Source organism: Acetobacter malorum, assembly GCF_001580615.1.
Taxonomy (GTDB): domain Bacteria; phylum Pseudomonadota; class Alphaproteobacteria; order Acetobacterales; family Acetobacteraceae; genus Acetobacter; species Acetobacter malorum.
In genome coordinates this window covers 113457-171127 of the sequence record NZ_LHZC01000054.1, presented here as the reverse complement: position 1 = coordinate 171127, position 57671 = coordinate 113457, and the positions used below count along the sequence as shown (strand labels likewise).

The 57671-nt window shown below is 57.1% G+C and carries 51 protein-coding genes and 2 tRNA genes (1 of these 53 only partly in view); 33 read left to right on the top strand and 20 right to left on the bottom strand.

Going from position 1 to position 57671, the window contains the following annotated elements; genetic code table 11:
- A protein-coding gene (locus tag AD930_RS12540) for a YfdX family protein (protein WP_061506497.1) crosses the window boundary here: on the bottom strand, positions 1-55 show its 5' portion. The gene continues 641 nt to the left of window position 1, outside the view; only the first 55 of its 696 coding nucleotides appear in the window; its start codon is at positions 53-55; its stop codon lies off the left edge, out of view.
- Positions 56-302: 247 nt separating this feature from the next.
- Here AD930_RS12540 and AD930_RS12535 point away from each other — a divergent pair, with 247 nt between their 5' ends.
- A complete protein-coding gene (locus AD930_RS12535; RefSeq protein ID WP_061506496.1) occupies positions 303-1442 on the top strand; it encodes a PQQ-dependent sugar dehydrogenase in 1140 nt (379 codons plus the stop codon).
- 14 nt (positions 1443-1456) lie between these two features.
- Here the strand turns inward: AD930_RS12535 and AD930_RS12530 are convergent, their stop codons facing one another.
- The 3 genes from AD930_RS12530 to upp form a co-directional block, all read right to left on the bottom strand.
- Positions 1457-1969 (bottom strand): hypothetical protein, encoded by a 513-nt coding sequence (locus tag AD930_RS12530; protein ID WP_043550527.1) that lies wholly within the window; start codon positions 1967-1969, stop codon positions 1457-1459.
- A 108-nt stretch (positions 1970-2077) separates the two neighbouring features.
- A complete protein-coding gene (locus AD930_RS12525; protein ID WP_061506495.1) occupies positions 2078-2752 on the bottom strand; it encodes a YoaK family protein in 675 nt (224 codons plus the stop codon).
- Between the two features lie 5 nt (positions 2753-2757).
- Positions 2758-3408, bottom strand: a complete 651-nt coding sequence (upp, locus tag AD930_RS12520) for a uracil phosphoribosyltransferase (RefSeq protein WP_061506573.1) — start codon at positions 3406-3408, stop codon at positions 2758-2760.
- A gap of 180 nt (positions 3409-3588) precedes the next feature.
- Here upp and gpt point away from each other — a divergent pair, with 180 nt between their 5' ends.
- The 7 genes from gpt to AD930_RS12485 all read left to right on the top strand — a co-directional run bounded on the left by gpt (position 3589) and on the right by AD930_RS12485 (position 9427).
- Positions 3589-4074, top strand: a complete 486-nt coding sequence (gene gpt / locus AD930_RS12515) for a xanthine phosphoribosyltransferase (RefSeq protein ID WP_043550529.1) — start codon at positions 3589-3591, stop codon at positions 4072-4074.
- A 57-nt stretch (positions 4075-4131) separates the two neighbouring features.
- Positions 4132-4208, top strand: a tRNA-Pro gene (locus tag AD930_RS12510).
- Between the two features lie 21 nt (positions 4209-4229).
- The gene (locus AD930_RS12505) at positions 4230-4535 is read left to right on the top strand and encodes an ETC complex I subunit (RefSeq protein WP_061491365.1); all 306 of its coding nucleotides are present in this window, start codon (positions 4230-4232) and stop codon (positions 4533-4535) included.
- Between the two features lie 39 nt (positions 4536-4574).
- A tRNA-Arg gene (locus AD930_RS12500) sits at positions 4575-4651 on the top strand.
- A gap of 155 nt (positions 4652-4806) precedes the next feature.
- Positions 4807-5961, top strand: coding sequence for a UDP-galactopyranose mutase (glf, locus tag AD930_RS12495; RefSeq protein ID WP_373320470.1), 1155 nt, complete (start codon positions 4807-4809; stop codon positions 5959-5961).
- Positions 5962-6051: 90 nt separating this feature from the next.
- Positions 6052-8151, top strand: a complete 2100-nt coding sequence (locus tag AD930_RS12490; protein ID WP_156477067.1) for a glycosyltransferase — start codon at positions 6052-6054, stop codon at positions 8149-8151.
- A gap of 1 nt (position 8152) precedes the next feature.
- Positions 8153-9427 (top strand): polysaccharide pyruvyl transferase family protein, encoded by a 1275-nt coding sequence (locus tag AD930_RS12485; RefSeq protein ID WP_167375188.1) that lies wholly within the window; start codon positions 8153-8155, stop codon positions 9425-9427.
- A gap of 138 nt (positions 9428-9565) precedes the next feature.
- On the opposite strand, the gene AD930_RS12480 is transcribed toward AD930_RS12485, so the two are convergent.
- The gene (locus AD930_RS12480; RefSeq protein WP_061506491.1) at positions 9566-11812 is read right to left on the bottom strand and encodes a glycosyltransferase; all 2247 of its coding nucleotides are present in this window, start codon (positions 11810-11812) and stop codon (positions 9566-9568) included.
- Between the two features lie 280 nt (positions 11813-12092).
- Between AD930_RS12480 and ispF the strand changes: the two genes are divergently transcribed.
- The 10 genes from ispF (at position 12093) to AD930_RS12430 (ending at position 24880) form a co-directional block, all read left to right on the top strand.
- Positions 12093-13247, top strand: coding sequence for a 2-C-methyl-D-erythritol 2,4-cyclodiphosphate synthase (ispF, locus tag AD930_RS12475; RefSeq protein ID WP_061506490.1), 1155 nt, complete (start codon positions 12093-12095; stop codon positions 13245-13247).
- Positions 13248-13357: 110 nt separating this feature from the next.
- Positions 13358-14722 carry an 8-oxoguanine deaminase gene (locus AD930_RS12470; RefSeq protein ID WP_082781865.1) on the top strand — a complete coding sequence of 455 codons (1365 nt, stop codon included), beginning with the start codon at positions 13358-13360 and terminating at the stop codon, positions 14720-14722.
- Positions 14723-14835: 113 nt separating this feature from the next.
- On the top strand, positions 14836-15894 hold the full coding sequence (gene dusB, locus AD930_RS12465) for a tRNA dihydrouridine synthase DusB (RefSeq protein WP_061506489.1): 1059 nt from the start codon (positions 14836-14838) through the stop codon (positions 15892-15894).
- 10 nt (positions 15895-15904) lie between these two features.
- Positions 15905-17014, top strand: a complete 1110-nt coding sequence (locus AD930_RS12460; RefSeq protein WP_061506488.1) for a two-component system sensor histidine kinase NtrB — start codon at positions 15905-15907, stop codon at positions 17012-17014.
- A 56-nt stretch (positions 17015-17070) separates the two neighbouring features.
- Complete coding sequence (ntrC, locus tag AD930_RS12455; protein WP_043550536.1) at positions 17071-18519, top strand: nitrogen regulation protein NR(I); 1449 nt, start codon at positions 17071-17073, stop codon at positions 18517-18519.
- A 9-nt stretch (positions 18520-18528) separates the two neighbouring features.
- Entirely contained in the window at positions 18529-20790 is a 2262-nt protein-coding gene (locus AD930_RS12450; protein WP_061506487.1) for a sensor histidine kinase NtrY-like, read from the top strand.
- Positions 20780-22171 carry a nitrogen assimilation response regulator NtrX gene (gene ntrX, locus AD930_RS12445; RefSeq protein WP_061491289.1) on the top strand — a complete coding sequence of 464 codons (1392 nt, stop codon included), beginning with the start codon at positions 20780-20782 and terminating at the stop codon, positions 22169-22171. Before AD930_RS12450 ends, ntrX begins: the two co-directional genes overlap by 11 nt.
- Before the next feature lie 67 nt (positions 22172-22238).
- Positions 22239-22523, top strand: a complete 285-nt coding sequence (hfq, locus tag AD930_RS12440) for an RNA chaperone Hfq (protein WP_043550541.1) — start codon at positions 22239-22241, stop codon at positions 22521-22523.
- A complete protein-coding gene (gene hflX / locus AD930_RS12435) occupies positions 22477-23820 on the top strand; it encodes a GTPase HflX (protein ID WP_208598608.1) in 1344 nt (447 codons plus the stop codon). Before hfq ends, hflX begins: the two co-directional genes overlap by 47 nt.
- 127 nt (positions 23821-23947) lie before the next feature.
- Entirely contained in the window at positions 23948-24880 is a 933-nt protein-coding gene (locus tag AD930_RS12430) for an arginase family protein (protein ID WP_061506485.1), read from the top strand.
- A 21-nt stretch (positions 24881-24901) separates the two neighbouring features.
- Here AD930_RS12430 and AD930_RS12425 read toward each other — a convergent pair whose 3' ends face one another.
- The 4 genes from AD930_RS12425 to AD930_RS12410 form a co-directional block, all read right to left on the bottom strand.
- On the bottom strand, positions 24902-25858 hold the full coding sequence (locus AD930_RS12425; RefSeq protein ID WP_061506571.1) for a ribokinase: 957 nt from the start codon (positions 25856-25858) through the stop codon (positions 24902-24904).
- Between the two features lie 113 nt (positions 25859-25971).
- Positions 25972-26604, bottom strand: a complete 633-nt coding sequence (locus AD930_RS12420) for an NUDIX hydrolase (RefSeq protein WP_061506484.1) — start codon at positions 26602-26604, stop codon at positions 25972-25974.
- Between the two features lie 83 nt (positions 26605-26687).
- Entirely contained in the window at positions 26688-29297 is a 2610-nt protein-coding gene (gene clpB, locus AD930_RS12415; protein WP_061506483.1) for an ATP-dependent chaperone ClpB, read from the bottom strand.
- Positions 29298-29513: 216 nt separating this feature from the next.
- Positions 29514-30122, bottom strand: a complete 609-nt coding sequence (locus tag AD930_RS12410; RefSeq protein ID WP_043550728.1) for a superoxide dismutase — start codon at positions 30120-30122, stop codon at positions 29514-29516.
- Positions 30123-30420: 298 nt separating this feature from the next.
- On the opposite strand from AD930_RS12410, the gene AD930_RS12405 reads away from it, so the two are divergent.
- Positions 30421-31227: a squalene/phytoene synthase family protein gene (locus AD930_RS12405; protein WP_061506482.1), complete on the top strand. Its 807-nt coding sequence runs from the start codon at positions 30421-30423 to the stop codon at positions 31225-31227.
- Here the strand turns inward: AD930_RS12405 and AD930_RS12400 are convergent.
- Positions 31200-31526: a helix-hairpin-helix domain-containing protein gene (locus tag AD930_RS12400; RefSeq protein WP_061506481.1), complete on the bottom strand. Its 327-nt coding sequence runs from the start codon at positions 31524-31526 to the stop codon at positions 31200-31202. The genes AD930_RS12405 and AD930_RS12400 overlap by 28 nt on opposite strands.
- Positions 31519-32412: an NAD(P)-dependent oxidoreductase gene (locus AD930_RS12395; protein ID WP_244150579.1), complete on the bottom strand. Its 894-nt coding sequence runs from the start codon at positions 32410-32412 to the stop codon at positions 31519-31521. The genes AD930_RS12400 and AD930_RS12395 overlap by 8 nt, the downstream gene beginning before the upstream one ends.
- Positions 32413-32653: 241 nt before the next feature.
- Here AD930_RS12395 and msrP point away from each other — a divergent pair, with 241 nt between their 5' ends.
- On the top strand, positions 32654-33607 hold the full coding sequence (gene msrP / locus AD930_RS12390) for a protein-methionine-sulfoxide reductase catalytic subunit MsrP (protein WP_061506479.1): 954 nt from the start codon (positions 32654-32656) through the stop codon (positions 33605-33607).
- Between the two features lie 4 nt (positions 33608-33611).
- The gene (locus AD930_RS12385; protein ID WP_061506478.1) at positions 33612-34232 is read left to right on the top strand and encodes a protein-methionine-sulfoxide reductase heme-binding subunit MsrQ; all 621 of its coding nucleotides are present in this window, start codon (positions 33612-33614) and stop codon (positions 34230-34232) included.
- 126 nt (positions 34233-34358) lie between these two features.
- Here AD930_RS12385 and AD930_RS12380 read toward each other — a convergent pair whose 3' ends face one another.
- A complete protein-coding gene (locus AD930_RS12380; protein ID WP_061506570.1) occupies positions 34359-35840 on the bottom strand; it encodes a SulP family inorganic anion transporter in 1482 nt (493 codons plus the stop codon).
- Positions 35841-36074: 234 nt separating this feature from the next.
- On the opposite strand from AD930_RS12380, the gene lpxB reads away from it, so the two are divergent.
- The 5 genes from lpxB to AD930_RS12360 all read left to right on the top strand — a co-directional run bounded on the left by lpxB (position 36075) and on the right by AD930_RS12360 (position 40354).
- Positions 36075-37268: a lipid-A-disaccharide synthase gene (gene lpxB, locus AD930_RS12375; protein ID WP_061506569.1), complete on the top strand. Its 1194-nt coding sequence runs from the start codon at positions 36075-36077 to the stop codon at positions 37266-37268.
- 177 nt (positions 37269-37445) lie between these two features.
- A complete protein-coding gene (locus tag AD930_RS17930) occupies positions 37446-37724 on the top strand; it encodes a type II toxin-antitoxin system HigB family toxin (RefSeq protein WP_208598607.1) in 279 nt (92 codons plus the stop codon).
- Positions 37711-38919: an ImmA/IrrE family metallo-endopeptidase gene (locus tag AD930_RS12370; RefSeq protein WP_208598606.1), complete on the top strand. Its 1209-nt coding sequence runs from the start codon at positions 37711-37713 to the stop codon at positions 38917-38919. The genes AD930_RS17930 and AD930_RS12370 overlap by 14 nt, the downstream gene beginning before the upstream one ends.
- The gene (locus AD930_RS12365) at positions 38919-40079 is read left to right on the top strand and encodes a beta family protein (protein WP_061506477.1); all 1161 of its coding nucleotides are present in this window, start codon (positions 38919-38921) and stop codon (positions 40077-40079) included. The genes AD930_RS12370 and AD930_RS12365 overlap by 1 nt, the downstream gene beginning before the upstream one ends.
- Positions 40080-40114: 35 nt before the next feature.
- A complete protein-coding gene (locus AD930_RS12360) occupies positions 40115-40354 on the top strand; it encodes a hypothetical protein (protein ID WP_061506476.1) in 240 nt (79 codons plus the stop codon).
- Between the two features lie 197 nt (positions 40355-40551).
- Here AD930_RS12360 and hisI read toward each other — a convergent pair whose 3' ends face one another.
- Genes hisI through AD930_RS12335 form a run of 5 tightly spaced genes read right to left on the bottom strand, consistent with a single transcriptional unit; the run spans position 40552 to position 45617 of the window.
- Positions 40552-40971, bottom strand: a complete 420-nt coding sequence (gene hisI, locus AD930_RS12355) for a phosphoribosyl-AMP cyclohydrolase (protein ID WP_061506475.1) — start codon at positions 40969-40971, stop codon at positions 40552-40554.
- A complete protein-coding gene (ygfZ, locus tag AD930_RS12350; RefSeq protein WP_061506474.1) occupies positions 40968-41858 on the bottom strand; it encodes a CAF17-like 4Fe-4S cluster assembly/insertion protein YgfZ in 891 nt (296 codons plus the stop codon). Before ygfZ ends, hisI begins: the two co-directional genes overlap by 4 nt.
- 29 nt (positions 41859-41887) lie before the next feature.
- A complete protein-coding gene (asnB, locus tag AD930_RS12345) occupies positions 41888-43660 on the bottom strand; it encodes an asparagine synthase (glutamine-hydrolyzing) (protein WP_061506473.1) in 1773 nt (590 codons plus the stop codon).
- Complete coding sequence (locus AD930_RS12340; RefSeq protein WP_373320472.1) at positions 43660-44712, bottom strand: glycosyltransferase; 1053 nt, start codon at positions 44710-44712, stop codon at positions 43660-43662. The genes asnB and AD930_RS12340 overlap by 1 nt, the downstream gene beginning before the upstream one ends.
- Positions 44709-45617, bottom strand: a complete 909-nt coding sequence (locus tag AD930_RS12335) for a glycosyltransferase family 9 protein (protein WP_061506472.1) — start codon at positions 45615-45617, stop codon at positions 44709-44711. The genes AD930_RS12340 and AD930_RS12335 overlap by 4 nt, the downstream gene beginning before the upstream one ends.
- Before the next feature lie 202 nt (positions 45618-45819).
- On the opposite strand from AD930_RS12335, the gene AD930_RS12330 reads away from it, so the two are divergent.
- The 4 genes from AD930_RS12330 to der all read left to right on the top strand — a co-directional run bounded on the left by AD930_RS12330 (position 45820) and on the right by der (position 49888).
- The gene (locus AD930_RS12330) at positions 45820-46212 is read left to right on the top strand and encodes a hypothetical protein (RefSeq protein WP_043550557.1); all 393 of its coding nucleotides are present in this window, start codon (positions 45820-45822) and stop codon (positions 46210-46212) included.
- A 123-nt stretch (positions 46213-46335) separates the two neighbouring features.
- Positions 46336-47028 (top strand): tetratricopeptide repeat protein, encoded by a 693-nt coding sequence (locus AD930_RS12325; protein WP_061502951.1) that lies wholly within the window; start codon positions 46336-46338, stop codon positions 47026-47028.
- 6 nt (positions 47029-47034) lie between these two features.
- Positions 47035-48432 carry a PQQ-binding-like beta-propeller repeat protein gene (locus tag AD930_RS12320; RefSeq protein ID WP_061502949.1) on the top strand — a complete coding sequence of 466 codons (1398 nt, stop codon included), beginning with the start codon at positions 47035-47037 and terminating at the stop codon, positions 48430-48432.
- Between the two features lie 13 nt (positions 48433-48445).
- The gene (gene der / locus AD930_RS12315; protein WP_061506566.1) at positions 48446-49888 is read left to right on the top strand and encodes a ribosome biogenesis GTPase Der; all 1443 of its coding nucleotides are present in this window, start codon (positions 48446-48448) and stop codon (positions 49886-49888) included.
- A 53-nt stretch (positions 49889-49941) separates the two neighbouring features.
- Here the strand turns inward: der and AD930_RS12310 are convergent, their stop codons facing one another.
- A complete protein-coding gene (locus tag AD930_RS12310; RefSeq protein WP_061502947.1) occupies positions 49942-51285 on the bottom strand; it encodes a GntT/GntP/DsdX family permease in 1344 nt (447 codons plus the stop codon).
- A gap of 314 nt (positions 51286-51599) precedes the next feature.
- Between AD930_RS12310 and AD930_RS12305 the strand changes: the two genes are divergently transcribed.
- Positions 51600-52997 carry an MFS transporter gene (locus AD930_RS12305; protein WP_061506471.1) on the top strand — a complete coding sequence of 466 codons (1398 nt, stop codon included), beginning with the start codon at positions 51600-51602 and terminating at the stop codon, positions 52995-52997.
- 66 nt (positions 52998-53063) lie between these two features.
- Here the strand turns inward: AD930_RS12305 and AD930_RS12300 are convergent, their stop codons facing one another.
- Both AD930_RS12300 and AD930_RS12295 read right to left on the bottom strand, forming a co-directional pair.
- Positions 53064-54491, bottom strand: a complete 1428-nt coding sequence (locus AD930_RS12300) for a glutamate--cysteine ligase (RefSeq protein WP_061506470.1) — start codon at positions 54489-54491, stop codon at positions 53064-53066.
- A gap of 72 nt (positions 54492-54563) precedes the next feature.
- The gene (locus tag AD930_RS12295) at positions 54564-55322 is read right to left on the bottom strand and encodes a 16S rRNA (uracil(1498)-N(3))-methyltransferase (RefSeq protein ID WP_061506469.1); all 759 of its coding nucleotides are present in this window, start codon (positions 55320-55322) and stop codon (positions 54564-54566) included.
- Between the two features lie 178 nt (positions 55323-55500).
- On the opposite strand from AD930_RS12295, the gene ubiA reads away from it, so the two are divergent.
- Both ubiA and mbfA read left to right on the top strand, forming a co-directional pair.
- On the top strand, positions 55501-56418 hold the full coding sequence (ubiA, locus tag AD930_RS12290; protein ID WP_061506468.1) for a 4-hydroxybenzoate octaprenyltransferase: 918 nt from the start codon (positions 55501-55503) through the stop codon (positions 56416-56418).
- A 174-nt stretch (positions 56419-56592) separates the two neighbouring features.
- Positions 56593-57549, top strand: a complete 957-nt coding sequence (gene mbfA / locus AD930_RS12285; protein ID WP_061502938.1) for an iron exporter MbfA — start codon at positions 56593-56595, stop codon at positions 57547-57549.
- Positions 57550-57671 lie beyond the last annotated feature (122 nt).

Sequence of the window (57671 nt, the reverse complement as noted above, 5' to 3'; positions counted from 1 at the left end):
GAGTAGCTGTCAGAACAGCCAGTGCGGCCAGAGACGCTTTAGCATTAAGACGCATTGTTACGATCCGTTTCTTCAATATCGAAGGGCTATAATGAGGAAGACCCTTTTCCGCCTCCTATATTGGGCGGGCGGTTGCGTCATACAACTCTCAGATGCGGGACGCAGATCAGCGGGTTATGGCGCTTTGAGTGCGTCTTCATAAATGCGTCAGCAGGGCCTGGCGGGGCGTATTTGTTTTGGAACATGCTGGATGCGACGTTTACAGCAGAGAAAGGGACGATTTTCGCTACCGGGGGAAAGCTATGCAGAGACCTTTCAGAAACAGACTTGCCCGCGCACTGTTCGCGTGTGCGGTGAGTGGCGTCGCATCCGTGGTGATCGCCGGGCACAGTCTGGCCGCAGCAAAGGTTGACGAACTGCGTGTGCCGACTGGCTTTCATATCGGGATTTTCTCGGCTCAGGTGCCCGGAGCGCGGGAAATAGCTCTTGGGGCGCAGGGCACGGTGTTTGTCGGCACAATGGGCCCGGGCGTGGTCTATGCCATTTCAACCGATCAGGCTGGCCATGCCACCAAAGTCCGCACAATTGCCCATGGGCTGAACCAGCCTGTTGGTGTGGCGTTTTACCGGGGTGACCTCTACATCTCTGATACCCAGCGCATTGTTGCCCTGCGGGATATTGAGCACCATCTGGATGCACCACCTGCGCCGGAGGTGGTGGCGGATGCGCTGCCCTATGAGGATGGTGATCATTTCTGGAAGTTTATCGCCTTCGGGCCAGATGGCAGGCTGTATGTGCCCATCGGGTCGCCCTGTAATATTTGCGATGTCGGGCATAAATTTGGGCGTCTGCTCAGCATGAAGCCTGATGGGACTGACCGGCAGGACGTGGCCTTTGGCATCCGCAATACGGTTGGTTTCACATGGCAGCCGGGGACGGGCGCATTATGGTTTACCGATAATGGACGGGATAATCTGGGGGATGATGTTCCCTCGGACGAACTGAACCGGGTGAGCCGTTCCGGAGACTCGTTTGGGTATCCGTATTGCCATCAGGGCAATCTGCCTGATCCGCAATTTGGAAAGCAGCACGCCTGCAGTGAGTTCACGCCGCCTGCCGTAATTTTGGGGGCGCATGTCGCGGCTCTGGGGCTGCGCTTTTATGAAGGAACGGAGTTTCCTGCATCGTATCGAGGTGCGCTGATTATCGCCGAACACGGCTCATGGAATCGCAGCACGCTTGCCGGGTATCAGGTTGTCACGGTGCATTTTGGGCCGGATGGAAAACCGCAGGCGCCGGAAGTGCTGGTGAGCGGGTTTAGGCATGGTCAGACCGCGTGGGGGCGTCCGGTTGATGTGCAGCCTCTGGCTGACGGAAGCGTGCTGATTAGTGATGATCTGTCTGGCACGATCTACAAACTGACTTATGGTGGCAGCCCGTAAGGATGCGGGGAGGCTTAGAGCTTGACGCGCATATGGTCGCGCAGGGCGTTGCACCGTTTGGTATATTGCGACGCCTTGGAAGCCGTGACGAAATTGATGAGAAACGCGGCCAGCAATGAGAAAAAAGACAAAACAGTCAGCAATTCGCCGGTGAAAGAGATGTCCTCATTATAGTGCAGGGCGGAATACCAGAGCAGGCCGATGCTCAGCACCGCGCCAAAAAATCCAAAAACGCCAGTGGATTTTATCAGGGAGTCCTCAATGCTTTCAAAGGCGGATGTTTCCCGCCAGAGGTCAAAAAGCCTGCGATCCACATCGTCTATGGCGTTCGCGTGGCTTTCCTTTTGGGCGTCCGTGCGCATGTGGGGGTTTTTGCGGTGGATATCCAGTTCCTGCCGGGCTTTGACAAAAACCCGACGCCGTTCCTTGATGGCGGGCAGGCTAATATCGACAAAACTGAGAATGGCGACGTTAAGACCCGCAGAGAGCTGCACGACAGCCTGAAAATCACCCCACGATATGCTCATACTTGGCCGCCTTGCTTCTCAGTCTTTGTCACCTGAGTGTCCTACTGAGAACGGCGTTTGGCACCAAGAGCCCGCGGGCATGTCAGCTATTCGGGAAAGCGAGGCGCATCAGTCAAGACAATTAGCGTGCTCTGTCCGGCTGATGTCCCAGCAAAGCAGGGCGACCAGCGGCAGTGGCCACAGGAAGGGCAGGCTGGTTTTCAGGCTCAGGGCCATGGAGGCTGTTGCGGCGCCCAACAGAAAGGCCACCCATGACAGGCCGGGTAGAAAAATGGCACTGCGACGGGGGCGAGGAACAGTGCTACCCGGCAGGCAAGACATAAACCATGCAGCAAGGGCCGCAGCGCATTTCAGCAGATTGCTGGTGATGACAACAGTCTGAATGGCATTGCCGGAAAAGCGTGCCAGCGTCTGCCCCTGAACGGCCATGAGGGCAGGCAGGACAAGGCATTCATAACGCAGCTGATGGGGCGCGCCATGAACACTCTGCGCGATCATCAGCAGGACAGCCATTATCACAAACCCATAGACTGGCTGAGCAATGAGCCTAAGGCAGGCCGCAAGAATGGCAGTCAGGAAAAAGACCAGAATGAGTTCCGCAACCTGCAGGCCGTGCTGCCAGTTTCCCGCTGCAAAAGTGGCGTCCATATGGATGGTGTTTCCGGTCATGGCACCCGCAAACATCCCGCCCAGATCAATAAAGCTGAGCGCATTGATGTAGCCCGCCAGCAGACCAAGAAGCAGAATGCGGCGCGCGGATGCCAAAACCGGAGCGGACGCCATGCAGATTAACGGGTGCTGAACAGACGGTCGCCAGCGTCCCCAAGGCCGGGGCGGATATAGCCGTGTTCGTCCAGCCCGCGATCAATCGAGCAGGTCAGGATGGGCACATCCGGGTGGGCCTTCTGCAGGCAGGCAATGCCTTCCGGCGTGGAGAGCAGGCAGACAAACAGCAGACGTTTAGCCCCCTTCTCTTTCAGCCGCGTCAGAGCAGCAGCAGCACTGTGGCCGGTGGCCAGCATGGGGTCGACCACAATGCAGCGGCGCGAGGCAATCTGCGTCGGCAGCTTGAGGTAGTATTCCACAGCCTCAAGGCTATCCGGGTCACGATACAGGCCAATGTGCCCAACAGGCGCGAACGGCACGAGGTCCAGCATGCCATCCAGCAGGCCATTGCCGGCGCGCAGAATGGAGATAAAGCAGACATCCGGGCCAGCCAGCTGTTCGCCCTGCATGGTTTCGAGCGGCGTCGTAATTTCGACCGGCTCCAGAGGGAGATTGCGCGTGGCTTCATAGCACATCAGCAGGCTGAGTTCGCGCACCAGACGGCGGAAACCAGCTGTAGAGGTTTCCTTGCGGCGCAGGTGGGTCAGCTTGTGCTGAATGAGCGGGTGATCAAGCACCACAGGAGGGAGAGGGGGAGGGGTTTCTAAAGTCATGGGGGAAGCATAACGATTGAAAGAAAATTCCGCCATATTCCCTGAAGCAGGAAATTTTTCTTAATGGAAATTTGCAGGGCGGCCCGGACTAGTGGCAGAAGGGCGCTGCACGGCCCAAAAGGGGGCCTGTTGGCTGGGTCTGTCTGGCCTGATGTTTGTTTGAAGAGGAAGTAGAGCCAGATGGCCGTAAACTACGCGACTGTCACGTGGGACCAGTTACATAGAGATGCTCGTATTCTGGCAGAGGCTCTTGTGCCCAAAATGCCGTTTAAAGGCGTGGTGGCCGTCACACGCGGCGGGTTGATCCCGGCTGCCATTATTGCACGGGAGCTGAACTGCCGTCTGGTCGAGACCATTTCCGTCGTCACCTATGATGAGGAAGAACGTGGCAAGCCCACCATCATCAAGTCTCCTGACGCTGCAGGCGATGGCGAGGGCTTCCTTGTTATTGATGACCTGGTGGATTCTGGTGTGACGGCCCGCGTTGTGCGTGAGCGGCTGCCCAAGGCCTATTTTGCCTGCCTGTATGCAAAGCCTGCCGGAATGAAGCTGACCAACCATTTTGTTGTTGAAGTGCCGCAGGATACCTGGGTTTTGTTCCCGTGGGATACGGCTCCGCTGTTTGTTCCGCCGCTTGCCAGCAAGACAATGGACAAGGCTGACTGATTTTTTACCGGAATGGGCTTGCCAGCCTGCCGAATGCCGCTTAGGTTCCGCTGCATTCGGGGCGTGGCGCAGCCTGGTAGCGCGCGTGTTTTGGGTACACGAGGCCCCCGGTTCGAGTCCGGGCGCCCCGACCACATATATCTGGAGGCATCACCATGCCGGCACGGATTTATAAGCAGCCTAAAGCGGCGGGGCAGTCAGGACTGGCTGGCACGCGTGAGTGGGTTTTTGAATACGGACAAACAGCTCCAAGACATCAGGACCCACTGATGGGCTGGACCGGGAGTCAGGATACCCAGTCTCAGCTGCGTTTGTATTTTGCCTCCTGTGAGGACGCTGTGGCGTATGCTCAGCGTGAGCAGATAGGCTACGAAGTTGAAGCGCCTGTTCAGCGTATCCGTAAGCCTAAAGTCTATGCGGATAACTTCCGGTTTGACCGGATCCAGAACTGGACCCATTGATTTTCCGGATATTTCCGACTATCGGAGGGTGCAGAGTACGCGCCCTTAGCTCAGTTGGATAGAGCAACAGCCTTCTAAGCTGTGGGTCGCTGGTTCGAATCCAGCAGGGCGCGCCACACTCTTTTTCAAAAAATACTGCCGTTCTTTTTAGCTGCGACTTGCCCAAAGCGGAGGGCAAGGGTAGGCCTGCTAAGAGAAAAAAGGCATTTAGTGTGGCTCGACGATGGTCGCTCTGGCTGAATGCGTGCTTGATTGTGTCGGGAGCCAAATTTTGAAATCATTTTGTGTTGTGGGAGCTGGATTTAGCGGGGCGATCATTGCCCGGCATCTGGCTGAGCGTGGCCATAAGGTAACGGTTGTGGATGAACGCCCCCATCTGGGCGGCAACTGTCACACGGAACGAGACGCAGAAACCGGTGTCATGGTCCATAAATACGGCCCTCACATTTTCCATACAGCAGACAAAAGAGCGTGGGATTACGTCCAGCGCTTTGGGAAATTTCAGCCCTACATCAACCGCGTGAAGGCAATTTCCAAAGATCGTGTCTACACTCTGCCTGTTAACCTCCTGACCATCAATCAGTTCTTTGGCACGACCATGGGGCCGAAGGAAGCACGGGCCTTTATTGAAAATAAAGCCGACCGTTCCATTCAGGCTCCCCGTTCTTTTGAAGAGCAGGCGCTGAGCATGATTGGTCCGGAACTCTATAAGGCCTTTTTCCACGGCTATACGCGGAAACAGTGGGGGCTGGAGCCGACTGAACTCCCGGCATCCATTCTGAAGCGCCTGCCGCTGCGCTTTAACTACGACGATAACTACTTCAATCATCCGTATCAGGGCATGCCGGAAGACGGCTACACGAGCATTGTCCAGAATATTCTGGCTGTGGACGGGATTGATATTCGGCTGGGCTGTTCCTTTGAGAGTCTGGAAGGGAAATACGATCACGTCTTCTACACAGGGCCGATAGATCGCTATTTCCAGTTCCGTCTTGGGCGCCTTGGGTATCGGACGCTTGATTTTGAACGGTTTGTTGATGAAGGGGACCATCAGGGTACCGCCGTTATCAACTATTGCGATGAAAACGTGCCGTTTACCCGGATTTCGGAACACAAGCATTTTGCTCCGTGGGAGCAGGACAAATTCTCTAAGACGGTTTGTTTCCGCGAATATAGTCGTCTGGCGGGTGAGGGGGATGTTCCCTACTATCCCATCCGTCTGGTGAACGAAAAGAAGATGCTGGACAGCTATATTGCGCTGGCCAAATCAGAAAGTGGTGTGTCTTTCATGGGCCGCCTTGGCACCTATCGCTATCTGGATATGGATGTGACTATTACGGAAGCTCTGGCTGCCTGTGACCAGATTGATGCGTTGCTGCAAAATGACGAGAAGTCTTTGCCGTCTTTCTTTGTCGATCCAGCCTGACAGCATGAATACTCTCTTCCTTGCGTGTGAATATTTTTCTTAAGGAAGGCTCTTTTTTAATTTTGCTTTAAGCGTGGCGTGGGAATTTTTATGTCAGGTATAGATGTCTCTCTTGTTTTGAACGTTCATCGTGAACAGGATTTATTATACCCCACGCTTCGCTCTCTTCTTGATACTGTTCTGCATGCGCAATTACACGAGATTAAATCTGAACTGGTGATTGTTACAGATCATGCAGATGAGAGAACGCTGACCCTTTTACAGAATTATGATTATACTGGTTTTGACGCTGTCAGGCTTGAAAAGATCGAGGTGCGTTCGCTGGGGTTGGCACGGAATCATGGTATTGAGGTTGCTGTGGGTGAGTACATCCTCACCGCAGATGCCGATGATTTAGTTTCCAGAAATTTTATCTATGAGCTTTATCAAGTCCATCAGGCTGCCCAAAATAAGAAAATAGTCGTCTTCCCGGAGTATTATCATTCTTTTGGGGACGGCAGTTACGTCTGTAGATTTTATTCTCTCGACCAGGTTGGTCTGTACAGAATGGCGGGCGAACATCCTTATGTTTCCCGTTTTATGGCAAGACGCGCAGACCTTTTAAGCGTGCCCTACAGGGACTGCTCGTCCGGCACTCTTTATGCTTATGAAGATTATGACATTAATTTACGTTTGATTTGCGCAGGCTTTGATCTGCTTGTTGCACCGGACACAATTGTTTTTTATCGGCAGAGAACCGGTAGCATCATGGCGTCTCTTGGCAGAGAGCAAAAGCTTATGGTGTCTAACTCTGCTTTTTTTGAGGGGAGCGAGTTTTTAAAGCTTCTGCAGCATAGAGTGCAGGGAGCAGTACTTCCACAAATCCATATTGATTTTAAAAAATTCTATATGGAATCACTTTATTTGCGAGAGTTGGTTCATCAAGCAAATTTGATTGAGCCGGAAATACACCCTGATAGTCTTCGGGCTGTCCAGTTTTTTACGAATGTTGGAATTTCACAGGGTTTCGGACAGGCTTATGAAAAAGTTTGTAAGGCTATTCAAGAAAAACATTATACAGACGTCTTTTTCCTGCCCTTCCTTTCCAAAGGTGGCGGCGAAAAGTACGTTCTGAATTTTATAGAAACAGCCATTAAAGATGGAAGCAGATCGTGTTTATTGATCCTCGGGCAGCAGCTTTGCCATTCTAAAGAGCGCTATCAGAGTCCTGAAGGGTTGGATGTTCTCGACCTGCATGAAATTCTGGATGAGCATGAGGCTGTCCGGATACCAGAACTGGCAATTCGGGTTATTGAAAATTTTGCAACTGATGCAAGAGTTTTCATGAAACTCTGTCCGTTTTGTGAATCTGTTATGAAAGTCTATGCTGAATTCTTTAAGACCAGGCAGCTGGTTTATTTTTACTTCTGTTCTGCTTATTATATTATGGATGGCGTTATTTACGGAGACGGTGGGGAGTATCGTTTTCTGAGTAACTATAGAAACTATATAGATTATGTTATTTCAGATCACGCTCTTAATCTCAAACAACTGGAATATCGTATCCCGGCATATCAGGGACGTACTGAAGCCCTTTACACCTATAGTCAGCCGGTTTCACACCCTCTTCAGCACAACGACGGCCCGAGGCGCTTAATATGGGCTTCTCGTCTGGATGCACAAAAACGCCCCGATCTGCTCCATAAAATTTCCGTCGCACTGCAGGCAGAAAACATAGCAACAAAGATTTATGTTTATGGGAGCCCTGTTCTGGATCATTTTGAACCTGAATATTTCGATGATTGCCCAAATGTTGTTTATAAAGGCGGTTTTAGTGGCTTAGGGAGTATTCCTTTCACAAATAAGGATGCTTTCTTATATACATCGCTTTTTGATGGTCTGCCTAACGTCCTGCTGGAAGCTGCTCAAATGCAAATTCCAATCATCACAATTGATGTCGGTGGGGTTCCGGAATTGATTCAGGAGAAATCTGGCTTTCTGGTGCACAACTGTGCTGATGACGTGGAACTTGTGGCGCGGTATGTCACTAAAATTAAAGAATTTCTTAATGCGTCTGAGACGGAAATTCAGAAGAAAGTTGACTGTCTGCATCAGCATTTTGAGCAGCAACATGCTCAGTCCATCTATAACGTGAGAGTTGCTGCGGTGTATGCGCGTCTGGAAGAACAGCTTGCAAAAGGGGATGCTTGAAATGGATGAAAATTATAAAAATATCAGGCAAGCTGTTCGTGCAGAAATTCGAGAGAATTCGTCTTTTATTGAATCCTTGAAGCGCTTTGCAGATAACGGGGCAGTTTTCTATCCAGGTTATGGCAACCTTGGCGACGGGCTGATTGCGTTAGGGACGCTTGACCTGTTTGCGGATCTGGGATGGGACCCCAAACGTATTCAGGGCCGGCATAAAGAGGCTTTTTCTGGCTACACCCATATTGTGATGGGCGGGAGCGGCGGCTGGGTTAAGGGGATGTGGGAAACCTACCTTGAGCAGACACTCGCCTTCCTTCAAAATGGTGGGCAGTTACTCATTCTTCCGACAAGTTTTTCAGGCTTGGGGGCTGAATTTGTTCCTTATGCAGATCAGGTAACAATTTTCTGCCGTGAACAGCGGAGTTATGACGAGCTACTTCGTCAAGGGCTGCCAGAAAGCCAGATATTCGTTTGTCCGGATTTGGCGTTTTATACCAAAGAAGAGCATTTCTCTGATCTGGAAATTGAAAGTCATTATCCAGTTCTCAAAATTTTTCGGCTTGATGAAGAGGGTGGACGCAAAACGCCTCCTCGTGATTCTGTCGATTTGCCGCTGTTGTTTAATGACATCCAGTGGTCGACAGTCGAACAGTGCGTGAAACCTCTTCGTGCTGTTGCTGGATTAATGAATCAGTTTGAATGCGTTGAGACTGATCGCCTCCATATGGCTGTTCTGGCTGCGTTAATTGGGCGGAATGTTAAACTTGAGCCTTCAAGTTATTTTAAAATTAAAGCAATTTTTGATTATACTCTGCACCGCTTTCCGACGGTTACGTTTGAAGATCGCACGTCAGATTATACTCTGGCAGAACAGGGTGAACGTGCAGAAGTTCAGTTACTTCGGGAGACGGTTAAAAGAATTAATCTCGATCGGCAGGCCGAGTGGGAGCAACGCACAATTGTTCTTCGTCAGAATGACGCTCTTCTGTCCCGTCTGGAAAAATTGCAGGGACAATTGAATGAGATCTCTGCAGAAAAAGAGACAGAAATAAAAAAGCGGACTGATCTTATAGAGTATATACGTCACCTTGAGCAGGAAATTTCAGATAAGGATCAGGAGATATCCTGTAAAGTTTCTGAATTTGATCAGGTGCGTCAGGAGCTTGAAAAAATTCAATCATCTCGCCTGCATCGTGTGGGGGAGAAATATTACAGCATATTCCGCTTGCCGATGTTTGGGGTTGTGCTGCGGATGGTGCGTAAAGTGATCGTAAAATAGGCCTGTAGACTGAAAACAAGACACCCTAGAAATCAATTTTCATGGACAGAATTTTTCTGCCCATGAAAACGAATGTAGCGATGAAATGAGCATTTCCCGAGGACGCTGCTTAAGGATCGTCCTCGGGCAAGAAAGCGCTTATTTTCGAAAATGAGCAGCCAATTGACCTGCGCCAAGCTTGCGCAGTCCCATCCGAATATTCCGAATGGGTCCGGGCTGGTTCACGCTGTCATAATATTTGTGCACCAGCTGAACCAGCCTGCCTCCCTCGTGCTGAGCGGCCGGAGCTGGAGCAGATGTGTGGTGGGTATTGTTTGCTGATGGGATCGTTGGGTTGTGATACTGCGTATTGGGGCCATTGGCGTTCAGGAATTTGATCATCTCGCCATAGCAGCCTGATAACTGTGTCTGATGTTTATCAATAATATAATTATAGTTGATGTTAAACATCCTGAATTTATCACGGAAAATCGAGTCTTCCCGGATACGGTATTTGAATAGCGGGTGAGGGATCATCACGCCGCGGACGCCGTTAAGGACCATGGAAATGGTTGACTCCCAATCGTCCAGGAACATGCCGAGGTTCGGGTCATGCTGCCCGTGAGCAAGGTAGGCGTCACGCCGCACAACCAGCCCCTGACAGTTGGTGGTGTTCATGATCATCTGGAGCGGGACTTCAGGGTTAAAGGTCGGCCAGAGCCGGAGGCGCCCGTGCTGGTTGAAGTCCTCATTCCACGCACCCACAAAACCGACATTGCTGTAACGGTTCAGGATCTTCAGGGCTGCTTCATAGTAAGGGACGCAGACGAGGTCATCGGCATCCAGAAGAGCGATATAGTCTGTCGTGGCGTTCTGGACGCCGATATTGCGGGTCTCCGCCACGCCGGAGTTCTTTTTGTAGATAACTTTCAGGTTTGTATAACGTGCTTCGAGAGTTTTTAGAATAATGACGGATTCTTTGTCCGTCGAGCCATCATCGACGACAAGGATTTTGATATCCTGCAGGCTGCTGAATTTGATGCTTTCAATGGCTTCAATTAGCAATGCGCCAAGATTGTAGTGCGGGATGACAACCGTCAGTGCTGAGCCATCTTTTGCTTCAGCATGGGTCAACTCTTTCCCGGATGTGAAGGGGAAGGCAGAGCCAGGTGCGTTCTGTTCGGCTGTGGCCAGAACCTGTTCTTTCTGCGTCATGACGGTTGCGTAAGAGCAGGTATCCTTAATGGTCTGAATGGCATTGTCCGTAATGGAGCGGCTTTGCATATCGTCCAGAGCATCAATTGTCAGAATGGCATCCTGAATGGATTTTGGGGAGTGCGGATCAAACAGGAAACCGTTTTCTCCATTCCGGATGAGTTCTGCCTGTCCGCCACTCAGAGAGGCGGCAACAAGGCCACCCTCCGCCATATGTTCGATAACGGAATAAGGATAATTTTCGAACAGGGACGGGTGAAAGAGCGCCTTGAGATGTTTTTTGATGAAGAGAATTTCGGAATGTTCTTTTAAGCCTGCAAATTTGAGCAGTCCTTTTTCAATCCATTTGCTGTATTTGGTGCTGAGCGTTTCTGTCAGGGATTTATTGTTTTTGAAATAATGCGTGTCAGAACCGTAAACGTACAAGGATGACTGGCCACCATTAGCCCAGTACAGGTCAAACCCCGCCAGCGCATGCTCTATGCCTTTCCAGTAGCAAACACGGGAGGCAATGGCGTAATCAGGGATGTCGTAAACCTGAACCTGCGTGTTATCGCTGGTCTCTGTTTTCGGAGCCAGACTGGTAGAGGGGTTTTCGTAAGGGTTGGGCACAACATCAATCGGAACATCTTTTTCCAGAAATTCCGTAAGCAGTTTCTTTTTCAGAAAGGCGCTGGGGGAAATGACTTTGTCTGCAGCCTGAAAGCAGAACTGCTCCATATATTTTGTGAAATATGTTGGCAGTTCATAGATATTTTTCTTGTCCCATTCATCAATCATTGTGACGGGTGTATGGGCGGTCACCAGAACTTTCAGGTCTGTAAACGGTGCTTCAAGGCACAGTTTTCTCTGGAGCGTAAAATAACCCAGACCGAAACCGTCACACACTTCAAGCCAGTCCGGTTTGAAACCATCCGTGATGATTTTTTTGACCTGATTGGAGAATTCGTAGCTCATGGCCGCCCAGTGGCCCATATGTTTAAAGGACTCACCGGTGGACGGGTTGAAGCGGATCACCTTGACGCAGCCAAAATACGTGCAGACTTCATCATGCACGTTGAAATCAGCCGTCAGGATAACGGTCGGTTCTCTCCGTTCTATTTTTGCGTTGATGTATTCCTGAACATACGTGCACAGGCCGCCCCCGGTGACATCAGGAGGGCATTCAAAAGTGAGTAGAAGTGTTTTCATGGTTTCTCTGGTCTGAGCCGCAGAAAAGTGTGGCCTGATAAGGGTATCTGATTGGCCTGAGCTATATCATTATTCTGAGAGCGAGGGATAAATTTTTCTATGCTGATGAATGCTTCATGGGATTTGCATGAATAAAGCCAGGAACATCTTCTTATAAAAAGACCGATGATAGATTTTTAAAAGCAAACAGCTTTTATAAGGCAGGTGCAGCGCAGACTGAGGGCTGTGAGGCGCATTTTGTGCCTTGACGTCTCGGGCTTCCCGCAGCATTGCTCCGACTATGCGAGTAGCTGCCATTCTTCTGGCTGCCGGAACAGGCAGCCGTTACGCCGCGACCAGCGGGTCTGCAACGCCGAAGCAATACGTGATGCTGGCGGGCCAGCCGGTTATCCGCCACGCTGCGGAAGCCCTTTTGCCTCATGTAAGCTGTGTGCAGCCGGTGGGTGACCCCGAAATGCTGGCGCAGGCGCTGGACGGCGTTGCTGTTCTGCCGCCTGTGGCCGGTGGCGCAACCCGTCAGGCCAGTGTGCTGGCCGGGCTGGAAGCGCTGGATGCTCTGCATGAGACCGAGCGCCCCGATCTTGTTCTGGTGCATGATGGCGCGCGTCCTTACGTGACGGCCAAACTGCTGCAGAATGTTGTCTCCGCTCTGGCTGAGCACCCCGGCGCTATCCCTGCCGTGCCGGTTGCCGATACGCTCAAGCGGGAAGACAAGGGTGTGATTGCCGGGACGGTGCCGCGTGATCATCTCTTCCGGGCGCAAACACCGCAGGGGTTCCGCTTTGGGCTGTTTTTAGATCTGCATCGTGGCGCTGCGTCTGCCACGGCAACGGATGACGCGAAGTTGCTGGAAGAGGCAGGCTTTAGCGTGGCGCTGGTGCCCGGTGATGAAGACAACATCAAGCTGACTTATGAGGAGGACCTCGTGCGCCTTGAACGACTGATTGGTCCGACTCTCCTGCCGCGTGTCGGGCTGGGGTATGATGTTCATGCTTTTGAAGAAGGCCGTCCGCTGATCCTCTGCGGGATTACCGTGCCGCACACCAAGGGGCTGGCTGGCCATTCCGACGCCGATGTTGGCATTCATGCGCTGTGTGACGCCATTTATGGCGCGCTGGCGGAAGGCGACATTGGCACCCATTTCCCGCCCAGCAAGAACGAGTGGAAAGATGCGGACAGCGCGCGCTTCCTCGTGCATGCCGGGCAGCGTATTCGGGAACGTGGCGGCATGCTGATTAATGCCGATGTGACGCTCATTTGCGAACGTCCGAAAATTGGCCCGCATGCGCAGGCTATGCGCCAGCGGATGGCGGATCTGCTTGAAGTGGATGTTGGCTGGATTTCGGTTAAAGCGACCACGTCTGAACGTCTGGGCTTTACGGGGCGTGAAGAAGGCATTGCCTGCACGGCGGCCGTGTCTGTTCTGGTGCCCTGATCCGGCAGTGCTCTGAGCGCTTCTGGAATAAGGTTTTTGGTAAAAGGCCGTGCATCAGGCTGATGTGCGGCCTTTTTCATGTTCTGCCTTAGTGATTGGAAAAGAGACCAATGGCGACCATCCTGCTGAAAAATGCCCTCCGTGTTGTGACGATGAATGACCAGCGCGAGGAGCTGGAAGGCGGATGGGTGCTTGTGCGCGGGCGGCAGATTGTGGCTCTTGGTGCAGCCTCAGACCCGTTGCCGCAGGCGGACGTGGTGCAGGATATGACCGGGCATGTTGTGATGCCCGGCATGGTGAACACGCACCACCATATGTATCAGACGCTAACCCGCGTTATCCCTGCCGCGCAGGATAGCTCACTGTTTGGCTGGTTGCAGGCGCTCTATCCAATCTGGGCCGGTCTGACGCCGGAAATGATCCGGGTTTCTACCTGCACGGCTATGACGGAGCTTTTATGGTCCGGTTGCACCACCACCAGTGATCATCTTTATCTGTTTCCCAATGGGAGCCGCTTAGAGGATCAGATTGAGGCCGCCACTGAGATGGGAATGCGGTTTCACGCGGCGCGTGGCTCCATGAGTGTGGGGGAGAGCAAGGGGGGCCTGCCGCCCGATAGCGTGGTGGAGGATGAGGCCGCCATTCTGGCCGATACGCAGCGGGTGATTGAGGCGTTTCATGACCCTGAACCACTGGCCATGCAGCGTGTGGTGGTGGCGCCGTGCTCACCGTTTTCTGTCAGCCCGGATCTGATGCGTGAGGCCGCCGGACTGGCGCGCGCGACCGGCACCATGCTGCATACGCATCTGGCCGAAAATGCCAGTGACATTGCGTATAGCCGTGAGCGCTTCAACATGACGCCAGCGGAATATGCCGAAGATGTTGGCTGGGTTGGCGCGGATGTATGGCACGCGCATTGCGTCAAGCTGGATGAGGCAGGCATCAGCCGTTTTGGCGCAACGCATACCGGAATGGCGCATTGCCCGTGTTCCAATATGCGGCTTGGATCCGGCATCGCGCCAGTGCGGCGCATGGTGGCGTCCGGCATGCGGGTTGGGCTGGGCGTCGATGGCTCGGCGTCCAATGACGGCAGCCACATGCTGCGGGAAGCCCGGCAGGCTATGCTGCTGGGGCGTTTGCTGGAAACAGAAGACGGACGGCCCATGATGCAGGCGCGTGAAGTGCTGGAACTGGCCACGCGTGGCGGTGCGGCGGTGCTGGGGCGTGACGATATTGGCTATCTGGCCCCTGGTATGGCGGCGGATGTTGTGGCGTTTGATCTGCGCGGGATTGACCATGCTGGCGCGCAGTCTGACCCGGTTGCGGCTTTGCTGTTTTGCTCGCCTCAGCGTGTTGCGTATTCCATGGTTAATGGGCGCTGGCTGATCCGTGATGGCCAGTTTGTAAATCATGACCCTGCGCTGCTGGCAGAGAAGCATAATGCTCTGGCGCGTCAGTTGCTGGAAAAGGCCTGAAAATAGGGACGTGCGGGAACTTTAAACGCTAAAAACGTTACGGATATAAAAGATTGATTCCCGAATCGGAAATGCGTATATCTGCCTAAATCATAGGCAAAGTGGAAAAGACTGTGCAAACGCAACCGTTATTGCGGCCGATTGATCTGGGCGGTGTGCGCCTGGAAACGCCCGTTATCCTTGCTCCCATGTCCGGCGTGACAGACCTGCCGTTCCGTCGTCTGGCGCGGAAGCTGGGGGCTGGGCTTGTGGTCTCCGAGATGATCGCGTCCTGGGCCATGGTGCGGGAAAATGACACAACCCTGCGGATGGCCGAAGTGGCGGATGCCGGTGGCCCGAATGCTGTGCAGCTGGCCGGGTGTGACCCGAACGCCATGGCGGAAGCTGCCCGGATTGCCGTGGGCCGTGGCGCGGATCTGATCGACATCAATTTTGGCTGCCCGGTGAAGAAGGTTGCGGTTGGCCAGATGGCCGGTTCTGCTCTGATGCGTGATGAAGTCGGGGCAGCCCGCCTGCTGGATGCCGTGGTGAAAGCGGTTCCTGTGCCGGTGACACTAAAAATGCGGATGGGGTGGGACCATTCTCACCTGAATGCGCCCGTGCTGGCCCGTATTGCGGAAGATGCCGGGATCCGCATGATCACCGTGCACGGTCGGACACGCCAGCAGTTTTATAACGGCACGGCAGACTGGGCCTTTGTGCGGAATGTGAAAGAAGCCGTCGGCCTGCCGGTGATTGTTAACGGCGATATTCTGACGGTGGATGATGCCCGTACAGCGCTGGCGCAGTCCGGCGCGGATGGCGTGATGATCGGGCGCGGGTGTTACGGGCGTCCGTGGTTTCTGGCGCAGGTCGCGCACGCTCTGCGCACAGGCGAAGAAGTGCCGGACCCCACGCTGGAAGCGGAAAAAGCCATTGTGCTGGAGCATTACAAAATGATGCTGGAGCATTTTGGGGAACGCCCCGGCCTGCGTCTGGCCCGCAAGCACGTCTCCTGGTATTCTGCTGGCCTGCCGAATTCCGCCGGGTTCCGGGCTGCTGTGAACCGCGTGGACTGTGCGCCGGATGCCATTGCGATGATCTCCGATTTTTACGATCAGCAGATTGCTGACGAGTCCGTGCGCGAACCTCGTGCCTCCCGCCATGCCGATGCGCAGGCGCACGCGGCATGACACAGGCTGCATGAAGCGCCCAGTATTGCCTCAGGACGGGAGCCCGTCTGCCGGGTTGCTGCTGGACAGTCTGCCGGTGCCGGTGCTGGAGCTTGGCCCTACGAACAGGCTGCGCTTTGCCAATGCAGCGGCGGAAGAGTTCTTTGCGACGTCTCGCCACCAGCTATGCCAGAGTGCGCTGGAAGAACTGGTGCCGGAAGACCATCCGGTCTTTTTGCTTGTGCAGCATGTGCGCAAGGAAGGCGGCACCATTACCGAGCATGAACTGGTGTTCAGCAGCCCGCGCTTTCACCACGAAGGGGTGACAGTGCAGGGGGCGGATGTGCTGGATTATCCCGGCTCCATTTTGCTGACGTTTCATGATTCTTCAGCCGCACGGGCGCTGGACCGCCAGTTGGCCTTCCGCTCTGCAGCACGCAGCGTGTCTGGCATGGCGGAAATGCTGGCGCATGAAGTGCGGAATCCGCTTTCCGGCATTAAAGGTGCCGCGCAGATTCTTGAGCATTCCGTTGGGGAAAGTGACAAGGAACTGGCGACGCTGATCTGCGATGAAGTGGATCGCATTGATGCGCTTGTTGAGCGAATGGGCGTGTTTAATGAGGCCCCGGCGGACTATCGCTCCCTCAATATTCATCGCGTTCTGGAACATGTGCGCCTGCTGGCCAGCAAAGGCTGTGCGGCGGGGCTGCGGATTGTGGAACGGTATGATCCGTCTTTGCCGCATGTCTGGGGGAATCGGGACCAACTGGTGCAGATGTTGCTCAATCTGGTCAAGAACGCGGCTGAGGCAATCCGGGAAACGGAAAAGCCGGGTGAGATTACGCTGAGCACCAGTTACCGCCCCGGAATTCGCCTGGCTGTGCCCGGCACCTCGCAATGGCGGCATCTGCCGCTGGTGGTGACGGTGCGGGATACGGGGCCGGGCATTTCAGAGACCATCCGCCCGCATCTGTTTGAACCCTTCATCAGCACCAAGATGAGCGGGAGCGGACTGGGGCTGGCTCTTGTTGGCAAGATTATGGACGACCACGGCGGCGTGGTTGAAGTGGAAAGCCGCCCCGGACGCACGGAAATCAGCCTGTATCTACCCGTGGTGCCGGACGGCAACGAAAGCATCTGACAGCTTCGTTCTTTTTTTGTAATGATCTTTTCGTATCTGAGTGTAACCTGATCCCTATGACACCTTTGCCGACTATTCTTGTTGCTGATGATGATCGTTCCATTCGTACCGTGCTCGGGCAGGCGCTGGGGCGGGCCGGGTATCAGGTTCAGTCCACCCCTAACGCCGCAACGCTCTGGCAGTGGGTGGAGGAAGGTGAAGGGGATCTGGTCATCACCGATGTGGTGATGCCGGATGGGAGCGGGCTGGATCTGATCCCGCGTATCCGCCAGGCCCGGCCTGATCTGCGCATTATTGTCATGAGTGCGCAGTCCAATCTGGTGACGGCGGTTAAAGCCACGCAGCGTGGTGCGTTTGAATATCTGGCCAAGCCGTTTGACCTGAAGGAACTGCTCAGCGTTGTGGCCCGCGCGCTGGTAGCCCCGGCGCATGAGGCCGATAAGCCTGCGGTGGCCTCGCCTCCGGAAGAACGCCTGCCGCTGATTGGTCAGTCCCCGGTCATGCAGGGGATTTATCGCAGCATCGCCCGCCTGACGACGTCTGACCTGACTGTGATGATTAGCGGTGAGAGCGGGACGGGTAAGGAACTGGTTGCACGTGCACTGCATGAATATGGGCGCAGGCGGGGTGGCCCGTTTGTGGCCGTAAACATGGCCGCCATTCCGCGTGACCAGATTGAGAGTGAACTGTTCGGGCAGGAGCGCGTGCCAGGGGCTGTGACAGGCCGGAGCCCGGGCCGCTTTGAGCAGGCAACGGGCGGCACGCTGTTTCTGGATGAAATTGGTGACATGCCGCCGGAAGCCCAGACGCGGCTGTTGCGCGTGTTGCAGGAAGGCGAATTTACCACCGTGGGTGGCCGCGCACCCATTCGGGCGGATGTGCGGATTATTGCCGCAACGCATCGGGACCTGCGGCAGGCTATCCGGGCAGGGACTTTCCGGGAAGATTTGTATTACCGGCTGAATGTTGTGCCGCTGCGTCTGCCGCCGTTGCGGGAACGGCTTGAGGATATTCCGCTGCTGGCCCGCCATTTTCTGGCGCAGAGCCGGGAGGCTGGGGCTGGGAGCCGGGTACTGGATGACTCCGCCGTGGCGCGTCTGCAATCCTGGCGCTGGCCGGGGAATGTGCGTGAGCTTGAAAACCTCATGCGGCGCATTGTGGCCCTTTATCCGCAGGAAACCATCAGTAGTGATCTGATTGATGCGGAACTGGCCGAACCGCTGGCGCATGAGGTGATTGCGGAAAAAACGGCGGTGGAAGAACCGCTGTCCGATGCTATTTCCCGCCACATCATGCGGTATCTGACCGCAGGGCGGGAAGGGATGCCCTTGCATGATCTGTATGCGCGTGTGATTGCAGAGGTGGAACGACCTCTTATTCAGATGACATTGCAGGAAACGCGTGGAAATCAGATCAAGGCAGCGGCCATGCTGGGGCTGAACCGGAATACGCTGCGCAAAAAAATTCGTGAGCTTGAAATTCCCGTTGTGCGCGGTGTGGTCTAACCTGCCTTTATGCAGCGCTTCCTCTCTTCACTAAGCACTCTTCTGGCCCGTACCCGGTTCCATTGGCTCTTGCGGGCTCTGGAGCGGAAAAGTGTGGCTCTTACGCTGGCCGCTCTGGCGCTGTGCCTCGGCTTTGCAACCTTTGTGGTGCTGTCCGGCGGGATGTCCTTTGGGCATTACGCGGTGATCGAACCGCTGGTGTTGTTGCTGAACAGTCTGGTGCTGGGCCTGCTGCTGCTGGCCGTGGCCATGCGCGTAGGGCCGATGCTGGTGGAGCATCGGAAAGGACTGGCCGGGGCCAGACTCCATGTTCGGCTGGTCACACTGTTCGGGATTGTGGCGGTTGCGCCGACGCTGGTGGTGGGTGTGTTTGCCACCCTGTTTTTCCATTACGGCATTCAGATCTGGTTTTCCGACCGGGTGAATACGGCGCTGAATGAAGCCATGGAGGCCTCCCGCGGATATCTGACGGAACATAACGCCAATATCCGCACCGATGCGTTCTCCATGTCCAACTACATCATGAGCGCACAGAACGAACTGGCGGCCAGCGGCATGAATCTGCTGCAGGATCACGATGCGCTGAGCGAGATGCTGGACAGTCAGGCCACCATGCGCGGGCTGACGGATGCGCTGGTGTATGACCCCATTACCAACAAGATTGTGGCTTCGGGTGGCTTAATGAGCCGCGCCGGAGATCAGGCTCTGCCGCCTCCGGCTGCGACCATGCTGGCACGCTCCAATGATGTGGCCATTCTGGACTCTCCGGACCAACGCACGGTGCGGGCGGTGGTTGAGCTCTCCCAGACCCCCGCGCTGATGCTGGTGATTACCCGTCTGGTGGACCCCACCATTCTGGAACATATGCACCGCACGGAAAAAGTGATTGCGGATTACCGGCGTCTGAACGGGAACCGGGCCAAAATCCAGCTGACGTTTGTGATGATTTTTGCGCTGGTGGCGTTGCTGGTGCTGGCCTCGGCCGCGCTGATTGGTCTGGCGCTGGCCAACCAGATTGCCAAGCCACTGGGGCTGCTCATTCTGGCGGCGCGCCGGATTAGTGAGGGCGATCTGGGCGTGCATGTGCCCGAGGCTAATCGGGATGATGAGGTGACGAGCCTTTCCCGTGCCTTTAACCGCATGACGGAGCAGCTGGCCAGCCAGCGGTCCGAATTGATGGTGGCATATGGGCAGATCAATGAGCGGCGCCGGTTTACGGAAGCCGTCCTGTCCGGTGTTTCCGCCGGGGTGATCGGGCTGGATGTGGAGCAGCGGATTGAACTGCCGAACCGCGCTGCCTGCCTGCTGCTGCAAACAGATCTGATGGATGCAATTGGCGAATCTCTGGCGACCCGCGTGCCGGAATTTGCCGAGCTGCTGGCCGAAGTGCGCTCGGTGCCGGATCAGGTCATTACGCGGGAAGTGCAGACTGGCCCGGAGACCAGCCGGCGCATACTGCTGGTGCGGATTGGCGCAGAGCTGCGGGGGACGGTCACGGAGGGCTACGTGATGACCTTCGATGACATCACGGCCCTGCAGCAAGCCCAGCGGAAAGCCGCATGGGCGGATGTGGCGCGGCGGATTGCGCATGAAATCAAAAACCCGCTGACCCCGATTCAGCTTGCGGCGGAGCGGCTCAAGCGGCGCTTCCTGCGGGAAATTACGTCGGACCCGGAAACATTTGCGCAGTGTGCGGATACCATTGTGCGGCAGGTGGGCGACATTGGGCGCATGGTGGATGAGTTCTCCGCCTTTGCCCGCATGCCGCAGCCGGTCATGACTAATGAGGATCTTTCCCGCATTATCCGGGAAGTTCTGGTGCTCCAGCGTAATGCGCACCCGGAAATTACCTATCACGTCAGCCTGCCGGACAGAGGGCCGGTGGTGCGGTGTGACCGGCGGCTGATCAGCCAGGCGTTGATCAACCTGCTGCAGAATGCAGCGGATGCCATTGCCATGACAGCAAAACAGGGTGATGTTGAGGGAAATGGCTCAAACACAGCCAATGCGGTATGGATTGATTTGAAGGACAGTGAAGGCAACGTCGAAATTTCTGTTGCAGATAATGGCGTTGGCCTGCCTTCGGGCGACCGGCATCGGTTGACCGAGCCATACGTGACGCACAAGGCTAAGGGCACCGGGCTTGGTCTGGCCATTGTTAAAAAGATTATGGAAGACCATGGGGGTGCGGTGCGTCTGCAAGACAGGGCGGAGGAAACAGGAACTGTGGCTATTCTGATTTTGCCGATGAAGGACGACCATGGCTCATGAAATCCTGATTGTTGATGATGAGCCCGATATCCGGATGCTCATTGAGGGCATTCTTGAAGATGAGGGTTACGAAACACGGGTTGCTGCGACATCTGATGCAGCCATAGCCGCATTCCGGGCCCGCAGGCCGTCTCTGGTCATTCTGGATGTCTGGTTGCGGGACTCCCAGCTTGACGGGCTGGGCATTCTGAATGTCCTGCACGCGGAAGAACCGTCTGTGCCGGTCATCATGATTTCCGGGCATGGGACGATTGAAACCGCCGTGGCGGCCCTTCAGCACGGCGCGTATGATTTTATTGAAAAGCCATTTCAGGCAGACCGCCTGCTGGTTGTGGTGCGGCGGGCGCTGGAAGCCTCCCGTCTGGCCAGAGAAAATGAGGAACTGCGCCTGCGTGCCGGGCAGGACACGGAGCTGTTTGGCAATAGCGCCCTGATCACAGCGGTGCGTGGCCAGATTGAGCGTGTGGCTCCCACGGGGTCCCGCGTGCTGATTACGGGTGGCCCCGGTTCCGGCAAGGAAGTGGCGGCCCGCATGATCCATGCGCGCTCCCGCCGGACAGATGGGCCGTTTGTGGCGCTGAACTGCGCCATTCTTGCGCCAAACCGGTTTGAGGAAGAACTGTTCGGGCTGGAAGGCGCGCCTGATGGCACGGGCCGGCGCACCGGTGTGCTGGAGCGCGCGCATGGTGGCACTCTGGTGCTGGATGAAGTGGCCGATATGCCGCTGGAAACGCAGGGCAAGATTGTGCGCGCCCTGCAGGACCAGACGTTTGAACGCCTTGGTGGCTCAACCCGCGTGAAAGTGGATGTCCGCGTTCTGGCCACCACCAACCGGGATTTGCAGGCCGAGATTATGGCCGGGCGGTTCCGGGAAGATCTGTATTACCGGCTTGCGGTTGTCCCGCTCCGTCTGCCCGGCCTGCGGGAACGGCGGGATGATATTCCGGGCCTTGCAGAACTGTTTTTGCGTCGTGCTGCGGAGATGGCTGGTCTGCCCCAGCGGGAACTCTCGGCCGATGCCGTTGCCGCCCTGCAGGCGTATGACTGGCCGGGCAATGCGCGTGAACTGCGTAACCTGATGGAACGCGTGCTGATTATGATGCCGGGCAACAGTGTTGAGCCCATCCGTGCGGAAATGCTGCCGTCCACTCTGGGGGAGGGTGCTCCGGCTTTGCTGAAGTTCGACGCCTCGGCTGATGTCATGAGCCTGCCGCTGCGCGAGGCGCGAGATATGTTCGAAACGCAGTACTTGCAGGCCCAGCTGCTCCGTTTTGGGGGCAATATCAGCCGAACAGCAATATTTGTTGGCATGGAACGCAGTGCCCTGCATCGCAAACTGAAGCAGCTTGGTGTAACGTCCGAGGAACGAGGGGTCGGCTGACGTGTTTGCAGTGTTACTGCAAGCCATCGTCCGGCTGTAACAAAAAATGAGAATAGGGCCTCCCATCGTGGATAAGGACACCGGATACAATGTGCAGGATGCGTTTCTGAGTCAGATTCGCCGTTCGCGCTCATCTGTGACAGTTTTTCTTGTGAATGGCGTAAAATTGCAGGGCAATATTACGTGGTTTGATGATGCCGCCGTTTTGCTGAAACGCGATGAGCATACACAGCTGATTTACAAGCACGCCATCAGCACAGTCATGCCGACTGTGCCTATCAATATCTTTGAAGCGCCAAATTCTGGTGCTCAGACAGACAGAGAGCCCACACTTGGCGACGATTTTATCTGATACAAAACCCGTTGCCACGCGTGGCGCGGTTATTCTCCCCTGGGAAAAGTCTGCCCATGACCAGGATGTAAGGGCTGCGGAGGCCCGGCTGGAAGAGGCTGTTGGTCTGGCAGCCTCCATCGGGCTGGTGATTGTTTTACAGGCGACGTTACTGCTGCGGACCAGACGCTCCGCAACCCTGCTGGGTAAAGGGCAGGTCGATTCGCTCAAAATTGCCGTTCAGGCGGAAAAAATTGATGTGCTGGTGGTGGATGCCCGCCTCAGCCCCGCCCAGCAGCGTAATCTGGAAACCGAGTTTGGCTGTAAGGTGATTGACCGGACCGGCCTGATTCTGGACATCTTCGGCGCACGCGCTGCGACGAAGGAAGGGACCCTTCAGGTCGAGCTGGCACATCTGGAATATCAGCGCTCCCGGCTTGTGCGGTTGTGGACCCATCTGGAACGTCAGCGCGGGGGCTTCGGCTTCCTTGGTGGTCCGGGTGAAACACAGATTGAGGCTGACCGCCGGATGATTGGTGACCGGATTGTCCGCCTCAAGAAAGATCTGGAGCAGGTGCGCCGCACACGTGGGCTGCATCGGCAGGCGCGTAAGCGGGTGCCGTTCCCGGTGGTGGCTCTGGTTGGCTACACCAACGCAGGCAAATCGACCTTGTTTAATGCGCTGACGGGGGCGACGGTTTACGCAAAAGATCAGCTGTTTGCGACGCTGGACCCGACAATGCGGGCAATCACGCTGCCATCTGGCCGCCGGGTTATCCTGTCGGACACGGTGGGGTTCATCAGTGATCTGCCAACGGAACTGATTGCCGCCTTCCGCGCCACGCTGGAAGAAGTAGCGGAAGCCGACATCATTCTGCATGTGCGGGACATTGCGCACCCGGATAGTGCTGCCCAGAAAAAGGATGTGTTCCACGTTCTGGAAGGCATGGCGCGGGATAACATGATTGAGCCGGACTGGTCTGGCCGCATGATTGAAGTGCTGAACAAGGTTGACCTGCTGGGCGGCCCGGAAGAGCTGGCGCAGCTGGGTGATGCTATCGGTATTTCCGCTATAACCGGAGACGGCCTGCCGGAACTGTTAGCGCTGATCGACCAGCAAATGACAGCCACTATGGAAGAGGTGCGCTACCGCGTGCCGCTGTCTGACGGCGCGGCATCTGCATGGCTTTATCAGCACGGGGAAGTGCTGAACCGCATGGATGATGAAAGCGGGGCCAACATTACCGTACGCATCAAAGCAGAAGACCGCGCGCGGTTTGAAATGCTGTTCAAACAGGTTGAACCGCTGCTGGCGTAAAATTTTCAGCAGTATGGACGGTTTGAAAACGGTCAGGGTCTGTATGAGCCTGACCGTTTTTTATCATCTTGTCTGACCATTCTTTTTCCGTAATATTTTCAGGGGTTCATGCGGGAGGCGGCCTAAGATGGATGTTATTCTGGCGCCCACAAATCTTGGCCTGAGCCCGCTTTCTCCGGGCCATGAACCGGGAACGTGGCGTGCGCCGGAGGTGCTGATGGCTGCCGGACTGGCGGAGGCTTTGGGCGCTGAGGCTTCCATCCTGACGCTACCGCGCCCCCAATATTGCCCGGTGCCGCCTGCGGGAACACTTATCCGAAACGGCTACGCGATCCGCGCCTTCAGTCTGACTCTTGCGGAGCGTGTGGCGCAGAGTGTCCGGAACGGGATCTTTGCTCTGGTGCTGGGTGGCGATTGCTCGATTCTTCTCGGGGCGCTTGCGGGTGCGCGGCAAAACGGCCCGCTGTCTCTTATTCATTTTGATGGACATAGCGATTTTCGGCATCCGGGGAATTATGATGCCAGCCGGGTTATGAGCGGGGTTGCCGGAATGGATCTCGCCCTGGCCACAGGGCGCGGTGAACCCTTTCTGACTCAATGGCCTGATATCGAAGGCCCATTGGTGCAGGATGACCATGTTATTCAGATTGGTGAGCGGGAAAGCCATGACGCCGATTTTGCATGGCCGGATATTGCCCGCACCACCATCACACAGATTGATATTTTTGACTTCCAAAAGATCGGCGTAGCGGCGGCCTCCGCAAAAATTCAAGCTCTTCTGAGCTCACACTCAGCGGCTGGGTTCTGGATTCATTTTGATGTCGATGTGCTGGATCAGGTCGTCATGCCCGCCGTTGATTGCCCCGGCTCACCGGGGCTGTCAGTGGCTGATATGGTGTCACTTCTCAATCCACTGGTTTCTGACAGACGCTGTCTGGGAATGACAGTTTCCATTTATGATCCGGAGAAAGACCCGGACGGGCACTGTGCTAAAACGCTTGTCGCTCTGTTGGGGCAGTTAGCCTATCGCGAGCGTGAGACGTTCGGCACAGTTCCCTAAGGAAATAGCAGCTAGCCGGGTTTACGCCGCCGGCTGGGCCGCCATTAACGCGGCGACAGCCTCCCATTCGGGGGCCGCATCAGCCGCGCCATGGCGGGTTGTGGCCAGCGCGCCGCAGGCAGACGCTATACGGACAGCCTCTGGGAAAGGCTTCCTCTGTGCCAGAGCGAAGGCGAGGCCTCCATTAAAGCAGTCTCCAGCCGCCACAGTATCAACAGGCTCGATGCGGAAGGGCGCACTGTGGCCGCTCTGCGTTCCATCATGCCAGAACACACCCCGGCTTCCCATTTTAACCAGAACCGCTTTCACGCCTTTGGCCAAAAGTAAGTCAGCAGCCTTTGCGGCGTCTTCCACAGTGTCTGGCCGAAGACCTGTGAGCTGGAACGTCTCGCTTTCATTGGGCGTAAGAATATCAATTTCCTGCCAGAGCGCATCCAGAAGGCCATTTTCCGGAGCGGGGGCAGGATCAAGCACGACCAGAGCGCCTGCCGCCCTTGCTTTACGAGCAGCAGCCAGAACGGCCTGCTGAGGCACTTCAAGCTGGAATAAAACAACGGCGGCACGTTCCAGCCATTCCGACGCGGCTGTAACGTCGGTCTCATCCACGGCCATGTTTGCGCCACCGACCACTGTGATGCAATTCTCGCCGCTGCCATCAATCCCAATCAGCGCAATGCCCGTTGCCTGTGCGGCATCTTCACGCAATGGAGAAAGATCCACGCCAAAGCGCTCCAGTTCCCGGCGCGCCTGCGTTCCAAAACTGTCCTGACCGATACGCCCGGCCAAAGCCACCTGAACGCCAGATCCCGCAGCCAGTCGCCCTGCCGCGGCAGCCTGATTACTGCCCTTGCCGCCGAGCATGACGGCATAGCTTTCGCCGTGCACCGTCTCGCCGGGGCGGGGCAAGCGGACAGCCCGGGCGGTAACGTCAATATTGATGCTTCCAAAGGACAGGATCAGGGGGTTCGGGTTCGGCATAGGGTGGGTCTCGGTAAAATAGGGAAGCATGGTTTAGCACCTCCGGCACCCAGCCGTCATGAAGGCATTGAGGGGGCGGCGATGCGAGACAGCACGATTACAGAGGAGGCGTGTCAGTCAAACTCGGTGGGCAGAGTAGGGGTCGCGTGGTGCGCGAAGAGGCGTTCGATCTGGCGGGGGAGGACCCGGCCTATTGAAAGATCCGTCGGGATTTCATTATGGGTGAAGAAACGCACTTCACTGGTTTCAATACTGGTGGTGGGGCTGCCGCCTGTCAGTTCTCCCAGAAAAAACAGCTTGGTGACGGTAAAAGCTTCCGGGGGCTGGTGGCCCTGAGTGGTGCGGTCCAGCGCCATGGCGAGTTTGGTAATGCGGACGGTATAGCCGGTTTCTTCCCACACTTCCTTGGCGGCGCAGTCTGCGGCGGTCAGGTTCACATCTGTCCAGCCGCCGGGCACGGTCCATTTGTTCTGGTCCAGCACTTCCCGCACCATCAGGATGCGGCCGTCTTTATCAAACACGCCGACGCGCACTTCCAGTTTTGGTGTCGCGTAGCCAGCCTGTTCCTGAAAAATGGTTTCAATTTTCCCGGCTGGGAGACCGCTGCCTTCCGCCATCATCCGGGCGGCGAGGGTGCGCAGCATTTCATAGCGTTCTTTATCAAAAGGGTCTTTGGCGTAGGTCAGGCCGGTCTGAGAAATGCCCTGAATTTCGCGGGCCCAGATCAGCCAGTTGGGTTCTGCCATAAGGAAACTCCCTTTGTGATGCGCGCAATAAAAAACGGGAAGGCCTGAGCCTTCCCGTTCCGTTGTGCCTGTTTGCAGGGCGATCAGGCAAGAGCCGCGGCGGCTTCCTGACCGTTGATGAGCAGGCCATCTCCATTGGCGGAAACTTTGACATTCTCGCCATCGTGAATGGTCCCCTGCAGCAGCAGTTCCGCCAGCGGGTTCTGCAGGCTGCGCTGGATAACCCGTTTCAACGGACGGGCACCATACACAGGGTCATAGCCTTCATTCGCCAGCCATGCGTGGGCCAGATCATCCAGAGTGAGGGTGATCTTGCGATCATCCAGCAGGTTCTGCAGGCGACGCATCTGGATATCGACAATCTTGGTCATGTCCGCTTTCTGCAGACGTGAGAACAGGATGATTTCGTCCAGGCGGTTCAGGAATTCCGGACGGAAGTGCTCACGCACCACCTTCATCACCTGTGCCTGCACCATGTCGGTCGATTCACCGTCCGGCTGGTGGGCCAGAACATCGGAGCCGAGGTTGCTGGTCAGCACAATAATGGTGTTGCGGAAGTCCACCGTGCGACCCTGACCATCCGTCAGACGACCATCGTCCAGCACCTGAAGAAGAATGTTGAAGACATCTTCATGCGCTTTTTCAACTTCGTCGAACAGAATGACCTGATAAGGCCGACGCCGCACGGCTTCTGTCAGCACACCGCCTTCTTCATACCCAACGTAACCCGGAGGGGCACCAATCAGACGGGCAACCGCGTGCTTCTCCATGAATTCACTCATGTCGACGCGCAGCAGAGCTTTCTCATCGTCGAACAGGAAGCGGGCCAGAGCCTTGGTCAGCTCGGTCTTACCCACACCCGTCGGGCCGAGGAACAGGAAGGAGCCAATCGGGCGATTGGGGTCCTGCAGTCCGGCACGGGCACGACGCACCGCGTTGGACACGGCTTTAAGAGCGGCTTCCTGACCGACCACGGATTTCCGCAGGTCATCTTCCATCCGCAGCAGTTTGGCGCGTTCGCCTTCCAGCATGCGGTCCACCGGCACACCCGTCCAGCGGGAGACAATGGAGGCGACGTCCTGATCCGTCACGGCTTCCGATACGAGGCCGCTTTTCCCCGCGTCAGACTGAGATTTCTGCGTTTCTTCATCAATCTGCGCCTGCAGGTTGGGAATGACGCCATACATCAGTTCGGACGCTTTGCCGAGGTCACCTTTACGCTGAGCAACTTCAACTTCGGACTTTGCCTGATCCAGCTGTTCCTGAAGCTTCTGGACAGCATTCACGCGGTCTTTTTCCGCATGCCATGCCGCACTCATGGCGTCAGATTTTTCTTCCAGATCGGCCAGTTCCGCTTCCACGGCTTCCAGACGGTCCTTGCTGGCGCTGTCATCTTCCTTGCGCAGGGCTTCACGCTCAATTTTGAGCTGAATGACGCGGCGGTCGAGTTCGTCCAGTTCTTCCGGCTTGCTGTCAATCTGCATGCGCAGGCGGCTGGAGGCCTCGTCAATCAGATCAATGGCTTTATCAGGCAGGAAACGGTCCGTGATGTAACGGTTGGACAGTGTGGCAGCGGAAACGAGTGCGCCATCAGTAATCCGGATGCCGTGATGCAGTTCGTACTTTTCCTTGATCCCGCGCAGGATGGAAATGGTATCTGCTACGGAAGGCTCACCGACAAACACCGGCTGGAAGCGCCGGGCGAGGGCGGCATCCTTCTCAATATATTTGCGGTATTCATCCAGCGTGGTGGCGCCAATGCAGTGCAGGGTGCCGCGTGCCAGTTCCGGCTTAATGAGGTTGGACGCATCCATGGCGCCATCGGTGCGGCCAGCGCCGACCAGCGTGTGCATCTCATCAATAAAGAGAATGACCTGACCTTCGGCGGATTCAATTTCTTTCAGGACAGCTTTCAGGCGCTCTTCAAACTCACCGCGATATTTCGCACCCGCCACCAGCGCGCCCATGTCGAGCGAGAGCAGCTTTTTGTTCTTCAGAGCTTCCGGCACGTCACCATTGACGATGCGCTGAGCCAAACCTTCCACAATGGCGGTCTTACCCACGCCGGGTTCACCAATCAGAACCGGGTTATTTTTGCTCCGGCGGGCGAGAACCTGAATGGCACGACGAATTTCTTCATCACGGCCAATCACGGGGTCCAGCTTGCCTGCCTGAGCAACTTCCGTCACATCGCGGGCATATTTCTTCAAAGCGTCAAAATTGGCTTCAGCGTTTTCGCTGGTCACAGTGCGTCCTTTGCGGATGGTGGCGATGGCTTTGTCCAGAGCGTCGGGCGTGGAACCGTTCTCTTTCAAAGCGCGACCGGCAGGGCTGTCGGAGGCGGCAATGGCCACCAGCAGACGGTCCTGCGCCACAAAGGAATCTCCGGCTTTCTGCGCGCCCTGTTCGGCGGCATCCAGAACACGGACCAGATCCGGTGTGGCAGAAGGCTGACCAGCCCCGCCGCCCTGTACTTTGGGCAGTTTGGCCAGAGCCTGTTCATTAGCAGCTCTTACCGCGTCAGGCGCGCCACCTGCGGCGCGAATAAGGGAGGACGCAGCGCCTTCCTCATCATCCAGCATGGCCTTGAGCAAATGCTCCGGCGTGAGCTGCTGGTTAAAATCCCGAATGGCAATAGTCTGTGCGGCCTGCAAAAAACCGCGAGAGCGTTCTGTAAATTTTGCGATATCCATCGTTTCCCTCTTGTCCCTTCTACTCAGGCGACTGAAGGCCTTGTCTCCATCCCATTATGGCAATGGCGGCATGGTCTTTTCTCGCTAACAAAGATTGGAATATCTGTTGCAACAATCAAGAGGGGGTGATGCAGGGCTGCTATTTTTTGCTGGCAAGCAGGCAAAAAAAACGCCTCCGGTGAGGGAGGCGTTCTTTCCGGACTGAGCTTGGAAAACTCAGGCAGCGTTCAGCTGAGCTTCAGCGAACTCGTAGTTTGCCAGCTTGTCCAGGTAGTTGGTGATGTAGTCCGGACGACGGTTGCGGAAGTCCAGATAGTAAGCGTGTTCCCACACATCCAGACCGAGCAGCACTTTGCCCTGACCTTCAGCCAGCGGGTTGGAGCCGTTGGCGGTTTTGGTCACGGCCAACTTGCCGTCCTGACCCAGAACCAGCCATGCCCAGCCTGAACCGAACTGAGAGGCCGCTGCCTTTTTGAACTGGTCCTTGAAGGCATCAACGCTGCCGAAGTCACCGTTGATTTTTGCAGCCAGCTTGTCCGGAATCGCACCGCCAGCAGAGGAGAGGTTCTGCCAGAACAGGATATGGTTCCAATGCTGACCCGCATTGTTGAACACGGGAGCCTGAGCGCTGTCGCCTTTAACAGCCAGAATGATTTCGTCGAGAGACTTGCCCTGCAGAGCGGGGTTGGCTTCAACAAAATTGTTCAGAGCCGTGACATAAGCCTGATGGTGCTTGTCATGATGCAGTTCAAGCGTTTCCTGGCACATGCCGCGTGCGGCAAGAGCGTTGTAGGAATAGGGAAGGGCTGGCAGTTCAAAAGCCATGACATACTCCATAAAGGTAAAAGCGGGCGACCATGCGCCATGATCCAGAGCTATGGGGCGGCGGCAGATGCGTCAAGGGAGTGGGGTGTGACAATGTTGCTTTCTGTCAGCCCGGTCACACAGTGTTGTCCCTGCCGCCCCGTCTTTGCCGTTAACGTCGCACGCGGGAAAAAGATCCTTCACGCCCCTTTGGGGGAGCCAGATTGTGGGTGTTGCCTGTGCTGGTGCAGGGGGAGCGGCAGATGCCCGGTAGAAGCCGGTGACGGTCCGGATGGGTAAAGGAGCGAAAAGGGGCAGCATGAAAAAAGACGGGCAGGACATGCGGCAGGAAGGCGCTTTGAAGGCGGCCGATCTGGAAGACGCTGTGCGGCGTGCTGACCCGGACCGGGCTTTGTGCGCGCGTTTTCTGCCAGCGTCTGTCCGCCCCGATGTGGAGGTGCTGCTGGCGTTCCATACGGAACTGACCCGTGCGCTTGCCCCCGCCCGCTCTGCGGCAATAGCTGGCCCCATGGCGGGGCTGATCAGGCTCCAGTGGTGGCGGGACGTGCTGGAGGGGGCACGAACGCCGGACCATGAGCTTGCTCCTCCGCTTCTGTTGGCTCTGGAGCGCGGTGTGTTGTGTCGGGAGACGCTGTTACGCATTCTCGCCGCACGAGAGGCGGAGCTGGACCCGCAGCCTGAGGTGAGTGCCTGGCGAAAGATGATGCTGGATGGCGCTGGTGGTTTGCAGCGCGCTGTGGGGGAAGCATTGGGCGTGCGGGATGCGGGTGTGCTTGCCCGGCTGGAAGCCTGTGGCGCGGCCTATGGTGCCGGGGCCATGCTGCGGCACTGGCCCCGTTTGCAACAAAGCGGGCGTTATCTGTTTCCGGGGGATGAAGCCGGACTGCGGGGGGAAGGCAACGCCTTCCTGAGCGCCTGTGATACAGCCTCTCTCCCGTCTTCTGCCCGACTAGCCGCCCTCCCTGCCATTCTGGCTGAGCGCGATCTGAAACGGGGGAGCACGCAGGCCGGTCTGCCCCGAGGGCTGGGAGACCGGCTGGCTGTTATGCACGCAGGATGGAAAGCTACGCGCGTCTTTCAACGTTCTGGTGCGGCAGCCTCATAAACGGGAAAGGTCCCGTTCTGCTGACGCGTTTTGCGATCTGGCGTGAAGCTCCACCAGTTTCGCCCCTCTCCGGTGCGGGCCTGATGGATGGCGGCGGCGAAGACGTCATACACGCACGGGTCATGCCGTTGCCGAGTTTTCTGGCAGAGCGCCAAATACAGAGCATCTGGCTCCTGCTCAGCAAGTTGCTGCACCGTGTGAATACCCAGCACGGCAAAATCCGCCAGCGCCGCCTTGCCGATATTGCGGAGGTCGGCAAGGGAGCGGGCGTTTTGCTGCGGGGCAGAGCCCTCAAGCATCGTTGGCGACGATGTGTTCCATTACGCCAATCAGCGCAGAGTAATCCTCGTTCGCGGCTGCGCGGCGCGTCAGAGAGAGTTGCTGCGTGGTTGCGGCCATGGTGGGCATGGGCACAGCCAGACGTGCCCCGGCATCCAGCAGCAAGCGCATGTCTTTTTGCATCAGGCGGGTGGGGAACTGCGGGGTGAAATCACCATCCTTGGCCGCACGAATTTTGCGTTTGTGGTGCGGGGAAATAACGGCAACCTCGCCCAGCGCATCAAACAGCATGGAACGGTCCAGCCCGGCGGCCAGACCATAAGCAATGGTTTCCGCCACAGCGGCCAGACCTGCGCCCATAACGCCGTTAATCACCAGCTTCAGCCGTGCACCACTACCGGACGGCCCTGCGTGCACGGTGGTTTTGCCAATACAGTCAAAGACAGGCTGGGCGCGGGCAATCAGGGCGTCATCACCGCCCGCCAGCACAACCAGTGCTCCGGCTTCTGCTTCCGGCGTGCTGCCGGAGACGGGGCAGTCAATCACGCTGATGCCTTTTTCTTCCCCGGCTTTCTGCAGGGCATCCGTGGCTTCGGGGGAGACGGAGCTGGTGTTCAGCAAAAGCTGGTTTTCATGCATGCCCGCCAGTGCGCCGCTCTCGCCATACATGGCGGCGGCAAGGGCTTCATCATCCGGCACGCAGACGAGGACGATGTCTGCTTTTTTTGCAACCTCGGCAGCAGAGGGCAGGAAGGGCGTGGAGCCGTCACCGCCTTTGCCGGAGGGCGTGTAGGCAACCAGAGCGTATCCGGCTTTTTTGAGATTGTCCCCCATCCGGCTGGCCATGGCGCCAAAGCCAATAAATCCAATGGTCTGCTGCGTGGTCATTCTGCGAGTCCCTGTCATTTTGCGTGCGGCAACTATGGCAGAAACGACAGAAGTTCTCATGCGGTTTCCTGCATGGTTCCTTTGCACGGAATGCTCAAGACAAAGCCGACGGAGCAAAACCTCCGTGGCGGCTGTTGTTTGAGAGAGGCGGGCGCATAAGAAGACCGCGTAATCAGAATGTTTTCCATATACAGTGGCGGCACTTTTGTTTTCACTGCACTGAGCAGTTCTGCTCACGTAAAAAGGAAGGGGCTTTCCTATGGCTGTGTATCGCTATCCTCGCCCGGCTTCCTCGGACATTACGCCACGACGGCTGTTTTTTTCGCGCCGGGCGTTGCTCGGCACGGCAGCGGGCGGTGTTCTGGCAAGCGGGTTGAAGCCCGGCATGGCGCAGGCTGATGCGCCTGTTGCGGCGTCCGCACGCGGTTGGCCCGCAGCGGAAACACCCACGCCTCGGGATGATGTCACCCATTATAATAATTTTTATGAATTCGGGATGGAGAAGAGCGACCCGGCAGAATTGTCCGGTGGCTTTCATCCCCGCCCGTGGCAGGTGCAGGTGGATGGGCTGGTTGAGCATCCGCAGGTCTGGGATCTGGATGCTCTGAGTGCCCGCTTTGGGCATGAAGACCGGCTGTATCGCATGCGGTGTGTGGAAGCGTGGTCCATGGTCATTCCCTGGCAGGGGTTTGAACTGGGGGCGTTGCTGCGGGCCGCAGGGGTGAAGGCCGGGGCAAAATACGTCGCCTTTACCTCCGTTGTCCGACCTTCTGAAATGCCCGGGCAGCGGGGTGGTCTGTTCTCCCTGCGCTGGCCTTATGTGGAAGGGTTGCGGCTGGACGAAGCCATGCACCCGCTCACCTTGCTGGCGACAGGTGTGTATGGCGAGGCACTGCCCGCGCAGAATGGGGCGCCGATCCGGCTGGTGGTGCCGTGGAAATATGGATTTAAGGGCATCAAATCCATCACGCGTATTACTGTAACCGACAAACAGCCACCGACGAGCTGGAACCAGATGGCCCCGGAGGAATACGGTTTTTACGCCAATGTGAACCCGGATGTGGATCACCCGCGCTGGAGCCAGTCGAGCGAGCAGATTATCGGGGAAGGCAGCCTGTTCAGAACAGCGCGTCGACCAACACGGCTGTTCAATGGCTATGCAGAACAGGTGGCCTCTTTGTATCGCGGTATGGATTTGCGGAAGGATTTTTAGGCGGATGGCACCACCCTCTTCTGGCCGGCGGCGGCGTTCCCGTTTTTCTCCGCTGACGCGGCAGGTTTTTCTGTATCTGTTTTGTCTGATTCCCGCTGTGTCTGACATTGCGCAGGGGATGGCGAACACGCTGGGGCCAAACCCCGTCTCCGTCTGTCTGCATGATTTCGGGCGGTGGGCGTTCCGGTTTTTGCTAATCTCGCTGGCGGTTAGCCCGCTCAGGCGTTTTGCCGGGCTGGACTTCATGGTTTATCGCCGCCCGCTTGGGTTGCTGGCTTTTAGTTATGCGGCGCTGCATGTGGTGTTTTATGTTGGTGTGGCACGGCATTTTGATACGCATGTCTTGTGGAAGGACTTTACCAGCCGTCCGTTCCTGACCTTCGGGGTGCTGACATTCCTGATCTTGCTGGTGCTGGCTGTAACCTCCACCCGGAGGGCGATCATCGCGTTAGGGCGGCGTTGGACGAAGCTGCATAAGCTGGTTTATGTGGCCATGATTCTGGCCTCTGTTCACTACGCCATTGCCTTCAAAACCTGGCACACGGAGCCGTTCATTTACGCGGCGATTGCTGCCGTTTTGCTTTCCTTGCGGCTGGTGCCAAAACCGGGAAAACGAACCGTCTGACTCGTGAACTTTTCAACAGACGATCGATATTTTTTCTGACGAATGCAGAGGAAATTCCCAGATGCAAAAAGCCCCGCCAGACGCTGGTTCTGGCGGGGCTTTTTGCAGAGTGTTTTGAAACGCGGATTAAGCTGCAGGATGCGTCTGTGTGTCCGCCAGAAGGGTGTCATGCCCCAGCGCGTTGAGCAGCTGTGCTGCGCGGGCGTCCGGGTTCATGACCTGCACCGTCTTGCCGCGCCCTTGCAGGCGGGAGACGATTTTCTCCAGCGTATCAGCCGCACTGATGTCCCACAGCCGGGCGTCTTTCAGGTCCAGCACGATGTGGCTGGCGGTATCCTGAAAATCAATGGCGTCAGACAGCAGGCTGGCAGAGGCAAAAAAGATCTGCCCCTGCACATGGTAAGTACGGGTGGTGCCATCGGTGCTCAGCGTGTTGTTCACTTTCAGCAACTTCATGACCTGAAAGGAGAAGAACAGCCCGCTAAGCAGCACACCACAGGCCACCCCGGCGGCCAGATCATGCGTGAGGACCACCACGATAATCGTCACCAGCATGACGGTGGAAGACAGGCGCGGATGCCGCACAAGGTCACGCAGGGACGACCATGAGAACGTGCTGACGGACACCATAATCATAATGGCCACCAGAGCCGCCACCGGTACGCGGGCTACAAACCCGTGGCAGGCCACCAGCAGCAGAAGCAGGAAGGCCCCGGCAGTGAAGGTGGAGAGCCGGCCGCGCCCGCCGTAGCGGAGGTTACCCACGGTCTGGCCGATCATCCCGCAACCTGCCATGCCGCCAAAAAAGCCGACAAACATGTTCGAAATGCCAAGCCCGGTGCATTCCATGCGCTTGTTGCTGTGGGTGTCCGTCATTTCATCCACTACGGTGGCGGTCATGAGGGATTCCAGCAGCCCGACCATGGCCATAGCGAAGGCATAGGGCAGCACGATTTTAAAGGTTTCCACCGTCATGGGCACATGCGGCAGCGTGAGGGACGGCAGGCCGGTGGGCAGCGCGCCCAGATCAGACACCACATGCACCGGCATGGGCACGGCCATGGTCAGCCCGGTGAGCACCAGAATGCAGATGAGCGGGGAGGGGATGACGGTGGTGATGCGCGGCAGCAGATAGACAATGGCCAGCCCCAGAGCGATCAGCGCATAGGTGTGCCATGTGACATGCAGCATCTGCGGAATCTGTGCGGAAAAGATCAGCAGGCCGAGCGCGTTCACAAAGCCTGTCTCTACCTCACGCGAGACAAAGCGCATCATGCTTTGCAGCTTGAGCAGGCCGAACACAATCTGGAACGCACCGGCCAGCAAAGTAGCAAGCAGCAGATAATCAAACCCGTATCCATGCACGAGGTCCGCTGCCACCAGAGCAACCGAGCCAGCCGCCCCGGAAATCATCCCCGGTCGGCCACCGGTAATGGCAATGGCAATGCTGATGACAAAGGAGGCAAACAGCCCCACCGCAGGGGCCACGCCCGCTGCGTAGGAAAAGGCGATGACTTCCGGGATCAGCGCAAAGGTTCCGACCATCCCGGCCAGAACGTTTTTGACCGGATCGTCCGTCCATTCTTTGAGATATTGGCTAACAGTCACGAGACCCCTTTCTGCCATGTCTGGTGTTTTTTCCCTATACAGGAGGGCATAAGATGGACGCGGCTGTAACGAAAAGGTTTTTCTGAGGCTTGTTGCTTCGCTGTGCAGGCATATGGCGCAGGCGAGCAGCCACTATCCGTTGGTGCACCGGGCTTTATGACGTCATAAGCCGATACCGGCCATAAAGTGGACATTGTGCTGCCTCAGGTGGCCCGGTATGCGTGAGGTATGGTTGTGAATGCTCCTTCTTCTGCCGCCCCTCTGATCTGGATTCTGGCTGGTGAGGCCAGTGGTGACGTGCTGGGCGCGCGCCTGATGCACGCTTTGCGCGCCCGGAACCCGGCCATCCGCTTTGCTGGGGTGGGCGGTGTGCGCATGGAAGAGCAGGGTCTGCACAGCCTGTTCCCCATGCGAGATCTGGCCGTAATGGGGCTGGTGGAAGTCCTGCCGCGCCTGCGCTCACTCTCTGCCCGGCTGAATGAGGCTGTGGGGGATATTGAAGCCCGCAGGCCAGACCTTGTGGTGACGATCGACAGCCCCGGCTTCACCCTGCGGTTGCTGAAGCGCATTGCCGGGCTCGGCATCCCGCGTGTGCATTATGTGGCCCCGCAGGTCTGGGCCTGGCGCCAGAAGCGGGTGAAGGAATTCCCCGGCCTGTGGGAAGAACTGCTGTGCCTGTTGCCGTTTGAGGAAGAGTTTTTCAGCAAGCATGGTCTGCTGACCAAATTTGTCGGCCACCCGGTTCTGCAATCTGGTGCCGAGACAGGGGATGCTGCGCGGTTTTATCAGCAGCACGGTCTGAAAGAGGGCGCGCGGGTGTTGATCCTGATGCCCGGCAGCCGTCGTTCAGAAGCGCCGCGCCTGCTGCCCGTCTTCGGGAAGATGCTAGCCCTGTTGCAGCGGGACATGCCGGATGTGGTGCCGGTTATCCCGGTGTCCCCTGTTGTTGCGGCCACGGTGGCGCGCGAGACGGCTCGCTGGCCAGTTCGGCCTGTGATTGTGACGGAGGTGCAGGACAAGCATGATGCGTTTGCCGCAGCAGGGGCTGCTCTGACCAAATCTGGGACGTCAACCTTGGAACTCGCGCTGGCGGGGGTGCCGATGGCGGTGACGTATCGCGTTAACCCGCTCACAGCTTTCATGGCGCGGCGGCTGATCCGCGTTCCGTATGTGGCCATGGTCAATCTGCTGGCCGGGCGGGCTATTGTGCCGGAGCTGTTGCAGGAACAGTGCCGCCCCTCCGTTCTGGCCAGTGCCGTGCGGGCGTTGTTTGAAAACCCAAAGCTGGCGAATGGGCAGAAGGATGCCTTTAAAACCGTTCTGCATGGTTTGCAGGGGCCGGGGGGGAAGCTGCCAGCTGATGCGGCGGCGGACGCTGTGCTTGAGTTACTGGCGGGCGGGAAAGAAGGCAGATTGGAAAATATCTAAAGCAGGGAGAGCATTTAGAATTAAGACATTTTAGGTGTTGTTAATGACTATTTAGTCAATTCGCTTACCCGGCGCTTTTAAAATTACAATGAGAAGGGTAAGGGTAAAGCTCCCAATTTGGGAGGTTTACATAGGTTATAATTTATATATTATATTCCCATATTGGGAGGAATATCGGTGCGGTTGATTGGTCGGACAAAATTAGTACCGTTGGCCGTTTCTGATAGTGAAACAGGCAAATGGATCGCCAACTGGGTAAAAGAGCTCGAATACGCACAGTGGAAACATCCATCTGAGGTCTCGAGCCAATTTCCGCGTTCTTATCGTAACAGCGATACCCGTTTCGTATTTCCCCTACTGCATCGCCCAACTGGAGTAGAGGTCTTGATCGCTTTTCCTCAAGGAACAGCCCTTATAACGGCAATAAAATCTCTTGAAACCAATGATGGACGCTAAAATAATTCGCACTGAAGATCAGTATCACGCTTATCTTAAAGAGGTGGGCGATCTAATCGTGCGCAGTGATGCATTAACGAGAGACGAACAAAACCGCATGGAGGTTTTGACCGTCTTAATCGAGTCCTATGAAAATGGAAAATGCCCAGTAGAGCCGACTGATCCGATTGATGCAATTCTTTTCCGGATGGAAGAAAGAGGTCTCAAGCGAGCAGATTTAATTCCATATTTTGGAACCAGCAGCAGAGTGTCCGAGGTGTTAAATCGCAAAAGGCCTTTGACTGTTCAAATGATTCGTGCCCTTTCGCTTGGGTTGGGTATTTCGGCTGAAACACTTGTTGGCTTAAACGAAGCTTCTCCAGTAAAAAAAGAAATAGATTGGTCGAAGTTTCCGATAAAAGAAATGGTCAGCCGAGGGTGGATCGAACGTCTTACACATAAAGGTGTTGGATTAGCTGAGAACGTAATCAAAAACTATATCGCCACCTCAGGCCTGCAAATTGGGTCGGCATCTTTTCGCCGTACGTTAGCAGGAGACGCTACATCCCCGACGACGATGTACGCTTTATATGCGTGGCTTGCGCGCGTTATACAGAAAGCTCGAATATCGAAGGCGGCCTTAAACGCTTTTGATCCTGATAAGATTAATTCAGGGTTTTTGCGAGAGTTGGCCCAGCTTAGTTGGTCAGAACGCGGCCCCTTGTTAGCGGTGGAGTATCTTCAGAAACATGGAATTGCGGTGGTTTTTGAAGGGCATTTAAAAGGGACGCAAGTCGACGGGGCGGCCCTCAGAGATGTGGACGGCACTCCAATAATAGCTCTTACACTACGATATGATAGATTGGATAATTTTTGGTTTACGTTGCTTCATGAAGTTGCCCATGTTTGGAAGCATCTTGAGGGAGATACAGAAGCTTTCATTGATGATTTGAATATTTCATCTGAAGATAGGCGTGAGGCAGAAGCGAATAGGCTTGCTGGAGAAGCTTTTATTCCACGTCTTATATGGCGACGAAGCGAAGCTTATGTTTCTCCAAGCAAAGATAATATTAATAATCTTGCGCGAGATTTGAAAATACATCCAGCCGTAGTGGCGGGGAGGTTAAGAAAAGATACTGGAAATTTCTCTATATTTAGCGATATGCTTGGGAATGGGGAAGTGAAGAGAATTCTTGTGTCGGAGGAGGTCGTATAATGTCAGGTGCTCACGTTTCTATACTTAAAGCTAATGAAAACGAACTTAAGGCCATTCAGCATTTAGATGAAAATATTTCTGAGAAATTAAATATTCTTTTTGAGGTTGACCCTCCCTCAGAAAGGTCCGTTGATTGCAAGTATATGAAGGAGAGTGAAACTCCCATCATGACTTATTTAGATCGGAAAATTACTGGTGTATGCAAGAGTTGGCCTAAGAAGCCTGTAATGATAGATGGTTTCAAGTGGCCTCATGATGCGCGAGTTGAAAGTGGCGAGCATGTAATTCCTTATATGGTTTCGTGCTTGGCAAAAATGGGAAATTTGGTCATTCCTGTGATCGGTTATGACCGATTAGAAAGTATTGAATATAAACTTGCTTTAAAAACTATTCCAGAATCTCATATATATGGTTGGTGCTTACGTTTGGACGGCACTGCGATACATGAAGATTCAGCTGAACCAGATTTTTTTCTGGATAATATTCAAAATATCCTTGACGAACTGAATATAGATCCGCGCGAATGCCATGTTCTTTTAGATTTTGCTGATCTCTCAGTTGCTACAACTTCCGTTTCAGATATTTTTGAAAAATCTTGCCGTGTAATACGGCTTCTTGCGGGTTTTTGTTTTAAATATTACGCAGTTTGTGGTTGCTCTTTGCCATCTTCGATTGACAAAGCTGTGACCCAAAAAGATACGACAGGCTCAGTTCTTCGCAAAGAAATGCTAGTTTACCAAATGCTGCGGTCCGAATTTCCCGCTGATATTATTAAAAGCGGAGATTATGGAGTGCGTGGCCCGACGTCAACGGAGCATCCAAGTAGGCATACGAATGGAAAAATTCGATATACTACGGAATTACATTTTTTTATTGTACGGGGTCATTCAGTTCAGATAGACGGCGGAACATTCATCCAGATGCATGATCTTTCGGAAAATCTTCTTGGGTCAGAATACTTCTTGGGAGAGAATTTTAGCTGGGGAGATAAGAATATCGCATCCTGTGGAAAGCGAGAAAAAATTAAAGGGAGAACAAAAACAGGAAATGCTGGGACTTGGATTGGATTCGATACTAATCATCATCTAACTTTTGTCATTCAGGAAATCGAAGAGTTTGAGCGTAAGATTAAGGTGCGTGAATTGGTTAAAACCCTTTAATGTTTTTTCTGTAGTGACTAAAGGTATCTCAAAAAATGACAAATATTATTTATCTTGGCCCTAATGAAAATTTTCCACTGGACCACCATGTTGTTGTGGTAATTCATAAAAACGAAAAAGGCGTGGAAAAAGGATATTTCTACGATAGCAATGGAAAAGATTTTGGTGGTTCCGGGCCTTTTGATTGGGTTATGGACGAGGCTATTGAGCGGAGTAAAAAATATGCCACAGTGAAAGGAATTTCAACTGTTGTAGTCCGTGCAAAACAAGAATGAACATTAAATTGTTATTTTTGATAACATATGGAGATATTTTTTAAAATAAGAAACATTAAGTAACGCGGCAGGTGTAGTTTATTTATTAAATTAATATATTTTCAATTATAATAAAAATCATTGGTAATTCCGTTATTTTGTAAAAAGATGTATTCTTTGTGGGGAGCTTGGGAAGATCTCCCCACAAGAACGCCTGTTCAGGCCTTTTTGCCATATAAAGCGTTCGGGTCGATTTCTGGTTTGGTCAGTTCCACCAGCCCTTCCGGGCCGAAGGCGCGATAGAAGCAGCTGCGGCGGCCCGTGTGGCAGGCTACGCCAATCTGGTTGACCAGCAGCAGCACGGCATCGGCGTCACAATCCAGACGCGCTTCAATCAGATGCTGAATTTGGCCGGAGGTTTCGCCTTTGCGCCACAGCTTCTGGCGACTGCGGGAAAAGTAGCAAACCCGACCGGTCTCCAGCGTTTCCTGCAGGGCCTCGCGCGTCATCCACGCAATCATCAGGACTTCGCCCGTGTCATGCTGCTGGGCAATGGCGGCAATCAGGCCGGAGGCGTCAAATTTGAGGACGTCCAGCATGCTGGAGAGGGCGGCGGGGGTTGGAGCCTGATAGGTCATGAGGATGCAGATGAGTCCGGGTTGGGTGTGGAAGAGGGGGGCTGAGGCGGCGTAAGGGCCGCGGTCAGCCAGACGGGTGGGCGGGGCACAACATGATGGCCGCCGCAGTCGAGTGTTTGTGCCGTCGCTGCGCTGGTTTTGAGCAAGGCAAGGCCGACATGATCCTGTGAGGAACAGAGTGTGCCAACCTCTGCCCCGTCCGCCAGAACGGGAGTGCCGGGGGCGGGGAGCGGGCCGGTGCAGGCAACGGGCACCATCCGGCGTTTGACCAGAGTGCGGTAATGCATCCGGGCCGTGACTTCCTGCCCCATAAAGCAGCCCTTGCTCCATGAGACGCCGCCAAGCAGATCCATATTGGCTTCTGCGGCCAGCGTGCGGCCGATTTCACAATCCTGCACGCCATCGGGCAGACCGAGAACCAGCCGGTGCAGGTTGTAGTCCTGCGGGGTGTCAGTGGGCTGGGTGCCTTCCGGTACATCAAGCAGACGCCACCCGGCGGCAGGCAGGCGCGGGTCTGCAAAGCTGATGGTATTTTCCATCAGCGCTGCATCTGGCATCTCGCCCCATGCAACCATAACGCGCATGCCGGTGGCTGCCATCTGCACATCGGCCCGCAGGCGGAAGCGGAGCAGCTGTTTGCACAGGCCCTCGGCCTGCTCAATGGCGCAGTCCAGCAGCAGGCAGGTGTCATCCGGGTCTGCCACCAGAAAGAAATCGGCCTGCCAGCGGCCTTGCGGGGTGAGGCAGGCGGACCATGTGGCCTGTCCGGGTTCAAGGGCGGCGACATCTGCCGTCACGAGCCCTTGCAGGAACTTCACGCGGTCCGCGCCTGAGAGTTTGAGGACGGTCCGGTTTTCCAGCAGGGCACTATGGGAAGGGGTAGGCATGACAGGTGCTCCCGATGATGGTGCAGACCTCAAGAGGACTGGTTGAGTGTTTCAAAAACGTCACCCGTCGGGGCCAGCCCGCGGATATGTGTCCGGTGCCATAAGGCATAGAACAGTAACGTCCAGGCAGCAGGACCGGTTTTACGGGCCGCCGCAGCCTGAAAGAGTGCGCGTACCCGCTCGGGTTTGGCAATTTCCTGAATGCAATCCTGTTGCGCAACCAGTTGGCCCAGTCGCGCGCCGTCTTGCGCAATCCATGCGCCAATCGGCACCGTAAAGCCCTGTTTGGGGGCAAAGGGGCGGGCTGCCGGGCAATGTTGCTCCAGCCAGCGGCGCAGCAACCATTTGCCCTTGTCTCCACGCACGCGCAGCGTGTCCGGCAGGCGCCATGCCAGATCCGCCACGATTGGGTCCAGCAGGGGCGTGCGCCCTTCCAGCCCATGCGCCATCAGGCAGCGGTCCAGCTTGAGCAACAGATCATTGGGCAGCCATTCGGCAATATCAACAGCCTGTGCAGTGGAAAGGCGGGTGGGCGCGTGCGGTGCGGCCATTTCGGCGGCCATAATGCCATCGCGCCAGCGGGTCGGGCGGTTGCGGAGGATGTCGAGACTGTCAAACATGCCGTGCCGCCACATGCGGCGGCCACCCTGCCACCACGGGCGCACGGCAGAACGATACCGGCCATAGCCTGCAAAAAGTTCGTCGCCGCCCTCACCGGAGAGGATTACGCGGACATCCTTTGTGGCCTCCTGCGCCAGAAACCATGTGGGGATAATGGCGTAATCGGCTGCCGGGTCATCCATGCAGGCCACAATGGCGGGCAGGTGCTGCCAGACCTTGTTGGCGGTAATCCGCACGGTCTGGTGCTCGGCCTGTGCACCACGGGCGAGGGCTGCTGCGGCTTCGGCTTCATTCGCGGCGTTGGGGGCATCAAAAACAGCTGTCCAGGTGCGTAGCTTTTCAGGACGCGGCAGGCGGCTCATGGCCGTCAGCAGGCTGGCGCTGTCGATGCCGCCAGACAGAAACAGGCCGAACGGCACGTCAGCGCGTTCATGCGCCTGCACGCTGTTCATCAGCGCCTCATCCAGTTGCGCCAGCGCGGTTTCTTCTGTCAGGGGCGGCTGGGTTTTGGGTGGAGAGGGCAGGGGCGACAGGCGCTGGCGGTCCAGAATACGGCCCTGCACAATGCGCACGGTCTCACCGGGCAGCACGCGGGAAATGCCTTTGAAAATGCTCTCCCGCCCGGTGGTGAACTGAAGTTGCAGCAGTTCATCCCGCGCTATGGGCGAAGCTGTGCGGGGCGCAAGGTTGGCTGCCAGCAGCACGGCGGGTTCCGATGCAAAGGCGACGCCGCCGTCAAACTCCGTGAAATAGAGCGGCTTTATGCCAAACGGGTCACGGGAGAGCAGCAGCTCATCCTGTGCGCTGTCATACAACGCAATGGCATACATACCGCGCAGGTGGCGGGGGAAGTCCGCGCCGTGGCGCTCCCACAACCGGAGGGGGGATTCGCAATCACTGCCGGTCGTAAAGTGTTCAGGGCCAATCTGAGCACGAATGTCCGGATCATTATAAATCTCGCCATTGGCGATCAGCGTGCCGGAGCCAGCCGAGAGCGGCTGGTCTCCCCCCGCAATATCAATAATGGACAGGCGGGTATGGATCAGATCAGCGTGCGGAAAGCGGGCAAAATGCGCGCCATCCGGGCCGCGATGCTGCAAGGCGGCGGCCATGCGGTCCAGCACATCCTGCCCGCAGGGCTGTGTGCCGCGTGTGTAAACCAGACCGCCAATGCCGCACATCAGGCGTTCTCCACGGTAGAGAGAAAGTCTGACCACGCTTTCAGCACAGGTGCGGTTGCAAACGTCTGCTCATAATCCGCCCGGCCTGCGGCTGCGAGTTTGCTGGCCCGCACCGGATCTTCCAGCACGGCGGCAAGCTGGCGGGCGAGGGTGCGGTCATCTTCCACAGGGGCCAGCAGGCCGTTTTCTCCGGAGCGAATCAGTTCCGTCGGCCCCTGAGACGCCGCTGCGACCACCGGCTTTTGGGCCGAGAAACCTTCAATCACCACATTGCCCAGCGGTTCATGACGGGAGGGGCAGACGAGTGCTGTGCAGGCGCGAATCAGGCCGCCCGGTTGCGTGGCCCAGCCGGGCATCAGCACGCGGTCTGCCACACCTTCCTTACGGGCAAGGTCTTCCAGCGCGGCGCGTTCCGGCCCTTCACCCGCAATGACGAGCCAGACGCCCGGCAAATGCGCCATTGCGCGGATGAGCACATCAAACGCCTTGTTGGTGTGCAGGCGGCCTAATGCCAGCAGGAAGGGCGCGCCGGGGGGCAGGCCTGCAGGCCGGACCGGCGCGGTATGGGCCAGTTCCGTCGCAAAATTGGGGAGGTAATGCACACGGTCCTGCGGCCAGCCCTGTTCCCGCATCCAGCGCACAAGCCCGTGCGTGTTGCCGATAAGGTGTGAGCAGCGGCGGTAATAGGAGAGGTCATAAAACCCGCCAAGGCGGCCCGCCAGAATCCAGTCGCCTTGCGGCGTGAAGCGGGCAGCGCGGTTCATCCACGCGACGGTGACGCGCGGGGCAAACTGTTTGAGCTGTGTGCGGAGCTGCGGGCGTGTGCGCCAGTCTGTCAGGCCGCCAAATTTGAGTTCACAGGGTTTGACGCCGCCAGCCTGAAGCCGGGCGGCGCGCGCAGCGTCTCTCCGGATAACGGGCAGAACGGAAAGGCCGGACGCGGCTTGGGCGATGCAAAGCCGCTCAAAAAACAATTCCGCGCCGCCAGTGGGTGCGCCAGCCATGACGTGCGCAACGCGAAGTGGGGCGGCGGAGGGGGAATGCGCAGTCATGATTGGGTCTCCGCCAGCAGGGTGGACGCGGCCTGAACAACAACAGCCAGAGATAGTCCGGCAATAGGTGCTTCCCCCTCCGGACCGGGGGCCGCGACCCATGTGGCACAGCGACCGGAGGGGGCATATTCCGAGGCACGAGAGGGGCCAAATAGCCCAAGAGTCGGCGTGCCCGCAGCGGCGGCCAGATGCATGAGGCCGGAATCGTTCCCGATAAACAGACTGCACCGGGCCAGCATGGCAGCAACCTGCGTCAGAGAGAAGCGGCCTCCGGCATCAATGGCGTTTGGCAAAGCTTGCAGCACGGGTAAAGCGAGGGCGCGTTCCTGCTCTCCGGGGCCGTAAAAAATGGCCGGGCGCGCCGTGGGGAACTGGCGAGACAGTTCAGCCCAAAGCGGCAGGTAGCGGTCTGTGGGCCAGATTTTTCCGGTCCAGTTGGCCGTGGGGCCAAGGGCGATGATCGGCCCGGCATCCGAGGGAATGACCTGGCTGGCGAGCGTCTTGTCTGCCTCAGAGAGCCAAACGGTGGGCATCGGGGGCGGGGAGAGGCGGAGAAGCTGGCCAAGATGGCTCAGCCGCAGGCCGGGGCGTCGGCCCCCGCGCATAATCAGCCGTTTGCGGGTGCGCAGGAAAAATGTGGTGGCCGAGCCGCGCAGATCAATCGCCAGATCCCACTTCTGCCCGACGCAGGCTTTCCACAGATCCAGCCAGTGCCGGTCATGCGTGCGTTTGGTCATGACGATCACGCGTTCGAGTCCGGGCAGGTTCTGAAATAATCCGGCCGCCACTGGCCCGCAGGCAATGGTGAAGCGCGCATTCGGATAAGTACGGATGAGGTGGGCCAGAAGGCCGGTCGAGAGCACGGCATCGCCAAGGCGTGTGGCCGTGATGAAGAGAATGCGCATTGGAGGGATTCTATACGGGCCTCGTCCTGTTTTTCCAAGTGTCAGAAGGAGATAGCCTGCGCTCTGCCGTATTCTGGCCCACAAGCAGGCGCACACAGGCTGGGGATGGACATTTGCACGGCCTGTGTCATGAACCGCAGGCATTCCGACATCCGCCCGAAGGTTCGGGCAGGACACGTCGTGCAGGACAGGGAAATTGGGAATGAGGAAAGGTTTTTTTCTGGTTTTGGGTGGTCTGCTGGCTGGCGCTGCCATGGCAGACTCCGGGGCCGCTCAGGCAGCAACCGGCGCATGGGGCGCGCCCGCATGTGGGGCGGAACCCACGGCACCGTCTGTCGATGTGTCATCCGTTGAGCATTACAATGCCAGCGTGGACAAGGTGACGGCGTATGAAAAAGCCGCCCGGGCTTACAATACCTGCGTGGCGCGCACGGCCAATAAGGAAGAGACGGCCATCAGTAATGAAGCGCGTGAAAAAATCGCGCATATTCATGAAGGCAGCGCTGTGGTGCAGAAGCGGATTGCCGGGAATTTTGTGCATCTGACGGCTTCCCTGAAAGCGGCCAGCGCAAAATTCGGCGGTGGAGCGCACTAAAGCACTCCCTTCTAGCGCGTATGATAAGGGGTGTCTTTCTCGCAGGTGACTTGTATGATGTGTGTGCATAGGGCAGAAGTGCCGATTACACACGCATCATAGTCAGAACGGGACCAGCCAGACGTGGCAGAAGATGTTTTCAAGGAAGTTGATGACGAATTGAAGGCTGAACGCCTGCGTCAGACTGCTCGCCGTTATGCCGGATTGGGACTGGGGGTTATTGCCGCCGTCGTAATTGGGGCAGGCGCGTGGTCCTGGCACCTGTCCAGCCTGAAGTCTGCCTCTCTTGCGGCAACCGGGTCTTATCTGACGGCCCTGCGTGAGACAGATCACCTTCCGCCTGCTCCCGCAACACCAACCCCGCTGGGGGAAACCGCCCAGACCGGGCTGGCTGCCCTGCAGAAGCTTGTGGCTACCGGACCGAAAGGCGTTGCAACGCTCGCACGCTTGCAGGAAGGCGGCGTGCAGGCTGCGCATGGTGATGTGAAAGCAGCGCTCGCCGCATGGGATGCCGTGCAGACGGACCAGAGTGCTGACCCGGTTCTGCGGGAGTTAGCGACTCTCCTGTGGTGCCAGAAGCAGCTTGATGCGGGAGACCCGGCAACGCTGCGGTCCCGCCTTTCCCTGCTGACCGGGAGCGGTAAGGCATGGAATGGTCTGGCGACAGAAGCTCTGGCGACGCTGGATATTCGTGAAGGGCATCTGGATGACGCCCGCAAGAAATTTGCCGTGCTCGCCGCGGCGCAGGACGTTCCTTCGGGCGTGCGGAACAGGGCTCAGGCGCTGTCCCAGGCTCTTGATCCGTCGGCAGGGTAAGGCACCATGAGTAACAAAACACGTTCCGGTTTTTTTGGTCGTCCGTCTGTAGCGCGCAGAAAACTGTTGGCAGGGGCTGCCATGATGCCCGTGCTGGCAGGGTGCAGCCTGTTTGATGAAGATGAAAAACCCATTCTGGCGGGTCACCGCACGAATGTGCTGTCTTCCGGTGCGGGCCTGATGGTTGATAAGGAAGACCATACGGCCATTACCCTGCCGGAAGCGATTTCGGTTTCAGACTGGCCCATGGTGGGCCGCGTGACGTCGCACGTTGGTAGCAACTACCGCTGGGGCGGCCTGCATCCGCGCTGGACGAAAGATATCGGCGCGGGCATTTCCGAGCCTGACCTGCTGGCATGGGCGGCTCTGGGCGATTTCGGGCGCGGGCTGATCCAGTCTCCGCCGGTGGTGCATAACGGGCGTCTGTTCATCATGGATGCGCGCTGCGTGGTGCGGGCCTTTAGCTGGCCGCATATGTCCCATTTGTGGACCATCAACCCCAAACCGAAAAAGCTCCAGTCCAGCAATGTTGGCGGCGGCATCGGTGTGGATGGCGACACGGTCTATATTGTTGACGGTATCTCGCAGGCGCTGGCTGTGAATGCCGCGACAGGCAAGGTGAAGTGGCGTTCCGACTTCGGCACGCCCGGCCGCTCTGCACCGACCATTGCAGATGGCCGCGTGTTCTTTGCCACCATTGATGAGCGCCTGTTTGCGCTGGATGCCGCAACCGGCAACCAGCTGTGGTCATACACGGCAACCGCGGCAGATACGACCGTGTTCGGTCAGCCGGCTCCGGCTGTGGTCAATGGTGTTGTGGTCGCTGGCTTTGGCGGGGGCGACCTTGTGGCCTTCCGCGCAGAGAGTGGCGAGATTGTCTGGAGCGATATGCTCGGCAACGTCGGCAGTCAGGCCAGCACGCTGAATCTGACCTGTGTGCGTGGGCTGCCGGTGGTGGTGGACAGCACGGTTTACGCTGTCAGCATGGCGCAGGTTCTGGCTGCGGTGGATATCCGTACGGGCCGCCGCCTGTGGGAGCGTGCCGTTGGGAGCCAGAACAGCCTGCTGTGCGTGGGTGACTGGCTCTATGTGCTGTCTCAGGATGATCAGCTGGCCTGTATCGACCGCCTCTCTGGCCATGTGCGCTGGATTACGCAGCTCCGCCGGTTTGAGCGCGTTGATGTCAGCAAAAATATTGTGACATGGATTGGTCCGGTCATGGCGGGTGGCCAGCTTGTGTGCGTCAGCACCATGCCGGGCAATGGTATTGCCCGCGTCAACCCGACAACCGGCGCTATCATCTCCGTGGATTCCACGGATCAGGTTTCTTTTGTTCCCCCAATTGTTGTTGATGAGCAGTTGCTGATTGTCACCAACGACGGAAAGCTTCGCTCTTATGGCTGATCGCCGGCGGCCCATGCGGCCTGTTGCGCCTGTACCTTCTGCTGATCTCCCTCTGGTCGCCATTGTTGGCCGCCCGAATGTAGGGAAATCAACACTGTTCAACCGCCTTGTCGGTCGCCGTCAGGCGCTGGTGGCGGATACTCCCGGCGTGACGCGTGACCGTAAGGAAGGTCTGGCCCTGCTGCGCGGGCGGACCATCCGTCTGGTGGATACCGCCGGACTGGAAGAAGCGGCTCCGAGCAGCCTGTTTGGCCGTATGCGTGCTTCTTCTGAAAGTGCGGTGCGCGAGGCTGCGCTCGTCCTGTTCTGTATTGATGCGCGTGCTGGCATTACCCCCGCGGATGAGCATTTTGCGGCCTGGGTGCGTAAGCAGGGGCGTCCGGTTATGCTGGTGGCCAACAAGGCCGAAGGCCGTGGCGGTGCGGCCTCTGCAATGGAAGCCTATTCTCTGGGGCTGGGCGAACCGGTTGCGGTTTCTGCCGAGCATGGGGAAGGCCTGTCCGACCTGATGGGTGAAATTGTCGAACATCTGCCGCCGGAACCCGAAGCAGAGTTTGAAGACGACGACGATGTGTTCGAAGCTGATGCGGACGCACTGGACCCGGACGCGGAAATCGTTCTTCCTGCCCGACCGCCCGGCCCGATCCGCATTGCCATTGTAGGCCGCCCGAATGCCGGGAAATCTACCCTGCTGAACGCCCTGCTGGGTGAAGAGCGGATGATTACCGGCCCGGAACCCGGCCTGACGCGCGATTCTGTGGCGGTGACGCTGCATGATGAAGGCGATGTGTTCGAGGTTGTGGATACCGCCGGTCTGCGTCGTAAGGCGCGGATTGATGAAGCACTGGAAAAAATGTCAGTCTCAGCCTCCATTGAAGCCCTGAAAATGGCGGAAGTGGCGGTGCTGGTTCTGGACGCCACGCTGGGTGTGCATGAGCAGGATTTGCAGATTGCCCGTCTGATTGAGCGGGAAGGCCGGGCCTGTGTGCTGGCGCTGAACAAATGGGATGCGGTGGAAGACCGGAATGCCACCCGTCAGGCCATTCTGGACCGTCTGAGCATTTCTCTGGCGCAGATGCGTGGTGTGCCGGTAGTGACGTTCTCTGCGCTGACCGGTGCGTCCGTCCATCGGCTTCTGCCGGCCGTGCGTGAGGCTTGTACCGTGTGGAACGCCCGCGTGCCAACTGGTGAGCTGAACCGTTGGTTTGAGGCGGCTCTGGAACGCCATGCAGCCCCGCTGGTGGAAGGCCGCCGCCTGAAGCTGCGTTACATGACGCAGGTAAAGTCTCGCCCGCCAACGTTCGTTATTTTTGGCACCCGTGCCGAGCAGACACCGGAAGATTACAAGCGCTATCTGGTGAACGGGCTGCGTGAAACCTTTAATCTGCCGGGCGTGCCGATCCGCCTGCAAACGCGGGGTACGAAAAACCCGTATAATACGAAATCCCGGTCATAAGGCTGGCTTGCTCAAAAGGGCTTCATGGAAACATGAGGCCCTTTTCTTTTGCCTTAATGGATGACCCATGACAGAGGCAGGCAGATCAGCAGACCGAGGATGGCAATCAGCGTTTCAATCATCGTCCAGCTGCGCAGGGTCTGGGAGAGGTTCATGCCCAGATATTCCTTCATCTGCCAGAAGCCTGCATCGTTCATCAGGCTCAGGCCGACTGAGCCAGCCCCGGTAACCAGCACCAGCAGTTCGGGCGAGACAGAGTGTGAGGTTGCCAGAATAGGGCCGACAATGCCGGAGGCTGTGGTGGTGGCCACGGTGGCGGAACCGGTAGCAATGCGGACCAGCAGCGCCAGCATCCATGCCAGAACCAGCAACGGCACATGGGCTCCCAGCGCCAGATTTGTGATGGAGTGAGACAGACCGCTGTCAATCAGCTCCCGCCCAAAGCCACCGCCTGCGCCAATCAGCAGCATGATGGTGGCTGTGGGTGCCAAGCACTCGTTGCTGAAGCGAAGGATCGTCTCGCGGGATAGGCCGCTCAGGCTCCCCATCAGCCAGAAGGACATCAACGTCGCAACCAGCAGGGCGATGTCCGTGTTGCCGAGAAAATGCAGAACTCGGTAAGGCAGGGCGGTTGCAGGCCAGAGGAGTTCCGCCAGCGCGCCACCCAGCATCAGGACGACGGGCATCAGCAAAGTTGCGCAGGAGAGTGCAAAAGAGGGGAGTTTGTCGTGCTCAATCCGCCCGGTAAACTGGGCTTCCAGCGCAGTGGGGGCCAGCGGGCCAATGCGGGGCGCGATGTACCACGTGTAAACTGGCCCGGCGAGCGCTGCGATGGGCGTGCCAATCACAATCCCCCAGAACAGCGTGCGGGCTGTATTTGCATGGTAGGCGGTAATGGCCAGCAGGGTGGCAGGGTGCGGGGGCACCATGGCGTGCGTGACAGAAAGGGCTGCTGCCATAGGGAACGCCAGCACGGGTAGCGGCAGATTATTCCGGCGGGACAGGATGATGACGAGCGGGATAAGCAGCACAAACCCGACTTCAAAAAACACCGGCAGCCCGACCAGCAGGCCAATGACCATCATGGCCCAGTTCAGCCGCTTTTTTCCGGCAAGGCGGGAGATGGTCAGGGCGATCTGATCCGCACCCCCGGTTTCAGCCAGAATTTTCCCCAGCATGGTGCCAAGTGCGACAACGCCTGCCACATGCCCCAGCACATGGCCCATGCCGTTTTCAAAGGAGGCAATGGCCTGCTCGGTTGGCATGCCTGTAGCCAGAGCCAGCCCGATAGACACAACAAAGAGTGTGACGAAAGGGTTGAGGCGCGCCACGCCAATAAGGAGCATGAGCAGGACGATGGCGGCGGCTGTCAGGCCAGAGGCGAGTAAGGGCGTCATCCCCTGAGGATGGAGCGGGACGCGGCACGAATGTCAACCATTTGCTTGGGGCGTTGCCGGACTGTGTTCTGGCAGGAACCGGGGCGGTAAGCCCTAAAACCAATCAAGAAAAAGAGATTTTCTTTATTTGTAAAATAAATAAGTAATATTCCAAATGTCCGCACAATTACGTGTGCTTCTCAGACGGCCTTCTGCGTGATGACGCGCCTCTAAAGACCATGGCGGCCTGTTTGGCCTTTCCCTTTAGGGCTCAGGGTGGCACAGAAGCCCCCCGGCGCAAGACGTTACGTATCAGAAAAGGAACGATCAGGCTGATGAATGAACTTGCGCAACCAGCAGGCAGCTCTCCCCAGGCAAAAAGCACAGATGGTCTGTTTGGCCCCGCCCGGACGTGGGCCATGCTGGCAGTGTCCCTTTCCGTACTGATGGCCTTGCTGGATTACGCCATTGCCAACGTGGCGCTGCCGGATATTGCGCGGGATCTGCATGCGTCCTCCTCAGCGTCAATCTGGGTGGTAAACGCGTATCAGCTGGCCAGTCTTGTTTCTCTGCTGCCTCTGGCAGCCCTCGGGAGCAAGGTTGGTTTTTCGCGCATGTGCCAGTTCGGGATTGTCCTGTTCATTGGTTCTTCCGTGCTGTGTGCAATGGCGACAACACTCCCCGCGCTGGCCGCAGCCCGCGTGCTGCAGGGGATTGGTGGGGCCTGCATTCTGAGCGTGAATATTGCGCTGGTCCGTTACATTTATCCGCATGCGGAAATTGGCAAGGGCATTGCGCTGAATGGCGTTGTGGTGGCCATGGGGGTGGCACTTGGGCCAACGGCTGCTGCGGCTATTCTAACGGTGGCTTCCTGGCCCTGGTTGTTCTGGGTGAATTTGCCGCTGGGGGCTGCCGCCCTGTTCATGGCGTTTCGCTCTCTGCCAGCGACACCGCGTAGCACGGCACGCCCGGATATTACTGGCAGCGTGTTGTGCATGCTGGCCTTTGGTGCGCTGGTGATGGGCGGGGACGGGCTGGCGCATCAGTCCGGCATCGTGCTGTCCTGTGCTCTGATTGGTGTCGGGCTGCTCTCCGGTCTGCTGCTGATTCGGCGGGAGAGTGGGCTGCCGCAGCCTATTCTGCCGGTTGATATGTTGGCGAAACCGGATTTTGCCATTGCGTTCATGACCGGCTTTTGCGGCTTTGTCGCCTCCAATTTCTACATCATTTCCATGCCGTTTACGCTGCATGATGTGCTGGGGATGAGCCCCGCTGCGACGGGCCTGCTCATTACGCCATGGCCAATCGGCATCATGTCCGCAGCGCCATTGGTGCGGCGGCTGGCCGATACGGTGTCCGCCGGCGTGCTCTCATCTATCGGCCTGCTGATGACGGCGACAGGATTTTTCCTGCTGTGGATGATGCCTGCTCACCCCACCGCCTTTGATATCGTCTGGCGGACATGGCTGGCCGGATGTGGGTTTGGACTGTTTCAGCCACCTAATAACCGCGCCATGATGGTCTCGGCGTCCCATGCGCGGGCCGGAGGGGCCAGCGGGATGGTGCAGGTGGCGCGTCAGGCCGGACAGACGTGCGGGGCGATGGGGGTTGCGGCCTTTTTCTCTCTGTTTGTGCAGGGGGCGGCGCTCAAATGCCTGTTTATGGCCGCCTGTGTGGCGACCTTTGCGGCACTGCTGAGTTCCAGCCGGTTGCTGGCTGGTAAAAAGGCCTGAGAGAAAACAGTTAAAAAAAAGGGCTGGCACGCGGGGAGCGGCCAGCCCGAAAAAATGGAAGCGGAATCAGATCTCGCTTTCACCAAAAATGCGCGTCACATCGCCGCTCCATGCCCCGTAGTAGCGCTCCAGCCAGCGTTCGGCCTGCGTGGGGCCGCCTGCTGCCATGGCGGTCAGCGGGGCGAGGTAGGCCCATTCTTCTCGCTCATTCTCATCCACAAAGCCACGGGCCTGCAGGCCATCCATGGCAATGCCGATAACCTGGGCTGCCAGATCCCGCACGGTGCCCTGACCCCACGGCGTGTTCAGCGCCTGAGACGGCACCAGAGAGCGCAGCTTGACGTAATCTTCCCACGGGCGGTCACACACCAGCTCATAGGCGGATTCAAGTGCTGCATCATCATACAGCAGGCCAACCCACAGGGCGGACTGAGCCAGCATCATTTCTGCTGAGCCAGCATCGGCCCCGCGCATTTCCAGAAACTGCTTGAGGCGCACATCCGGGAAGGCGGTGGAGATATGGTTTTCAAAGTCGGCCAGCGTGGGGGTGACGTCTTCCAGACCATCCTGACGCTCACCGTTCATCCATGCGCGGAAAGAGCGACCAGAGACATCGCGCATCTTGCCGTCACGCATGATGAAATACATGGGCACGTCCAGCACCCATTCCGCATAGCGTTCAAAGCCGAAGTCTTTTTCAAACACGCAGGCGGGCATGCCGGAGCGGGCATTGTCCGTATCCGTCCAGATGCGGGCGCGGTTGGAAAGGTAGTTGTTCGGCTTGCCTTCAAAGAAGGGCGAGTTGGCGAACAGGGCGGTGGCTACCGGTTGCAGGGCCATGGCCACCTGCATCTTGCGGACCATATCCTGCTCGGACCCGAAATCGAGATTAACCTGCACCGTGCAGGTGCGCTGCATCATGTCCAGACCCAGCTTGCCAACTTTGGGCATGTAGTTGCGCATAATGGCGTAGCGGGATTTGGGCATCCACGGCAGCTCGTCCCGCCTGGCGGTCGGGTGGAAGCCAAGCGGGCTGAACCCCAGTCCCAGCTTGCGGGCCAGCGGGCGCACGGACTCATAATGTCTGTCCAGCTCTTCCGCTGTTTCATGCAGCGTTTGCAGGGGGGCGCCGGAGAGCTCGAACTGCCCGGCGGGCTCCAGAGAAATGCCAGCGCCTTTGGCCTCTTCAATACCCTTCAGGCCGATAATCTTGCCTTCATCCAGAATGGGCTCCCAGTCATCGGGCTCCACTTCCTGAAGGCCATTCAGCAGGTCTTCAATCCCGGCGGGGCTGTAAGGCGGCGTAGAATAAGCCGGACGGCCAGCCTGCGGGCTGGACCCGTTGGAGGCAGCTTCCGGCCGCACCCAGCCAAATTTTTCGTGCTCTGTGCCAATGCGCCATGAGTCGCGGGGCTTACACCCTTTGGCAAAAACCTCAGCCAGCTGAGAAACTGAGCGAACGGGTGTGTCGTCGTGGGCATCGGCGTGAGACATTAGAAATCACTGTTCCTTGAAAGACAGCCCGGCAGCAGAAGGCGGGCCAGAACGAAGGTGAAGGTATTCTGACTAATCCTGAGCGGAGCGCAAGCCGTCGCCCATAAGTGCTAGTCCTGCGGCAACGGCTGTATCAGCCCGCAAAACCAGCGGCCCCAGAGAAATAGGGGTAATGGCAGGACGCGCAAGAAGAGTGCGGCATTCCGTATCGGAAAAGCCGCCTTCCGGGCCAATGAGCAGACCATCACCCGCACGCGCATCCCGCAGGGTGTGGCGGACGGAAACACCCCTGTCCTCAGCCCGTTCCATGGCCGTAAACAGGCGCGCATCCTCAGGCCATGCGCCCAGAAGGCTGGCGAGAGGGCAGGGCTCGGCAATGGTCGGGATATCCAGCCGCTCACACTGTTCGGACGCCTCGACGGCGATGGTTGCCAGCCGTTCCGGGTTGGTGCGGTGGGTATTGGTGCGTTCGGTAATAATAGGTAGGAAGCGCGTAACCCCCAGCTCCGTGCCCATACGCAGGACCATATCGGTCGCATCGCGCTTGAGCAGTGCGAAGGCCAGAACAAGGTCTGGTTGCGGACATGGGGCGCGCAGGCGCTCCGTGAGTGTCAGACTCCCGCGATCCTTGCGAATTTCGCCCAGACTGGCCAGCCATTCGCCCATCCCGGCATTGAAGACGCGGACAGAATCCCCCGCCTTTTTGCGCATGACCGTGCCCAGATAGCGCGCCTGTGCCGGGCTGAGCAGGCAGGACGTGCCGACTTCCGCCGGACCACCTGCGGCGTCCTGCGGCACAAAAAGACGGGGAAGATGCTCGGGCGAACTCATGGCATTCAGCTATCAGGCAGGTTGCAACGGGAAGGGGAGGCACGGTCCGGCGGATCGTTCTCACAAAGATATGGTTGTTTAGGCGGTAATGCCGTTCTGCGCAAAGAGGTTCATGCCAGAGGGGAATTTATGGCATACCCCCGGCACTGCTGTGTTTGGTTAAAGGACCGCCTGTATCGTGTCAGCTTCTTCCGGTCATACCGACATCCGGGTGACGGGCTGGATTGCCCGCCTGCCTCCGGCCCTGCGCCCTTATGCCCTGCTGGCGCGGCTGGACCGGCCTATTGGTACATGGCTGCTGTTTTTGCCCGGCATATGGGGGATTCTGCTGCCACAGGGTGTGCCAGCTGCGGAGCGGGTGCGCCTGATTGTGCTGTTTGGCATTGGCAGTCTTGTCATGCGGGCTGCGGGCTGCGTGGTGAATGACATGTGGGACCGCGATATTGACCGGCAGGTCGCCCGCACGGCTGGCCGCCCGCTGGCCTCCGGTGCTCTGCGGATGCGGCATGCAGTGCTGTTTCTGGCCATTCTGCTGGCGATTGGTCTGTCAATTCTGCTGCAACTGAATGGCCTTTCTCAGATTCTGGGGGCGTCCTCGCTGGTGCTGGTGGCGCTGTATCCGCTGGCCAAGCGGTTTACGTGGTGGCCGCAACTGGTCATGGGCTTTACCTTCGGGTTTGGCGCACCTCTGGGGTATGCGGCGGCGGCCGGCCATCTCTCCCTCGCGCAGCTTGCGCTTTATGCGGCAACCATCGTCTGGCAACTGGGGTTTGATACCATCTATGGCTTTCAGGACATGGAAGATGATGCCCGTATTGGCGTGAAATCCACCTCACGCCTCATGGCTGGGCGGGCAAAGGCCTTTATTGGCACCTGTTACGCGCTGATGGTGGTGTTGCTGGCGGGGGCCGCCCTGCTTGCTGGTGTGGGGCTTCTGTTTTGGCCGGTCCTGTTGCTGCCGGTGTTCCTGCTGTGGCGGCAGGTTGTGGGGGTCAATCCGGCTGATCCGGCTTTGTGTCTGGCTCAGTTCCGCGCCAACCGGGAAATCGGCTTTGCGGTGGCGCTGGCGCTGCTGGTAGGTTTGGTTGTCTTTTAAAGAGGTCACTCTTTTTCTGTCGGGACAGTAATGATGTGGGTAGGGTCAGGTTATGATCCTGCCCTTATCTGTTTTTGTAGAAAAATCCACGGCACAGTTGCTCTGAAAATGCGAAATATTCTCATTATGTAAGAATAAATTGAGACTTATCCTGAAAATGTATATGCAGGGCAGATGCGTAAATTTACTGCCCTGACCGAACAGGAAATTCTTGCTCTGGCCATTTCCAATGAGGAAGAGGACGGTCGCATCTATGCGGACTTTTCCTATGCCTTGCAGGAAAACTACCCCGATACCGCGAAAATCTTTGCGGATATGGTGCGTGAGGAAGATGACCACAGGCGGCATCTGATTGATGTCTATGTCCGGCGTTTTGGAGATCATATTCCTCTGATTCGCCGTCAGGATATCGCCGGGTTCATGCCGCGTAAGCCCGCCTGGCAAATTCAGGGGCAGGGTATCGAGGTTGTGCGGCGCTATGCGGAAGACATGGAGCGGGACGCTGCCCGCTTTTACCGGCAGGCCGCCCTCCGCACCAATGATGCCGAAACCCGGAAACTGCTGGGGGATCTTGCTACAGCGGAAGACCAGCATGGCCGGGCCGCCAGCGATATGGCCTCCCGCCATCTGACGGATGACAAGCGGGACGATGAAGACGAGAACGCCCGGCGGCGTTTTGTGCTCCAGATTGTCCAGCCCGGTCTGGTCGGGTTGATGGATGGCTCCGTCTCCACGCTCGCCCCGGTATTTGCCGCAGCTTTTGCCACGCATGATCCGCACAGCGCGTTTCTGGTCGGGCTGGCAGCCTCGTTAGGGGCCGGGATTTCCATGGGGTTTGCGGAAGCGCTTTCGGATGATGGCGCGTTGTCCGGGCGCGGCAAGCCGCTCATCCGCGGGCTGGTGTGCGGGGCCATGACCATGGCCGGTGGTATTGGCCACACCCTGCCGTTCCTGATTGAGTCCTTCAGTGCGGCCATGACAGTGGCCATTGCCGTGGTGGTGATTGAACTGTTCCTGATCTCATGGATCCGCTGGCGGTATCAGGACACCCCCTTTGGTTCGGCCATTGTGCAGATTGTGTTTGGCGGGGCGCTGGTTTTTCTGGCCGGGGTGCTGATCGGCAGTTCCTGAACACGCACCTCTGTTATCCCGCTGCGGCAGGTGGCATACTGCGCGTGCCATAATAAAGGCCCGGGCAAGGTGTTTGCTGGCGGCTTGTGGTCACCAATGGGAATGACAGCGCGTATGACATC

What these genes read in the sequence shown, in the direction of transcription:
- hisI (WP_061506475.1), bottom strand. Translation starts at nt 40,971, where the DNA reads ATGACCTATCAGGCTCCAACCCCCGCCGCCCTCTCCAGCATGCTGGAC.
- AD930_RS12385 (WP_061506478.1), top strand. Translation starts at nt 33,612, where the DNA reads ATGGCACCACCCTCTTCTGGCCGGCGGCGGCGTTCCCGTTTTTCTCCG.
- AD930_RS12425 (WP_061506571.1), bottom strand. Translation starts at nt 25,858, where the DNA reads ATGCCGAACCCGAACCCCCTGATCCTGTCCTTTGGAAGCATCAATATT.
- AD930_RS12335 (WP_061506472.1), bottom strand. Translation starts at nt 45,617, where the DNA reads ATGCGCATTCTCTTCATCACGGCCACACGCCTTGGCGATGCCGTGCTC.
- AD930_RS12370 (WP_208598606.1), top strand. Translation starts at nt 37,711, where the DNA reads ATGATGGACGCTAAAATAATTCGCACTGAAGATCAGTATCACGCTTAT.
- msrP (WP_061506479.1), top strand. Translation starts at nt 32,654, where the DNA reads ATGGCTGTGTATCGCTATCCTCGCCCGGCTTCCTCGGACATTACGCCA.
- mbfA (WP_061502938.1), top strand. Translation starts at nt 56,593, where the DNA reads ATGCGTAAATTTACTGCCCTGACCGAACAGGAAATTCTTGCTCTGGCC.
- AD930_RS12400 (WP_061506481.1), bottom strand. Translation starts at nt 31,526, where the DNA reads ATGCTTGAGGGCTCTGCCCCGCAGCAAAACGCCCGCTCCCTTGCCGAC.
- upp (WP_061506573.1), bottom strand. Translation starts at nt 3,408, where the DNA reads ATGACTTTAGAAACCCCTCCCCCTCTCCCTCCTGTGGTGCTTGATCAC.
- AD930_RS12295 (WP_061506469.1), bottom strand. Translation starts at nt 55,322, where the DNA reads ATGAGTTCGCCCGAGCATCTTCCCCGTCTTTTTGTGCCGCAGGACGCC.
- AD930_RS12490 (WP_156477067.1), top strand. Translation starts at nt 6,052, where the DNA reads ATGTCAGGTATAGATGTCTCTCTTGTTTTGAACGTTCATCGTGAACAG.
- AD930_RS12330 (WP_043550557.1), top strand. Translation starts at nt 45,820, where the DNA reads ATGAGGAAAGGTTTTTTTCTGGTTTTGGGTGGTCTGCTGGCTGGCGCT.
- AD930_RS12300 (WP_061506470.1), bottom strand. Translation starts at nt 54,491, where the DNA reads ATGTCTCACGCCGATGCCCACGACGACACACCCGTTCGCTCAGTTTCT.
- AD930_RS12505 (WP_061491365.1), top strand. Translation starts at nt 4,230, where the DNA reads ATGCCGGCACGGATTTATAAGCAGCCTAAAGCGGCGGGGCAGTCAGGA.
- ispF (WP_061506490.1), top strand. Translation starts at nt 12,093, where the DNA reads ATGCGAGTAGCTGCCATTCTTCTGGCTGCCGGAACAGGCAGCCGTTAC.
- asnB (WP_061506473.1), bottom strand. Translation starts at nt 43,660, where the DNA reads ATGTGCGGCATTGGCGGTCTGGTTTACACACGCGGCACACAGCCCTGC.
- gpt (WP_043550529.1), top strand. Translation starts at nt 3,589, where the DNA reads ATGGCCGTAAACTACGCGACTGTCACGTGGGACCAGTTACATAGAGAT.
- AD930_RS12430 (WP_061506485.1), top strand. Translation starts at nt 23,948, where the DNA reads ATGGATGTTATTCTGGCGCCCACAAATCTTGGCCTGAGCCCGCTTTCT.
- ygfZ (WP_061506474.1), bottom strand. Translation starts at nt 41,858, where the DNA reads ATGCCTACCCCTTCCCATAGTGCCCTGCTGGAAAACCGGACCGTCCTC.
- AD930_RS12405 (WP_061506482.1), top strand. Translation starts at nt 30,421, where the DNA reads ATGAAAAAAGACGGGCAGGACATGCGGCAGGAAGGCGCTTTGAAGGCG.
- AD930_RS12395 (WP_244150579.1), bottom strand. Translation starts at nt 32,412, where the DNA reads ATGACAGGGACTCGCAGAATGACCACGCAGCAGACCATTGGATTTATT.
- AD930_RS12365 (WP_061506477.1), top strand. Translation starts at nt 38,919, where the DNA reads ATGTCAGGTGCTCACGTTTCTATACTTAAAGCTAATGAAAACGAACTT.
- ntrC (WP_043550536.1), top strand. Translation starts at nt 17,071, where the DNA reads ATGACACCTTTGCCGACTATTCTTGTTGCTGATGATGATCGTTCCATT.
- AD930_RS12460 (WP_061506488.1), top strand. Translation starts at nt 15,905, where the DNA reads ATGAAGCGCCCAGTATTGCCTCAGGACGGGAGCCCGTCTGCCGGGTTG.
- der (WP_061506566.1), top strand. Translation starts at nt 48,446, where the DNA reads ATGCGGCCTGTTGCGCCTGTACCTTCTGCTGATCTCCCTCTGGTCGCC.
- AD930_RS12360 (WP_061506476.1), top strand. Translation starts at nt 40,115, where the DNA reads ATGACAAATATTATTTATCTTGGCCCTAATGAAAATTTTCCACTGGAC.
- AD930_RS12485 (WP_167375188.1), top strand. Translation starts at nt 8,153, where the DNA reads ATGGATGAAAATTATAAAAATATCAGGCAAGCTGTTCGTGCAGAAATT.
- AD930_RS12530 (WP_043550527.1), bottom strand. Translation starts at nt 1,969, where the DNA reads ATGAGCATATCGTGGGGTGATTTTCAGGCTGTCGTGCAGCTCTCTGCG.
- AD930_RS12525 (WP_061506495.1), bottom strand. Translation starts at nt 2,752, where the DNA reads ATGGCGTCCGCTCCGGTTTTGGCATCCGCGCGCCGCATTCTGCTTCTT.
- AD930_RS12320 (WP_061502949.1), top strand. Translation starts at nt 47,035, where the DNA reads ATGAGTAACAAAACACGTTCCGGTTTTTTTGGTCGTCCGTCTGTAGCG.
- AD930_RS12470 (WP_082781865.1), top strand. Translation starts at nt 13,358, where the DNA reads ATGGCGACCATCCTGCTGAAAAATGCCCTCCGTGTTGTGACGATGAAT.
- AD930_RS12410 (WP_043550728.1), bottom strand. Translation starts at nt 30,122, where the DNA reads ATGGCTTTTGAACTGCCAGCCCTTCCCTATTCCTACAACGCTCTTGCC.
- AD930_RS12535 (WP_061506496.1), top strand. Translation starts at nt 303, where the DNA reads ATGCAGAGACCTTTCAGAAACAGACTTGCCCGCGCACTGTTCGCGTGT.
- AD930_RS12420 (WP_061506484.1), bottom strand. Translation starts at nt 26,604, where the DNA reads ATGGCAGAACCCAACTGGCTGATCTGGGCCCGCGAAATTCAGGGCATT.
- ntrX (WP_061491289.1), top strand. Translation starts at nt 20,780, where the DNA reads ATGGCTCATGAAATCCTGATTGTTGATGATGAGCCCGATATCCGGATG.
- AD930_RS12310 (WP_061502947.1), bottom strand. Translation starts at nt 51,285, where the DNA reads ATGACGCCCTTACTCGCCTCTGGCCTGACAGCCGCCGCCATCGTCCTG.
- AD930_RS12305 (WP_061506471.1), top strand. Translation starts at nt 51,600, where the DNA reads ATGAATGAACTTGCGCAACCAGCAGGCAGCTCTCCCCAGGCAAAAAGC.
- AD930_RS12450 (WP_061506487.1), top strand. Translation starts at nt 18,529, where the DNA reads ATGCAGCGCTTCCTCTCTTCACTAAGCACTCTTCTGGCCCGTACCCGG.
- AD930_RS12480 (WP_061506491.1), bottom strand. Translation starts at nt 11,812, where the DNA reads ATGAAAACACTTCTACTCACTTTTGAATGCCCTCCTGATGTCACCGGG.
- clpB (WP_061506483.1), bottom strand. Translation starts at nt 29,297, where the DNA reads ATGGATATCGCAAAATTTACAGAACGCTCTCGCGGTTTTTTGCAGGCC.
- AD930_RS12340 (WP_373320472.1), bottom strand. Translation starts at nt 44,712, where the DNA reads ATGACTGCGCATTCCCCCTCCGCCGCCCCACTTCGCGTTGCGCACGTC.